The organism is Mesorhizobium sp. M5C.F.Cr.IN.023.01.1.1 (assembly GCF_003997585.1).
In the GTDB taxonomy this organism is placed as follows: domain Bacteria; phylum Pseudomonadota; class Alphaproteobacteria; order Rhizobiales; family Rhizobiaceae; genus Mesorhizobium; species Mesorhizobium wenxiniae.
The window spans coordinates 1-41,640 of sequence record NZ_RZSU01000058.1; the positions used below are offsets into that span (position 1 = coordinate 1).

Genomic DNA, 41,640 nt, shown 5'->3' on the forward strand with positions numbered 1-41,640 from the left:
GCACATAATAGCCATATTGGCGCTTTTCGGCAGGGGTGTAGATCTCGATGCGATAGCGGAAGTGGAACAGTCTTTCCGTGCGCGCCCGCTCGAAGACGACGGGATCGAACGGAGCGAGCAGCGCACGCGCCTTGATCTTACGCGGAAAACGGGCGTCCTTGTAAAGATAGGCAGGCTTGTCCCAGCCTTCGACGCGTACGGGCAAAAGATCGCCGGCGTCGACCAGTTCCTCAATCCGGCCCTTGATGTCGGAGGGAGAGAGGCGGAAATAATCGCGCAGGTCGCCCGCCGTCGCGACCCCGTGGGCGCGGGCGGAAATGCGCAGCAATTCGCGGTGCGCATCCTCAGGGGAGGGCACTGGCAGGGCAAGTGTCGCAGACGGCAGCACGCGCTCCGGCAGATCGTAGAGCCGCTCGAAGCCACGACGCGACGCCGTGGTGATGCGGCCGGCCCAGAACAGCCATTCGAAAGCGTGCTTGGCATCGCTCCAGCCCCACCAGCCACCCGAGCCTTTCTGGCCTTCCAGGGCGGAAGCGGCGATCGGGCCGCGTTGAACGACCTCGCGATAGATGTCTTCAATGTAGGTGGCGCGTTCGCGGCCCCACTTGGCCAGCCCGTTATACATTTCCTCCCCGCGCGCGGCCCGCTCCATGCGCCAGCGCATCAGTGGATAGGTCTCGACCGGCAGAAAGGAGGCCTCATGCGCCCAATATTCGAAGACTTTGCGCTTGCGCGTCACGGCGGCGTTGTCGAGCAGCGCAAGCGGGTAGGGGCCAAGCCGCGAATAGAGCGGCATATAATGGGCGCGCACCACCGCACTGACGGAATCGATCTGCAGCAGGCCCGTACGGCCAAGCACACGGGCCAGATGGCGGCGATCAGGAATGCTGTTAGGGCGAGGATCGGCAAATCCCTGTGCGGCAAGCGCGATGCGCCGGGCCATGGCGAGCGAGATTTTTTCCTTCATGCAGACGGCACTCTGTTGGCGTTCGGCCAAAGGTTGGGACGATGATTCCGCGCCATGCTAGCAGGGTTTTGGCGGCATCGCTGTCAGGAGATAAAAGTGGAGTAAAAAGTGAAGGAAAATCAAACAGGAGCGGATCGGACCAGTTTATCCGGATATGCCGTCCAGCACCCGTGTTTTGAACAAGGTTTGACTTGCTTCGCCGAAAGCGCTGCGCTAACCCTCGCCGCGTTGCAGCATAGAGCCTCCTAAAACGGTTCAGTGGTTAAACTGTCACGCTTCCGCAAGTGGGTCCGGTGCTGTAATCAGAGTGGATTGGCCGCCAACGGAAAGCTGCAGCATGAACGCATTGTTGAGTTCGTACCTGCCCATCGTCCTGTTCATCGGCGTGGCGCTGGTCGTGGGCCTGGCGCTGCTTGCAGCGCCCTTCCTGGTGGCCTACCGCAACCCAGATCCGGAAAAGCTTTCAGCCTATGAATGCGGCTTCAACTCGTTCGACGACGCCCGCATGAAGTTCGACATCCGCTTCTATCTGGTGTCGATCCTGTTCATCATCTTCGATCTGGAAGTGGCCTTCCTGTTTCCGTGGGCCGTGTCTTTCAGCCAGATCGGCATGCTCGGATTCTGGTCGATGATGGTGTTTCTGGCGGTGCTGACCATCGGCTTTGCCTATGAATGGAAGAAAGGAGCGCTGGAATGGGATTGAGCGACAATTCCGGCACGCTCGTCGCGCCGAAGCCGAAGGGCATTCTCGACCCCAGCACCGGAAAGCCGTTGGGGGCGAATGATCCATTCTTCCTCGAGATCAACGACGAACTGGCCGACAAGGGTTTTCTCGTCACCTCCACCGAGGCGCTGATCACCTGGGCCCGCAGCGGCTCGCTGATGTTCATGACCTTTGGTCTCGCCTGTTGCGCGGTCGAAATGATCCACACCTCGATGCCGCGCTATGACTCGGAGAGGTTCGGTGTTGCTCCTCGCGCGTCTCCGCGCCAGTCCGACATCATGATCGTCGCCGGCACGCTGACCAACAAGATGGCGCCGGCGCTGCGCAAGGTCTACGACCAGATGCCCGAGCCGCGCTACGTCATCTCGATGGGCTCCTGCGCCAATGGCGGCGGCTACTATCACTATTCCTATTCGGTGGTGCGCGGCTGCGATCGCGTCGTGCCCGTCGACATCTATGTGCCCGGCTGTCCGCCGAGTGCGGAAGCGCTGCTCTACGGCATCCTTCTGTTGCAAAAGAAGATCCGCCGCACCGGCACGATCGAGCGGTGACCGGGATGATGAGCCTGAATGAACTCTCGACCTATCTCGGCGAGAAGCTGAGCGGCCGCATCGGCGATGCGGTGTTTGCCTATGGCGAACTCACCATCTCGGTCGAGCCGCACGATCTGATCGAGGTGATAACCTTCCTCCGCGACGATAAAAACTGCCAGTTCGTCTCGATCATCGACGTGTGCGGCGCCGACTATCCGTCACGGGCCAAGCGCTTCGACGTCGTCTATCATCTGCTGTCGCCGAAACAGAATATTCGCATCCGCATCAAGGTGCAGGCGGACGAGGAGACGGTGGTGCCGTCGATCACCGGCGTTTATCCCGGCGCCGACTGGTTCGAACGCGAAACCTACGATCTCTATGGCGTGCTGTTTTCGGGCCATCCCGATCTCAGGCGGATTCTGACCGATTACGGCTTCGAGGGTCATCCCCTGCGCAAGGATTTCCCGCTGACCGGTTTCGTCGAGGTGCGCTACGACGACGAGGCCAAGCGGGTCATCTACGAGCCGGTGGAATTGAAACAGGAATTCCGCAATTTCGATTTTCTCAGCCCTTGGGAGGGGACGGATTACGTCCTTCCAGGCGACGAAAAAGCCAAGACGAATTGAGACGCCAAAATGGCTGAAACTTCCGTCCGCAACTTCAATATCAACTTTGGGCCTCAGCACCCTGCTGCCCATGGTGTTTTGCGGTTGGTTCTAGAACTCGATGGCGAAGTCGTCGATCGCGTCGACCCGCATATCGGGCTGTTGCATCGCGGCACTGAAAAGCTGATCGAAGCCAAAACCTATCTGCAGGCGGTGCCATATCTCGACCGGCTCGACTATTGCGCGCCGATGAACCAGGAGCATGCCTTCGCGCTCGCCGCCGAGCGCCTGCTCGGCATCGAAGTGCCGAAGCGCGGCCAGCTGATCCGCGTACTTTACAGCGAGATCGGCCGCATCATGTCGCACATCCTCAATGTGACGACACAGGCGATGGATGTCGGCGCGCTGACGCCGCCGCTCTGGGGCTTCGTCGAGCGCGAAAAGCTGATGGTGTTCTACGAGCGGGCCTCGGGCTCGCGCATGCATGCCGCCTATTTCCGGCCCGGCGGCGTCCACCAAGACCTGCCGCAGAAGCTGGTCGAGGATATCGGCAACTGGATCGACCCGTTCCTGAAATCGCTCGACGATCTTGACGCACTGCTGACCGGCAACCGCATCTTCAAACAGCGCAATGTCGACATCGGCACGGTCTCGCTGGCCGATGCCTGGGCGTGGGGCTTTTCCGGCGTCATGGTGCGCGGATCCGGCGTCGCCTGGGATCTGCGCAAGTCGCAACCCTATGAATGCTATGCCGAGATGGATTTCGACATTCCAATCGGCAAGAACGGCGACTGCTTCGACCGTTACCTCGTGCGCATGGAAGAGGTGCGCCAGTCGGCCAAGATTATGCGCCAGTGCGTCGACCTGCTGCTTGGCAAGGAAGGCAGCGGGCCGGTGTCGAATCTCGACGGCAAGGTGGTGCCGCCGAAGCGCGCGGCGATGAAGCGCTCGATGGAAGCGCTGATCCATCACTTCAAGCTCTACACCGAGGGCTACCGCGTGCCGGCGGGCGAGGTCTATGCGGCCGTTGAAGCGCCGAAGGGCGAGTTCGGCGTCTATCTGGTCTCGGACGGCACCAACAAGCCCTATCGCTGCAAGCTGCGCGCGCCCGGCTTCGCGCATCTGCAGGCCATGGACTTTCTGTGCCGCGGCCACATGCTCGCCGACATCACCGCTGTGTTGGGTTCACTCGATATCGTCTTCGGGGAGGTTGACCGGTAGCAATGAACGCGATTGTCACCGCAGCGGTCCTGACAATGGCGGCCCAAGTTCCTGCTTGGGGCCCCGATGGTCGGCTGCTGTCACGAGACCTTCTCAAGATTGGGTTTGAGCTGGTTGCGGAAGGTGACTTATTGATGGGGCGCACGTTCGAGAGACATGCACCGATGGATGAGGGGATACTTCTTCATTCCTTTCCGCAGTGCCAGTTGGATTCGTTCGTTGCGGAGGTGCCCAGCCGGCCACGGCCCTATTGTGTTTCCTGGGTTGGCGATCGTTATGACGAATACATCCGCCTGAAGCGCGGGAAAGAAGAGTTTGTGTGCGTGCTAGGGCAATCTGAGAACTGCTATCGCGTCTCTAGCTCGGTTCAATAAGAAACAACAAAGCGAAAATCATGTCAGTCCGCCGTCTCGCAGAAGCCAGCCTCCAGCCAGCCGCCTTCGCCTTCAACCGGGCGAATGCGGCAGCGGCGAAGCAATGGATCAAGAAGTATCCGAAGGGCCGCGAGCAGTCGGCGATCATTCCGTTGCTGATGCTGGCGCAGGAGCAGGAAGGCTGGGTGACCAAGGCGGCGATCGAGACGATCTCCGACATGCTCGGCATGCCTTACATCAGAGGGCTGGAAGTCGCGACCTTCTACACCCAATACCAGCTCAATCCGGTCGGCACTCGCGCGCATATCCAGGTCTGCGGCACCACGCCCTGCATGCTGCGCGGCTCGGAAGCGCTGATGGATGTCTGCCGCTCGAAAATCCATCACGACCAGTTCCACACCAACGACAAGGGCACGCTGTCATGGGAAGAGGTCGAATGCCTTGGCGCCTGCGTCAACGCGCCGATGGTGATGATTTTCAAGGACACGTTCGAGGACCTGACGCCGGAGCGGCTTGCCGAGATCATCGATCTCTACGACGCCGGCAAGGGCGCCTCGGTGACGCCGGGGCCGCAGAACGGCCGCATCACCTCCGAGCCGATCACCGGCCTGACGACGCTGAAGAGCGAAAAGGCGATCCTGAAAACGACCCGCGACAGGGAAGCCAAGGCAGCCGCCAAGGCCGCCAGGGAGGCAGCACCAGCAGCAATTGTCGCGTCGCCGGCGGCTCCGGCCGCACAGGCACCGGCTGCCCCTGTCGCGCCATCGAAAGCCGGCAAGCCGAAGACCGATGCGCTCGAAACCAGCCCGGCGCTGAGATCGCCTTCCCCGACGAAGGTCGCACCGGAGACCGAAAAGGCGGCGAGCGTCGCCGCACCGCGGCATTCGGCGGCCAACGCCAACAAGGCCGCGCCGGAGGTCGAAAAAGTTTCGAAACAGCGCAGCGGTCCCAAGACCAAGGCTGAGCCAGCGGCTGCTTTCAAGGCCCCCGAGTTGAAGGAAGCGCCGTTCGGCGCTGCCGGAAAAACAACCGCCAAGCCTGCCAAGCCTTCGCTCGAGGACAAGAACCGTCCGGCCGGCATAGCAAAGCCGGCATTGGTCGACGATCTCAAGCTGATCTCGGGGGTCGGCCCGAGAACCGAAGGCATACTGCATTCGCTTGATATCTTCACCTACGCGCAAGTGGCGTCATGGACTAGGGCCGAGCGCGAGTGGGTCGACGGTTATCTCAGTCTCCGTGGCCGCATCGAGCGCGAAGACTGGGTCAAGCAGGCCAAGGCGCTCGCCAAGGGCGGAGTCGCCGAATATATCCGCGTCTTCGGCAAGAAACCGGTCTGAGGAACGAACAATGCTTCAGGACAGAGACCGCATCTTCAACAACATCTACGGCCGCTTCGACAAGTCGCTGGCCGGCGCGATGGCGCGCGGCGCCTGGGACAACACGCCTGGCATCATCGCCAAGGGGCGCGACTGGATCGTCAACGAGATGAAGGCATCCGGCTTGCGCGGCCGCGGCGGCGCCGGCTTCCCGACCGGGCTGAAATGGTCGTTCATGCCCAAGCAGAGCGACGGGAGGCCGAGCTATCTCGTCGTCAATGCCGACGAATCCGAACCCGGCACGTGCAAGGACCGTGACATATTGCGCCATGACCCGCACACGCTGGTCGAGGGCTGCCTGATCGCCGGCTTCGCCATGGGCGCGGTCGCCGCCTACATCTATGTGCGCGGCGAGTTCATCCGCGAGCGCGAGGCGCTGCAGCGCGCCATCGACGAGGCCTACGAGGCCAAGCTGATCGGCAAGAACAACACGTCTGGCTACGACTTCGACATCTACATGCACCATGGCGCCGGCGCCTATATCTGCGGCGAGGAAACGGCGCTGCTCGAAAGCCTCGAAGGCAAGAAGGGCCAGCCGCGGCTGAAGCCGCCATTTCCGGCCAATGTCGGCCTCTATGGCTGCCCGACGACGGTCAACAATGTCGAGTCCATCGCTGTGGCGCCGACCATTTTGCGCCGCGGCGCTGCCTGGTTCTCGTCCTTCGGCCGGCCCAACAATGTCGGCACCAAGCTGTTCTGCATCTCCGGCCACGTCAATAATCCCTGCACCGTCGAAGAGGCGATGTCGATCCCGTTCCGCGAATTGATCGAGACGCATTGCGGCGGCATTCGCGGCGGCTGGGACAATCTGCTGGCGGTCATTCCGGGCGGCGCTTCGGTGCCATTGGTGCCGGCGGAACAGATCATCGACGCGCCGATGGATTTCGATGCGTTGCGCGACCTGAAATCGGGTCTTGGCACGGCGGCTGTCATCGTCATGGACAAATCGACCGACGTCGTAAAGGCGATTGCCCGGCTTTCCTACTTCTACAAGCACGAGAGCTGCGGCCAATGCACGCCATGCCGCGAAGGCACCGGCTGGATGTGGCGGGTGATGGAGCGGTTGGTGCGGGGTGAGGCGCAGAAGCGTGAGATCGACATGCTGCTCGACGTCACCAAACAGGTCGAAGGCCACACGATCTGTGCGCTGGGCGATGCGGCGGCGTGGCCGATCCAGGGCCTGATGCGGCATTTCCGCGGCGAGGTGGAGCGGCGTATCGACGAGTTTTCGCGCAACGCGCACCGCGCAGAGCCGGTGATGGTGGCGGCAGAATAGACAAGAATTTGAAGCGGGCGCGTGCCCGATTTGAAATACGGGCAAGTGCCCGATTTGAGGAAACAGGCCGGGGCATACGGAAGAAACGACCAGGAGACCGCCCATGTCGCTGAATTCGAGACCCGATCATTTGGTGCCAGATTTGGATCCGTTCGAGAAGATGAACCAGGACCTGACCAGGATGATGCCGAAGGAGATGGCGAGCGCCGTCAATCTCCTGGCGCACCCTGTCGCGGGTGCGGCAGCGCTGTCGGCGCTCGGCTTCGGGCTTGCCAATCATGCCTTTGGGGTGTGGATCGGTATGCTCTCGGGTGCGGCCGAGGCCTCGCAGCGGCTCTTCCAGCCGATCGTCGACGATTTCGATGCCAGGGCCGAACGCTTTTCCGGGACAGGGACAAGCTCCTCGACCAAGGCGCGCGCGGCGACGAAAACCCTGATCGCCGATGCGCAGTCCTTCGCCAGGAACGTGAATGACATAGCGGCGAGCGGCATGGATGATACACGGAGCGTGGTGGATGCGGCTGCCGCGCCGACCGGGTTGATGCCCGAGGACTTCAAGCAGCCCAAGGCCATGGATCGCCCGGCAAATCCAGCCGACCTCAAGGCGATATCGGGCATCGGGCCGAAGCTGGAAGAGGTGCTGAACGGCTTGGGCATCTGGACCTACGGCCAGATTGCGGCATGGACGCCGGAAGAGATCGCCTGGGTCGACGATTATCTGTCGTTCAAGGGCCGCATCGAGCGCGACGACTGGCTTGGCCAGGCGGCGGTGCTGGCCTCGGCCAAACATTGAATTCAATGCCGGGCGCGGTTTCGGTTGCGCCCGGAAAGAAAGATTGCGGAATGTCCGCAGGGGTTTGAGACGACATGGCAAAGCTCAAGGTCGACGGGAAAGAGATTACTGTACCCGACCACTACACGCTGCTGCAGGCAGCCGAGGACGCCGGCGCGGAAGTGCCGCGCTTCTGCTTCCATGAGCGGCTGTCGATCGCCGGCAACTGCCGCATGTGCCTGATCGAGGTGAAGGGCGGGCCGCCCAAGCCGCAAGCGTCCTGCGCCATGGGCGTGCGCGACCTGCGTCCCGGACCGAATGGCGAAACGCCGGAAATTTTCACCAACACGCCGATGGTCAAGAAGGCCAGGGAAGGCGTGATGGAATTCCTGCTGATCAACCATCCGCTCGATTGTCCGATCTGCGACCAGGGCGGCGAGTGCGACCTGCAGGACCAGGCGATGGCGTTCGGCGTCGATTCCTCGCGCTATCACGAGAACAAGCGGGCGGTCGAAGACAAGTATATCGGGCCGCTGGTCAAAACGATCATGAACCGCTGCATCCATTGCACGCGCTGCGTCCGCTTCACCACCGAAATTGCCGGTATTTCCGAGCTCGGCCTGATCGGCCGCGGCGAGGACGCCGAGATCACCACCTATCTCGAAAGCGCGATGACCTCGGAACTGCAGGGCAACGTCATCGACCTTTGCCCGGTCGGCGCGCTGACCTCCAAACCCTACGCCTTCCAGGCACGGCCGTGGGAGCTGACCAAGACCGAATCCATCGACGTGATGGATGCTGTCGGCTCGGCGATCCGCGTCGATTCCAGAGGCCGCGAAGTGATGCGCATCCTGCCGCGCACCAACGAGGCGGTGAACGAGGAGTGGATTTCCGACAAGACCCGCTTCATCTGGGACGGCTTGCGCACCCAGCGCCTCGACCGGCCATACGTCCGCAAGAACGGCAAGCTGGCCCCGGCAAGCTGGGCCGAGGCTTTCTCCGCGATCAAGGAAGCGGTGTCGAGCACTGCACCCGACAAGATCGGCGCCATTGCAGGTGATCTCGCCGCCGTCGAGGAGATCTATGCGCTGAAGCTGCTGATGGCCTCGCTCGGCTCGAAGAACACCGACTGCCGCCAGGACGGTGCCGCGCTCGATCCGTCGCTCGGCCGGGCAAGCTATATCTTCAACCCGACCATCGAGGGCATCGAGCAGGCCGACGCGGTGCTGATCATCGGCGCCAATCCGCGCTTCGAGGCATCCTTGCTCAACGCCCGCATCCGCAAGCGCTGGCGGGTCGGCAACCTGCCGGTCGGCGTTATCGGCGATGTCGGCGACACGCGCTACGACTATGAGCAGCTCGGCGCCGGAACGGAATCGCTCAGGGATCTGGCCGACGGCAACGGCAAGTTCTTCCAGGTGCTGAAGAAAGCGACGCATCCGCTTGTTATCGTGGGCCAGGGTGCGCTGGCACGCTCGGATGGCGCGGCCGTGCTCGGCCAGGCGGCGAAGCTCGCCACCGCCGTCAATGCGGCGAGAGCCGACTGGAACGGGTTTGCCGTGCTGCACACTGCGGCGGCGCGTGTCGGCGGGCTCGATGTCGGCTTCGTGCCGGGTGAGGGCGGCAAAAACGTCGCCGGCATGCTGGGCGATATGGACGTGCTGTTCCTGCTCGGCGCCGACGAGATCGACATGGCCAAGACCGGCGGCGCCTTCGTCGTTTATATCGGCACGCATGGCGATCAGGGCGCGCACCGCGCCAACGTTATCCTCCCGGGCGCCGCCTATACCGAAAAATCGGGCACCTACGTCAACACCGAGGGCCGCGTGCAGCAGACCAACCGAGCCGGCTTCGCGCCGGGCGATGCGCGCGAGGACTGGGCGATCCTGCGGGCGCTGTCGGATGTGCTGGGTAAGAAGCTGCCTTTCGATTCGCTGCCGCAGCTTCGCGCGAAACTCTATTCGGAATACCCGCATCTTGCCCGCATCGACCAGGTGGCGGCCGGCAATGCTGACGATATCGCCAAGGTGGCGAAGCTCGGCGGGCGGCTGAACAAGGGCGCCTTCACCTCGCCGGTCAAGGACTTCTACCTGACCAACCCGATCGCCCGGGCTTCCGCCGTGATGGCGGAATGCTCGGCGCTGGCGAAAAACGGCTTCAGGCAGGCGGCGGAATAGCATGGACACCTTCTTCTCCTTCTACGTGCTGCCGGCGCTGCTCATCCTGTTGAAGTCGGTCGTGCTGATCGTCGTGCTGTTGATCTTCGTCGCCTACATCCTGTACGCGGACCGCAAGATCTGGGCGGCGGTGCAGCTGCGCCGCGGCCCGAACGTCGTCGGCCCATGGGGCACGCTGCAGGCTTTCGCCGACCTTCTGAAGTTCGTGTTCAAGGAGCCGGTGATTCCGTCCGGCGCCAACAAGGGCGTTTTTCTCCTAGCGCCTTTGGTTTCGGCGGTGCTGGCGATCTCGGCCTGGGCGGTGATCCCGGTCAACGAGGGCTGGGCGATTGCCAACGTCAATGTCGGCATCCTCTATGTCTTCGCCATCTCCTCGCTCGAGGTCTATGGCGTGATCATGGGCGGCTGGGCGTCCAACTCGAAATATCCGTTCCTCGGCGCGCTGCGCTCGGCGGCGCAGATGGTGTCCTACGAGGTCTCGATCGGCTTCGTCATTGTCACCGTGCTGCTTTGCGTCGGCTCGCTCAACCTGTCCGACATCGTGCTGTCGCAGCAGGACGGGCTGGGCACGCGAGTTGGCCTGCCCAACACCTTCCTCGACTGGCACTGGCTGTCGCTGTTCCCGATGTTCGTCATCTTCTTCATCTCGGCGCTGGCCGAAACGAACCGCCCGCCTTTTGACCTTGTCGAAGCCGAATCGGAACTCGTCGCCGGCCATATGGTCGAGTATTCGTCGACGCCGTTCCTGCTGTTCTTTCTCGGCGAATATGTCGCCATCGTGCTGATGTGCGCGCTGGCCACCATCCTGTTCCTCGGCGGCTGGCTGCCGCCCTTCGACTTCGCTCCCTTCACCTGGGTGCCGGGTCTGATCTGGTTCGTGCTCAAGGTCTGCCTGGTGTTCTTCATGATCTCCATGGTGAAGGCCTTCGTGCCGCGCTACCGCTACGACCAGCTGATGCGGCTCGGCTGGAAGGTCTTCCTGCCGATCTCGCTGGCGATGGTGGTGATTGTCGCCGCGTTCCTCAAGATCACGGGGTTTGCGTGATGTCTGCTCTAGCCCAAGCCGCAAAATCGCTGCTCCTGCAGGACTTCGTCAGCGCTTTCTTCCTGTCGATGCGCCAGTTCTTCGCGCCGAAGGAGACGATCAACTATCCGCACGAGAAGGGGCCGACCAGTCCGCGCTTCCGCGGCGAGCATGCGCTGCGCCGCTATCCGAACGGCGAGGAACGCTGCATCGCCTGCAAATTGTGCGAGGCGATCTGCCCGGCGCAAGCCATCACCATCGAGGCCGGCCCGCGCCGCAATGACGGCACGCGCCGCACGGTGCGCTACGACATCGACATGGTGAAGTGCATCTATTGCGGCTTCTGCCAGGAGGCATGCCCGGTCGACGCCATCGTCGAGGGGCCGAATTTCGAATTCGCCACCGAGACGCGCGAAGAACTTTATTACGACAAGGACAAGCTGCTGGCCAATGGCGACCGCTGGGAGCGCGAACTGGCGCGCAACATCTCGCTGGATGCGCCGTATCGCTGACATTTGACGCATGGACGGGGCGAGAGGCCTCGTTCAGAGGATGATCCCGAAAAGTTGCAGACTTTTCAGACAAGATCATCCTCCGAAGTAGGAGAATGGCGCATGTTTCTTTCGATCGGGTCTTTCAACCCGATCGGAACATGCGCTAGGAACACGCGGCTTCGGCACCGGAGGCGGAACGAAGCACACAACGGACAGGGCGAAAGCCGGTCCGACAGGAACCCCGGGGGAACCCATGCTAAATGGACTAGAGGCGGCTTTTTTCTACCTCTTCGCCTTTGTCGCGGTGGCCTCGGCGTTCATGGTCATTTCGGCGCGCAATCCCGTGCATTCGGTGCTGTTCCTGATCCTGACCTTCTTCAACGCTGCGGGCCTGTTTATGCTGACCGGCGCCGAGTTCCTGGCGATGATCCTGCTCGTCGTCTATGTCGGCGCGGTCATGGTGCTGTTCCTGTTCGTCGTCATGATGCTCGACGTCGATTTCGCCGAAATGAAGGAAGGCGCCCTGCAATATGCGCCGATCGGCGCGCTGGTCGGGCTGATCCTGGCGGCTGAGCTGATCGTGGTGCTCGGCGGCTATACGTTCGCGCCGCAACTGGCCGCGACGGTTTCGAAACCCATTCCGGACCTTGCCGCGCGCTCGAACACGGCAGCGCTCGGCGACATCCTCTACACGGACTACCTCTACTATTTCCAGATTGCAGGCCTTGTGCTGCTGGTCGCCATGATCGGCGCCATCGTGCTGACGCTGCGCCACAAGCCGGGGATCAAGCGGCAGTCGATATCAGCCCAGGTCGGCCGCACGCCGGCAACGGGAATGGAAATCCGCAAGGTCAAGACGGGCGAAGGAATCTGAGATGATCGTCGGCATCGCACACTATCTGACCGTATCGGCGATCCTGTTCACGCTCGGCGTGTTCGGCATTTTTCTCAATCGCAGGAACATCATCGTCATCCTGATGTCGATCGAGCTGATCCTGCTCGCGGTCAACATCAATTTCGTCGCCTTCTCGGCAGCACTCGGTGATCTCGTCGGACAGGTGTTTGCGCTGTTCGTGCTGACGGTCGCAGCGGCTGAAGCGGCGATCGGCCTCGCCATTCTCGTCGTCTTCTTCCGCAACCGCGGTTCGATCGCGGTCGAAGACGTGAACATGATGAAGGGTTGACGGAAACCACCATGTATCAGGCCATCGTCTTCCTTCCGCTGCTCGGCTTCCTGATCGTCGGCCTGTTCGGCACGTCGCTCGGCGCCAAGGCGTCCGAATACATCACCTCCGGCTTCCTGGTGATATCAGCCGTGCTGTCGTGGGTCGCCTTCTTCGCCGTCGGTTTCGGCGAGGGCGAGGTGTTCACCGTGCCGGTGCTGCGCTGGATCCAGTCGGGCGGGTTAGAGGCCGCATGGGCGCTGCGCATCGACACGCTGACGGTGGTGATGCTGGTTGTGGTCAACACTGTGTCGGCGCTGGTCCACATCTACTCGATCGGCTACATGCATCACGACCCGAACCGGCCGCGCTTTTTCGCCTATCTGTCGCTGTTCACCTTCGCCATGCTGATGCTGGTGACCGCCGACAACCTCGTGCAGATGTTCTTCGGCTGGGAAGGCGTCGGTCTCGCCTCCTACCTGCTGATCGGCTTCTGGTACAAAAAGCCGTCGGCCAATGCCGCCGCGATCAAGGCCTTCGTCGTCAACCGCGTCGGCGATTTCGGCTTTGCGCTCGGCATCTTCGGTGTGTTCGTGCTGTTCGGCTCGGTCAATCTCGGCACCATATTCGCCAATGCAGCGACATTCATTCCGGCCGAAGGCGCCCCCGAGGGCGCTGCAGTATTGACCTTCCTCGGCTATGCGCTCGACAAGCAGGCCGCGATGACCGTGGTCTGCCTGCTTTTGTTCATGGGCGCCATGGGCAAGTCGGCCCAGGTGCCGCTGCACACCTGGCTGCCCGACGCCATGGAAGGCCCGACGCCGGTCTCGGCGCTCATCCATGCCGCCACCATGGTGACGGCCGGCGTGTTCATGCTGGCGCGGCTGTCGCCGCTGTTCGAACTGTCGCATTCGGCGCTGATCGTCGTCACCTTCATCGGCGCGTTCACCGCCTTCTTCGCGGCGACCGTCGGTCTCGTCCAGAACGACATCAAGCGCGTCATCGCCTATTCGACCTGCTCGCAGCTCGGCTATATGTTCGTAGCGCTCGGCGTCGGCGCCTATGGCGCGGCGATCTTCCATCTGTTCACGCATGCCTTCTTCAAGGCGCTGTTGTTCCTCGGCTCCGGCTCGGTGATCCACGCCGTCTCCGACGAACAGGACATGCGCAACATGGGCGGCCTCAGAACGCTCATTCCGAAGACCTATTGGATGATGGTGATCGGCACGCTGGCGCTGACCGGCGTCGGCATTCCGGTGACGGTCATCGGCACCGCCGGCTTCTTCTCCAAGGACGCGATCATCGAAAGCGCCTTCGCCGCGCACAATCCGATGGCCGGCCTTGCCTTCGTGCTGCTGGTCGTCGCCGCCTGCTTCACCAGCTTCTATTCCTGGCGGCTGATCTTCATGACCTTCCACGGCCAGCCGCGGGCGAGCCACGAGGTCATGCACCATGTCCATGAATCGCCGCCGGTCATGCTGGTGCCGCTGTACATCCTGGCGGCGGGCGCGCTGTTCGCCGGCGTGATCTTCCATGGCGCGTTCATCGGCGAGGGCTATGCCGAGTTCTGGAAGGCGTCGCTGTTTACGCTCCCGGAAAACCACATCCTGCACGACATGCACGAAGTGCCGTTATGGGTGAAGCTGGCGCCGTTTGTCGCCATGCTGATCGGCTTTGCGATTGCCTGGCAATTCTACATCCGCGCGCCGGAAATGCCGAAGAATTTGGCGGCGCAGCATCGCGGGCTGTACGCCTTCCTGCTCAACAAGTGGTATTTCGACGAACTTTACGACCTCCTGTTCGTGCGGCCGGCAAAACGCCTGGGCCATTTTCTGTGGAAGACCGGTGACGGCACCGTCATCGACGGGCTTGGTCCGGACGGCGTTTCGGCGCGCGTCGTCGATGTCACCAACCGGGTCGTCAAGCTGCAGACCGGCTACCTCTATCACTATGCCTTCGCCATGCTGATCGGCGTTGCCGCATTCGTCACCTGGATGATGCTCTGATGACCGACTGGCCGATCCTCTCGCTGGTCACCTTCCTGCCGCTGGTTGGTGTGCTGTTCATTCTGCTGATCAATGACGACAGCCAGAATGCCCGCCGCAACATCCGCGCCATCGCGTTGTGGACGACGAGCATCACCTTCATCATCTCGCTGTTCATCTGGACCGGGTTCGACAATTCGGAGCCCGGCTTCCAATTCGTCGAGAAGTTTGCCTGGCTGGACTCCGGCATCTCCTACCATATGGGCGTCGACGGCATCTCCATGCTGTTCGTCATCCTGACCACCTTCCTGATGCCGCTTTGCATCCTGGCTTCGTGGGAATCGATCGAGAAACGCGTCAAGGCCTACATGATCGCCTTCCTGCTGCTGGAGACGCTGATGATCGGCGTGTTCTGCGCGCTCGACATCGTATTGTTCTATGTCTTCTTCGAAGCCGGCCTGATCCCGATGTTCATCATCATCGGCGTGTGGGGCGGCAAACGGCGCGTCTACGCCTCGTTCAAGTTCTTCCTCTATACGCTGGCCGGCTCGGTGCTGATGCTGCTCGCCATCATGGCGATGTTCTTCCAGTCCGGCACCACCGACATCCCGACGCTTCTGACGCACAACTTCCCGGCCAGCATGCAAACCTGGCTATGGCTCGCCTTCTTCGCCTCCTTCGCCGTGAAGATGCCGATGTGGCCGGTGCACACCTGGCTGCCGGACGCCCATGTCGAGGCGCCGACGGCCGGCTCGGTGATCCTGGCCGCCATCCTGCTGAAGATGGGCGGATACGGCTTCCTGCGCTTTTCGCTGCCGATGTTTCCGATCGCCTCTGAGATGTTCGCGCCGCTGGTCTTCGCGCTGTCCGTCGTCGCCATCATCTACACCTCGCTGGTGGCGCTGATGCAGGAGGATATGAAGAAGCTGATCGCCTATTCGTCGGTCGCCCATATGGGCTTCGTCACCATGGGCATCTTCGCGATGAACCAGGAAGGCGTTCAGGGGGCAATCTTCCAGATGCTGTCGCACGGCCTCGTCTCCGGCGCGCTGTTCCTCTGTGTCGGCGTCATCTATGACCGCATGCACACGCGCGACATCGACGCCTATGGCGGGCTGGTCAACAACATGCCGAAATACGCCACCGTGTTCATGATCTTCACCATGGCCAATGTCGGCCTGCCAGGCACCAGCGGCTTCGTCGGCGAGTTCCTGACCATGCTCGGCGTGTTCCGGGTCAACACCTGGGTGGCGTTCTTCGCCGCCACCGGCGTCATCCTGTCGGCGGCCTATGCGCTCTGGCTCTATCGCCGGGTGATCTTCGGCGCGCTGACCAAGGACAGCCTGAAAGGCCTGCTCGACCTGTCGGCGCGCGAGAAGGTGATCATCTATCCGCTGGCCGCGCTGGTCATCTTCTTCGGCGTCTACCCGGCGCCGGTCTTCGATGCGACGGCCGAATCGGTCAAGGCGCTCGTCACCAATGTCACCGCATCCATCGACACCGCGCAAACCGCGGCGGCGAACTGACTAAGAGGTTTGCGAACCATGACGCCGGACCTTCTCTCCAGCCTGTCGCTCTCTACGCCAGAGCTGATCCTCGCCGTCGGCGCCCTGGCGCTGCTGATGCTCGGCGCCTATTCGCGCGCGAACACCACCACCACGGTGAGCGGCCTTGCCGTCGCCGTCCTAGTGGTTGCCGGCGTCTGGACGATCTTTTCCACCGGGCAGGGCAACGCTTACGGCGAAGCCTTCGTCCAGGATCCCTTCGCCCGCTTCATGAAGGTGCTGGCGCTGATCGGATCGGCGGTGACGCTGGTCATGTCTATGCGCTTCGCCAAGGCGGAGCATTTCGACAAGTTCGAATATCCGGTGCTGATCCTGCTGTGCACGCTCGGCATGATGCTGATGATCTCGGCCAACGGCATGATCGGGCTTTATCTCGGCCTCGAATTGCAATCGCTGGCGATCTATGTTCTGGCGGCGATCAACCGGGACAATCTGCGCTCGACCGAGGCGGGGCTGAAATATTTCGTCCTCGGCGCGCTGTCGTCGGGCATGCTGCTTTACGGCATCAGCCTCGTCTACGGCTACACCGGCAACACCGGCTTCCAGGAGATCGCCACGGCGTTGGGCGGCGGCGAGCGGCAGCTTGGCCTCGTCTTCGGCCTGGTCTTCGTGCTGGCCGGCCTCGCCTTCAAGATATCGGCGGTGCCGTTCCACATGTGGACGCCCGACGTCTATGAAGGCGCGCCGACGCCGGTGACGGCGTTCCTCGCGGCGGCGCCGAAGATGGCGGCGATGGCGCTGATCGTGCGCGTCACAATGGGCGCGTTCAAGCCGATCGCCGCCGACTGGCAGCAGATCATCGTCTTCATCTCGATCGCCTCGATGGCGCTCGGCGCCTTCGCGGCCATCGGCCAGACCAACATCAAGCGGCTGATGGCCTATTCCTCGATCGGCCATATGGGCTACGCGCTGGTCGGTCTCGCCGCCAACAGCCAGGCCGGCGTGCGCGGCGTCGCCATCTACATGCTGATCTATCTGGTGATGACGCTCGGCACCTTCGCCTTCATCCTCGCCATGCGGCGCAAGGAAGGCAATGTCGAACAGATCAGCGATCTCGCCGGCCTGTCGTCGACCAATCCGATCATGGCGACGATCCTCACCATCCTGATGTTCTCGCTGGCCGGCATCCCGCCGCTCGCCGGCTTCTGGGGGAAGTGGTACGTGTTCCTCGCCGCCATCAACGCCAACCTCTACGCGCTGGCGATCATCGGCGTGCTGGCCTCGGTGGTGGGCGCCTATTATTATCTGCGCATCATCAAGATCATGTGGTTCGACGAACCGGTCGGCGGCTTCGTGCCGATGGCGACCGAACTTCGCATCGTGCTCGGCGTCTGCGGCGCCTTCGTGCTGTTCTATGTGCTGATCGGCGGGCCGATCGGCACCTATGCCGAAGCCGCCGCCAAGACGTTTTTCTGACGGGATGGCATTTCGGCTGGCTCCAACAGCGGCCTCGGAAGGGTTCCGGCTCGAGGCACATGACACCGTCGGTTCCACTAATGCGCTGGCGCTGGACCATGCGCGGGCGGGAGATCCAGGCAAGCTCTGGGTCGTTTCAAAAAAACAGGAAAGCGGACGTGGCCGGCGCGGCCGCGTCTGGGCGACGCCCGAGGGCAATCTGGCGGCAACGCTGCTGGTGGTCACCAATGCCGAGCTTCGCTTGGCTGCAACGCTCGGCTTCGTCGCCGGCCTGGCGCTGGCCGATGCGCTCGACGCCGTCGTGCCGAAGGGCAGGATCGCAATCGGCCTCGACGGCGGCAGCGATGGCAAGAACCGTTTCGAGCTGAAATGGCCGAACGATGTGCTTGCCTCCGGCGCCAAGCTTGCCGGCATCCTGCTGGAATCGGCGATACTCGAAGGCGATCGCTTCGCGGTGGCTGTGGGCATCGGCGTCAATGTTGTGGCCTATCCCGAAGATTTGCCTTATCCGGCGACATCGCTTAGCGCGCTGGGCGCTGCTTGCGATGCCGAGACGCTGTTTCTGGCGCTGTCGGATGCCTGGAGCGAGAATGCGCGGCTGTGGAATGATGGGCGTGGGCTTTCCGCCGTCAGGCGCCGCTGGCTGGCGCGCGCGGCAGGGCTTGGCGGGCAGGTTGCTGTCAGAATTGACGGTAATGTGGTGCGCGGCACGTTCGAGACCATTGACGAGGACTGCCGTTTCGTGATCCGCGACGATAAGGGTTCGGTTCTAACGATCGCCGCCGGCGACGTGCATTTCGGTGCGGTCGCGTCGGCCCAGGTTTGACGGGTCAGGTTTGACGGGCCCAGTTTTGAAGGGCCCCAGTTTTGAAGGGCCTGGTTTGACCGGCCAGGAAAGGAAAGATCATGGCGACAGCGGAAAACGCCGAACTCGTCTTCGTGCCGCTCGGCGGCGTCGGCGAGATCGGCATGAACTTCGCTCTCTATGGCTACGGGCCGGCCAATGCGCGCGAATGGATCGTCGTCGATGTCGGGGTCACCTTCCCCGATGCCAGCCTGCCTGGCGTCGACCTGGTGCTGCCCGACACGCGCTTCATCGAGGAGAACGTCGCCAATCTGCGCGGCATCATCATCACGCACGCGCATGAGGACCATTACGGCGCGCTGCTCGATACATGGCCGAAGCTCAAGGCGCCGGTCTGGATGACGCCGTTCGGGGCCGGATTGCTGGAAGCCAAGCGGCAGGGCGAGCAGGGCGCACCGAAGATCCCGGTGACGATCTACCGCGCCGGTCAAAAATTCAGTGTCGGCCCGTTCGCGATCGAGGCCATCCCGGTTGCGCATTCGATTCCCGAGCCGATGGCGCTGGCGATCACATCGCCGGCCGGCACCGTCATCCACACCGGCGACTGGAAGATCGATCCGGCGCCGACGATCGGGCCGATGACCGACGAGGCCCGCTTCCGCGCCTATGGCGACAAGGGCGTGCTGGCGCTGATCTGCGATTCCACCAATGCGCTGCGGGAAGGGGAGTCGCCGTCGGAAGTAGCGGTTGGCGAGGGCCTCAAAGGCGTCATCCAGAGCGCCAAGGGCCGGGTCGCGGTCACCACTTTTTCCTCCAATGTCGGGCGCATCGTCTCCATTGCCAAGGCGGCACGGGACGCGGGCCGCCAGTGCCTTGTGCTCGGCCGCTCGCTGAAGCGCGTCATCGATGTTGCCGGCGAGCTCGGCTATATGGATGGACTGCCCGAATTCATCGCCGAGGAGGATTTTGGCTTAATCCCGCGCGAAAACCTCGTCATCATCTGCACCGGCAGCCAGGGCGAGCCGCTTGCCGCATTGGCAAAACTGTCGCGCGAAGAGATGAAATCGGTGTCCTTTACGGCAGGCGACACGGTGGTGTTTTCCTCGCGCACCATTCCCGGCAACGAGAAGGGTATCCTCGAGATCAAGAACCGCCTGATCGATCTCGGCATCAAGATCATCGAGGACGGCGATGCGCTGGTGCATGTCTCCGGCCATCCCCGCCGCAGCGAGTTGCGCAAGATGTATGAATGGGTGCGCCCACAGATCGGCGTGCCGGTGCATGGCGAGGCGGCGCATCTTGTAGCGCAAGGGTCGCTGATGTCGGTGTCCGGCATCGGCCAGGTGGCGCAGGTGCGCGACGGCGACATGCTCCGGCTCTTTCCCGGTGCGGCGACGATCATCGACCAGGTGCCGTTCGGCCGCATCTACAAGGACGGCAGGCTGATCGGCACCGACCAGGCGATGGGCATTCGCGACCGGCGCAAGCTGTCTTTTGCCGGCCATGTCGCGGTCAATGTCGTGCTCGACGACAAATATGAGCTCGCCGGCGATCCCGATCTGGTCGCAATCGGCGTTGCTGAGGCCGATGCCCGCGGCGAGAGCCTCGAAGACCTGATGATCGATGCGGCAATCGGCGCCGTGGACTCTATCCCCCGTCAGCGCCGAAAAGACCTCGACCTCGTGCAGGAGGCGGTGCGCCGCGCCGTCCGCGGCGCCGCCAATGAAGCGTGGGGCAAGAAGCCGCTGGTGACGGTGTTCGTCACTAGGTAAGGGAGTAGGGGAGTACGGCAGTAGGACAGTAGGGAAAGGCGATAGTACCTCGCCGACATTTTTCCCTACTGCCCTATTGCCTTACTGCCCTAAGGACGCCGCCAATGCTCGGACGCCTGAACCATGTCGCGCTTGCCGTGCCGGATCTGGCCGCGGCGACGGCGGCCTATCGCGACACGCTCGGCGCTCGGGTGACCGCACCGCAGGCGCTGCCGGAGCATGGCGTGACGGTGGTGTTCGTCGATGTCGGCAACACCAAGATCGAATTGCTGGAGCCGCTCGGCGAGGGTTCGCCAATCGCAGCATTCCTCGAGAAGAACCCCTCGGGCGGGATGCATCATGTCTGCTATGAGGTCGACGACATTCTTGCCGCGCGTGATCACCTCAAGGCCAGCGGCGCCCGCGTCCTGGGCGACGGGAACCCGAAGACCGGCGCGCATGGCAAGCCGGTGCTGTTCCTGCATCCCAAGGATTTCTTCGGCACGCTGGTCGAACTGGAGCAAGCATGAGCTGGGTTTCGTTTCTCGCCCTGTTCTTCATCACATGGTGGGTGGTGCTGTTCGCCATCCTGCCGTTCAGCGTGAGGACGCAGGACGAGGATGAGGACGTGACCTTGGGCACGGTGCCCAGCGCGCCGCGCGGATCGCATATGCTGCGCGCCGTGCTGCGGACGACGATCGTCACGATGGTTCTTCTTGGTATCTTCTATGGCATTACGAGGGGGCTCGGCCTCGGCATCGACGACATCCCGCACATCGTGCCGGATTTCAGCCAGAGCCCCGAAAATTAGACCTCCAGCACGGCTGTCCGCATCCTGCACGTGAGCACCAATCCGGGCCGGAAGCCTATGCAGGTCCTTCGAAACCTGCTGTGCTGACGCTGCGTGAAGTGACTTGGCAATTTGTCGTGCTAACCAAATGATTGCACAAAAAAAATGCAAGGCCGAGGCCTTGCAATTTAAACGCGTCCGATCCGTTTCCGGTGTCCGGCGGCAGCGAGTAACCGCGCCTAGATCGCATCCTCCCAAGACTTTGACCGCGTAGGAGAGCAGATTTCTTTCCGCCCTCTCGGTTATCGGGGCACATTAGACCAAGGCGGGTGAAAATGTCACGCAGAATTTTGCCTGGAAATAAGCAATCTCGTGCTGCAGTGCACAATAGTATGGCAGGCGTTGCTTGCCAAACGACCAGCAAGGCGGATGCGGCACTGCGGCGCCTTTGCGACACCCGATGGGCGGGTTTCCATTCCGTCATGAAATGGCTATGAAGCCGGGGCAAGCAAGCCTGCGCTGCGCCGATTCCGGTGCGGCAATCCTCTCTCTCACGGACCAGTCCATGCGTTTGTCGCGCTATTTCCTGCCTATCCTTAAAGAAAATCCGCGCGAGGCCGAAATCGTCTCGCACCGGCTGATGCTACGCGCCGGCATGATCCGCCAGCAGGGGCAAGGCAGTTTTTCCTGGCTGCCGCTCGGCAAAAGGGTGCTGGACAAGGTCTGCCGGATTATTCGCGAGGAGCAGGACCGGGCCGGCGCGCTCGAGATCCTGATGCCGACCATCCAGTCCGCCGAGCTGTGGCGCGAAAGCGGCCGCTATGACGACTATGGCAAGGAGATGCTGCGCATCAAGGATAGGCAAGACCGGGACATGCTCTACGGGCCGACCAACGAGGAGGTGGTCACCGAGATTTTCCGCGCCTATGTGAAGTCCTATAAGGATCTGCCGCTCAATCTCTATCACATCCAGTGGAAATTCCGCGACGAGGTGCGGCCGCGCTTCGGCGTCATGCGTTCGCGCGAGTTCCTGATGAAGGACGCCTATTCCTTCGATCTCGACTTCGAAAGCGCTAAGGCGGCCTACAACCGCATGTTCGTGTCCTATCTCAGGACGTTCACGCGCATGGGACTGCAGGCAATCCCGATGCGTGCCGACACCGGGCCGATCGGCGGCGACCTCAGCCACGAATTCATCATCCTGGCCGACACCGGCGAGAGCCAGGTCTATTGCCATCGCGACTATCTTGCGCTTGATGTGCCGGGGGCGGACACGGACTTCGCCAACGATGCCGAGATCGGCGATATCGTCAAGAAATGGACGACTCCCTATGCCGCGACCGACGAGATGCACGACGAGGCGGCATGGGAGAAGGTTGCGACAAGCGACCGGGTCTCGGCGCGCGGCATCGAGGTCGGCCACATCTTCCATTTCGGCGACAAATATTCGAAACCGATGGGGGCCAAGGTGACCGGGCCTGACGGCAAGGATCATTTTGTCTCCGGCGGCTCCTACGGCATCGGCCCGACGCGGCTGGTCGCGGCGATCATCGAGGCCAGCCATGACGACAACGGCATCATCTGGCCGGGCGCGGTGGCGCCCTTCGACGTCGGCCTGATCAACATGAAGGCCGGCGACGCCGAGTGCGACCGCGTCTGCGACGAACTCCATGCGGCGTTTGTTGCCGTCGGCAAGGACGTGCTCTACGACGACACCGACCAGCGGCCAGGCGGCAAGTTCGCCACCGCCGACCTGATCGGCCTGCCGTGGCAGGTGATCGTCGGGCCGCGCGGCGTGGCGGCCGGCGAGGTCGAGATCAAGAATCGCAGGACCGGCGAGCGTGAGACGCTGCCGATCGAGGATGTGAAGAAACGCTTCGGTTTTGCCGCATGAGCGAAGCGGCAGTAGCGAAACCCCCGGCCGCCGGACCTTTTTCCGTTTTCGAACGCATGGTCGCATGGCGTTATCTGCGCTCGCGCCGCAAGGAGACGGTGATCTCCGTCATCGCCTCGATCTCCTTCCTCGGCATCATGCTGGGCGTCGCCACGCTGATCGTCGTGATGGCTGTCATGAACGGGTTTCGCGCCGAGCTCCTGACGCGCATCCTCGGCGTCAATGGCCATCTGATCGTGCAGCCGCTCGACATGCCGCTGGAGGATTATGCGCAGGTCGCCGGTCGCATCAACGGTGTGCCCGGCGTCCAGTACGCCATTCCGCTGATCGACGGGCAGGTGCTGGCGCAAGGCAATATCGGCGGCGGGTCAGGGGCGCTGGTTCGCGGCATACGCGGCGAGGATCTGGTTAAAATTTCGATCGTCGCCAACAATATCAAGCAGGGCTCGATCGCCGGCTTCGACACAAGCGAGGGCGTCGCCATCGGCAGCCGCATGGCCGACAATCTCGGTCTTGTGCTCGGCGACACGATCACGCTGATTGCGCCCGACGGCGATGTCACGCCGCTCGGCACGACACCGCGCATGAAGGGCTACCCGATCACGGCAATCTTCGAAGTCGGCATGTCGGAATATGACAGCTCCATCGTCTATATGCCGTTTTCGGAAGCACAGCTCTATTTCAACATGGATGGCCGAGCTCAGGCGATCGAGATCTATGTCGACAATCCCGACAATGTCGACGCGCTGAAGCCGAAGGTCGAGGAGGCGTCGCAGCGGCCGATCACCATGGTCGACTGGCGAGAACGCAACCGGACATTCTTCGATGCGCTGCAAGTGGAGCGCAACGTCATGTTCATGATCCTGACGCTGATCGTGCTGGTGGCGGCGCTCAACATCATTTCGGGCCTGATCATGCTGGTGAAGGACAAGGGCCACGACATCGCCATCCTGCGCACCATGGGCGCCACGCGCGGCGCGATCCTGCGCATCTTTCTGATGACCGGCGCGGCGATCGGCGTGGTGGGCACCATCGCCGGCGTGCTGCTGGGCGTCGTAATCTGCCTGAACGTCGAGCGAATCCGCCAGTTCTTCTCCTGGCTGGCCGGCGAGAGGCTGTTCAATCCCGAGCTCTATTTCCTGAGCCAGCTGCCTGCCCGCATGGACGCCAGCGAGACGATCTCGGTGATCCTGATGGCGCTGGTGCTGTCGTTCCTAGCGACGCTGTTTCCGGCATGGCGCGCGGCCAGGCTCGATCCGGTCGAAGCGCTGAGGTACGAATGATGGCCGAGGCCATTATCGAGCTGAAGAGCGTCGAGCGGCACTATGTCCAGGGGCCGCGCAAGCTCACCATCCTCAACGGCGCCGATTTTTCGCTGAAGCGCGGCGAGATCGTGGCGCTGGTGGCGCCGTCGGGAACCGGCAAATCGACGCTGTTGCACACCGCCGGACTGCTGGAGCGGCCGGACGCCGGCGACGTGATTCTGGCAGGCCGCGCCTGCGGGCGGCTTTCCGACGACGAGCGCACGGCGATCCGCCGTAACGATGTCGGCTTCGTCTATCAGTTCCATCACCTGCTGCCGGAGTTCACGGCGCTGGAAAACATCATGATGCCGCAGCTGATAAAAGGGCTGACGCGCAAGGAGGCTGCCGAGCGGTCGGCGCAACTGCTCGACTATATGCAGATCGGCAAGCGCGCGCAGCACCGGCCATCCGAATTGTCCGGCGGCGAGCAGCAGCGCGTCGCCATTGCGCGCGCCGTCGCCAATGCGCCGCTGGTGCTGCTTGCCGACGAGCCGACCGGCAATCTCGATCCGGTCACCGCCTCCTATGTGTTCGAGGCACTGGGAGCGCTGGTCCGGCAATCGGGGCTGGCGGCGCTGATCGCCACCCACAATCACGAGCTTGCATCGCGCATGGACCGTCGCGTCACGCTGGCCGACGGCAAGGTTGTTCCGCTTTAGGTGTATCGATATTCAGCCGGCCTGCGAACGGCGGTTTCCTGCGCTTCCGGTACTCACGTACCCAACAGTACGCTCCGTTCCGGTTCTTGGAACCCACCCAGTCTGGTCGCTTCGCGCCCGTCTTCGACTCCGGCTAGGCCTGACCTGAATCTCGACACATCTACGGGCTGATCACCGGCGTGCTATCTGGCTGCACCTCCCCACACGCAGCCAGTGCGGGAAGCGGCGGAAATCCGCTCTCAACCTTTCCTTAACCCTGCCGAACTGATCACCGGCAATTCGCGGCTCGCCCGGATTGTGGTCGTTGACATTCGAACAAAATTAGAACAAAATACGAACATACTGAAAACAGGAGAGCGTTATGACCGGTCTTGTTCAGGATGTCGTGTCACTGGTGTGCATGAGCACGTTTCTCATTTCCATGGCGATCTGGATCGGAGCGATGTGAGGCAGCGCTGAAAGACATGGCTCAAATGCTGACGTTCTTCACGGGGTGGGGGCGGCGTCGGAGCTCGGTGGTTCGGTGCTGCTTGGTCAGCCAGCCTTGCGGGCCGCTTCGACAAGCAAAGGTGCCGCTGGTCCGAAGATGTCCTCGAAGGCGGATTTCAGCGCGAAATCGAGGTCGGCCATCCCCAAAGGAAGGCCGAGGTCGACGAGGCTGGTGACGCCGTGATCCTGCACACCGCACGGCACGATGCCGCTAAAATGGCTGAGATCCGGCTCGACATTGATGGCGATGCCGTGAAAGCTCACCCAGCGCCTCAGCCTGATGCCGATGGCGGCGATCTTGTCCTCGGCCGGCGAGCCGTCGGGTCGGACCGGGCGATCCGGCCGCACCACCCAGACGCCGACGCGGTCCTCGCGCCGTTCGCCGCGCACGTTGAAGGTGGCGAGCGTGCCGATGATCCATTGTTCGAGCGCCGCGACGAAGGCGCGGACATCCTCGCGCCGCCGCTTCAGGTCGAGCATCACATAAGCGACGCGCTGGCCTGGCCCGTGATACGTGTATTCGCCGCCGCGCCCGGCCGCGAATACCGGAAAACGGTCCGGCTCGATCAGGTCATCGATGTGGGCGCTGGTGCCAGCGGTGTAGAGTGGCGGGTGCTCGACCAGCCAGACCATCTCGCCGGCGGCGCCGCTTCGGATCGCTTCGGCACGCGCCTCCATCACGGCAAGCGCATCCGGATAGGCGGTGAGGCCGGGTTCGATCCGCCATTCGACCGGTGCCGAACCGGGCAGGGGCAGGAACGACGTGGCGATCTGGCTGCGTTCTGTCATGGCGTGTCTCGTGTCGCTCTTCATATGGCGGCAATCGGCTGAAACGTCCAGTTCCGAGCGCGTTCCAACCCTTTGGAGGGTTATGCCGAATCCCGGGCAATTATTGCGCGACGCGCCCTTGTTTCGCCGGAAACGATTTGCTACACGCCGCGAGCCGGTTCGTTTCGGCTCCTACCACGTGCGGTCGTGGCGGAATTGGTAGACGCGCAGCGTTGAGGTCGCTGTGGGGCAACCCGTGGAAGTTCGAGTCTTCTCGACCGCACCAGCTTTGTCCAATAAGCTGTTATTTATTACGCAATTTTCTGTTTCACTACAGCTCTTCCAGGACTGTTTGTGCAAGCTGAAACACTGTGCGAACCTGCGGCTGGTTGGGCGCGGAATGCCGCGCGCTAACCGCATGGTTGACCCGTCATCAAATGCCAGCTGCTTCAAAGACCCGAACCGTGCCGCGAAGCGGACATTGGGAACCCTTGGCAAAAGATGCGCTTTTCACGCAGGCGCTCACGCGGCTATCCATTGATGTGATGCGCGGCAAATAGCCCGCTGGTTGCATTATCTCGGGGCTTGTTTGCGGACGCGACTTTCCAGCCGCAAAAGCAGATAGTCGACCTCTTGTCTGGCCGCTGCCGACAACGCACTGCCCGGCTTGCGCTGGGCGTCGGAAGCGATGGCACCGCGCTTCATCATCACATATTTGCGTACCGCAAGTCCGACACCGGGTTGCTGCTCATAGCGCAGATAGGGCAGGTGGGCGTCGAAAAGATCGTGCGCCTTGTCGCGCTCGCTGGCGGCAGACAGTTTCACCACGTCGACCAGCATATCGGGGAAGGCATAGCCGGTCATCGCACCGTCGGCGCCGCGCTCCATCTCGAAGTCGAGGAAGAGGCCGCCATTACCGGTGAGAATGGACAGTGGCCGCAGCGAGCCGTCCTTCTGAAAGCCGCGCAGCGCGCTGATCTTCTCCAGGCCCGGCCAGTCCTCGTGCTTGAGCATGAAGCAGGCCGGGTTGTCGGTGACGATGCGGCGGATGACGGCCGGCGTCATGACGACCGAGAGGGTCAGCGGATAGTCCTGCAGGACGAAAGGAACATCTTCGCCGATCGCTTCGGATGCGTTGCGGAAATAGGTGACGATCTGGTCGTCGGTGCGCAGCGTCGGCGGCGGCGCAATCATCACGCTCTGCGCGCCAACCTCCATCGAGGCGCGCGCAAGGCTGCGCATGGCGGCGAAGCCAGGGGCAGAGACGCCGACGATGACCGGCAGCCTGGTGCGCGCCACGATACGCTTGACGATCTCGAGCGATTCGCCGGCGTCGAGCTTCGGGGCCTCGCCCATGATGCCGAGGATTGTCATCCCATCGACGCCGCAGCGCTCGTAGAAATCGACCATCGAATCAAGTGATTCCCAGTCGATCTTGCCATCCGCCTCGAACGGCGTCGGGGCAATGGTGTAGACACCTTTGGTGTCAGGACCGATGGCCATGAGATCCTCCTAAATTCAGCTTTCAGTCATAGCGCAGGACCGAGGGTCCGATCCAACCCGGCAGTTGGTCCGGACGGGCGCGAAGTAACCGCATGGTAAGCTTGCTTCGCTATCACATTGATAATGCCACCGATGGCGCATTTGATTCTTGGTAAATTAGTATGTCATTAACTATAGGGGTAGGGGACTACAGTCCATCGACAAAGTGGTCGTTTCGCCTTGCCTTCTTTATGGCAATCTACGTGGTATGCGCGTCCGCACTAAACCCACAGTCTTTCTTCAATCTGGTCCTGGTTTATGCTCAGAAGTTTACCGTCGGTATCCCTATCTTGTTTATCAGTGGTGTCTGTTCCGCCGCGCTTATTTGCGGCCGAGGGGAGCCAACTCGCTACGCCGTAGATTTGGTTCGAGCGCGCTGGCGTGGCTGTTTGCTGGTGCTGCTGTTCTTCTTCGCCAGCTTGACCGCGTTCTCTACCTACAAGATGGCCATCCCGTCCGTCGTTCCATTCTATGCGGACAACTGGCTAGCCGATCTGGATGAATGGTTGCACGGGATTGCGCCGTGGGAACTCACGCACAGGCTCGACAGCAACATGTGGTCGATCGTCGTCTTCAACAGCTATGAGGTGATTTGGTTTTTCCAATGGTTCGGCACCATGCTTTTCGTGTCTCTCTGGTCGGACAAGATTGGCCGCATCCGCTACCTCTGGGCAGCAGCGCTGACGTTATGCATCCTCGGCACTCTCTTGGCCTCGGCGCTGGCGTCGGTCGGGCCGATCTACTACCACCAGTTTGTTGGCGAGGATCGCTTCAACGGACTCAACGCCGCCATGGACGGTCTCGACTATAGCCATATGGTGCGGGAGCCCGCTGCATATCTTCTGACGGCTTACCAGAGCGGCCGGCCAGACCTTGGCGGTGGCATCTCGGCCATGCCAAGCATGCACGTCGCCTTTGCCACACTGAATGCCTATCTGCTTTCATCCCTCAATATCTGGCTCGGTATTCTCGGTTGGATGTTCGCAGTCCTGATAATGTACGGTTCGGTATATACCGGATGGCACTATGCTGTTGACGGCTACGTCTCCATCATTGTGGTGTCGGTGATCTGGTGGCTAACCGGACGCCAGCCAGCGCAAATTGAGACACAGTTTGCGATACGCCAACCCATAGAAGGTTAGGTGTGCGACGCCTGACAATGTCAGCCAGGGGCAACAGCGCTGGTTAATTTATTGGCCGCGCCAGCAATTGCAGACACCCCACAGCGACGGCGAGGTCAAAACCCCTGGAAAAGAGAAGGTCTTGGCCGATCCCGGGAATGGCTTTGCTAAAGTGAAGATCCAGCTTTAACCTTCTGCAACGCATTTCCAGGTCGAAAACCGGGTTTGATACTCTATCTGTCCGGGAACGCCGCACGGAACGGAGCCAGCTTCATGAGTGACAGCCAGGTCAAGGAAAGGATTGCGGGAGGGAACACCATTCGAAGCCTGCATGCCGACCTGCCAGTCAACGCCACGTTCCATATCTGGCTTAAGGCGGCCAAGCCGGATGTTCCGGGCTCGCTGTCTTTTTCCAATGTCCGTGGCAAGTTCGGCGAGGTGAGCGTTACGAACGCCGAAGAGTATGAATTCAGAATTTTTCACGTCTTCGGCGGTGGCAGTGTCGAACTCGACTACGACACGGATCAGACCTCGGTATCGGTCGCCTACTGGTTCGCATTGGCCGACGTGCTGGAGACAGGCATTACAGTTATCCACACCAATCCGGGAAATGCCCCGCCGAACATTCCTGACAGCTATCATTTTCGCCCGCCGTTCGGCTGGATGAATGATCCAAACGGATTCGGCCGGTTTGGAGGTCGCCCACATCTCTTCTACCAGCATTATTCCCATGGGCTTCGGTGGAACACGATGCACTGGGGGCACGCCGTATCTTCCGACTATTTGCGATGGCGTCACATGCCCATCTTCCTGTTCCCGTCGGAAGATCTTACCGCAAGGCCCGACAAACGGGGCGGTGCGTATTCCGGCTCAGCCATCCCGCTTGCCGATGGCCCGGGTATTCGCGTCTTTTTCACCGAGCAGGTACAGGACCGTATCCCGGAACAGCAGATCCAACTCACTGCCACTTCCAGCGACCTCATCACGGCGGGAAATGCCGACGTCATCCTGCCCTACCGCCCACTTGACGAGGGATTGACCACCGATTTTCGCGACCCATACGTCTTCAAGGGACCGGATGGCCGTTGGAAAATGCTGCTGGGCAGCCAGAGCGATGAGGGCGGCGTTGTCCTGCTCTACGAAACCCACGACCATACGGCCGCCACCGGCTGGACATATATCGGCAAGCTTCTGGTCGAGAAACACTATCGGACGACGGCGATCGAATGTCCCTGTCTGCTGCCGCTCGACGGGCCTGCGACCGATCCTGCGACGCGCTGGGTTCTAATTCTCGGCCTGATGAATAGTGAGGACCAGTCCACCCGGCGCAAGAATCTGACAATGGCCATTGTCGGCTGGTTCGATGGTCAGACCTTTTCCAAGGAATTCGAACAGGAACTGGACTTCGGGACGGATAACTACGCCTTCCAGGCCTTCGTCGACGGTGATGCCATTGTCGGTATTGGATGGCTTGCCAACTGGGCCGATACCGGACCGGCGATCGATTTCCCCACAGCCATGACGTTGCCTCGCAACATCCATCTGTCTGCAGGCGAGTTGCATACCCCGCCCATCGGAGCAGCCGAGAGCCTGCGGAGCCATATTCTGGACCGAACGCGCCTTGCAGCCGGAGAGCAGGTAAGCTTTATCAACGGCTCCGTCGAAATCCTGTTCGAGTTGGAAAAGCCGGGTGCCCATTTCCGCCTGAAGCTCCATCATCCAACTGTTCGCCTCGAGGTTGTCGTCGACGACGAGGGACTTGCCATTTGTCATGAAGACGGGGGCGCAGCTCAGTCTCCTCACTATATCGCCAAGGGAGCCCGTCCAAGACGGCTGCGGATATTCCTCGACTACGGATCGATCGAGGTCTTCGCGGATCGCGGTCGTTGGGCTGGCACGAAGCGGATCAGCGGTTTTGAGCCGGTACAATCGGCACGTCTCATCGCCGAAACGGGCGCCGTTCTACACGCGACGGTATGGGCGCTCAAACCGTGACAAGGGGATCAATATTTCCAGTTTAGGATCGGGCGTCGTCAAACACCGACCAATGAACGAGGCCTTCGACGACGCCAAAGGCAAACTGTTCCTTCGCGCTGTAAACCAGCGGGTTGTCCCGAGCCATGTCAAGCAGTTCGGGTAGGGCATTGGCGACGACAATCCCGCGCGCACCCGGCAGGTCGAACATACTGCGATCGTTGTTGGTATCGCCGGCGACCACCACCTCATCCAGGCCGATACTGAGTTCATTGCAGAGCCAGGCCAGCGCCTGGCCCTTGTCTGCCGAACGCGGCAGGATATCGAGATCGCGTCCGCTGGAATAGATCATCGTCACTGACAGGCCGGCCTCGGCCAGAGCGCGCTCGATGCTGGCAAGGGCTTCCGGACTTGCTTCGTGCAGGTACCAACTCGATTTGAAGGCGTGTTGATAGCCGTCGGGTTGGCGAACGGTGTCTTCGAGCGATCCGAGCACCGCATCGACTTTCTCAAGAGACCAGCCTTCCGAAAACCTCTGGGTAAAGTGCCCCAGATCAGCAAAGTGTGCGAGACGAGAGGTGTGCCGCGGACCGGCGAGCATTGTGCCGACACCGCCGATCACGTAGTCCGGCGCTGGCAGGCCGACTTCGTCGACGAAGTTCAAAATATCGTCGGCCAGACGACCGCTGTTGTAGACGAGAACCGGCCGGTGCTCGGGGTCGAGCGCTTCCCATTTGGAACGGAAGCGTGATGTCGCCGGCGCATCGCCTGCCAGAGTCCCGTCGAGGTCACTCGATAGAAGCGCGATCGGTTTCAATCGCCGTCGTTCCACGGCTCATCCCAATCATGGTCGTCGACCGCCTTCAGCACCGGACGTCCCTCGACAAGGCTGACAAGCTGCTGCGCGATACCTGTCCAGGTGAACAGGCTGCGCGCCTTGTGCGCACCCATGCGACCCAGTCGGCCGTAGAGGCGCTGGTGCTTCATAGGCTTGACGATCGTGATGCCGAGATCTTCCTTGTCGAACGGATCACCGAACAGCGCGTGCCGGCCATAGCTGATCCCGCGATAGAGGCCGCCATGGATCGTAACCACGGTGGGCGTTCCGCAGGCCATTGCCTCGATCGCGGTCATGCCGAACGGCTCGTAGCGGCTCGACAGGACGAACATGTCCGCCGCCCGATAGGTGTCGGCCAGATCCTCGTCGGCAACATATCCGGAGAAGACGACACGACCCTGCAAGCCTAGCTGTTCAACCTGTTCCTTGAGCTGGTTCAGGATCTTCTGTTCCTGCTCGTCCATGTTCTCGCCGCCGACAGCAAGTCTCAGGACCGCATCCGGCACACGCGGCACCACCACGGAAAACGCATCGATCAGCAGGTCGTAGCCTTTGTTGGTGGCGAGCCGGCCGAGCGCCAGGATCGTTCTCCCCTCGAAGCCGAGCCGATGGCGGATCAGCCGGCGAGACGCCTCGCTGACGGGGAAGAACCGGTTGTCGTCGTAACCGGGCGGGATCATGTGCACGCGGTCGCGCTCGAGACTGTAGTCCTCGACCAGCATATCCACCTGCGGCGGCGTTGTTGCAATCACCATGGCACAGCTTCGATAGATGATGGTCTCGTGCTTTATGCGCTCGGCGAAATTGAACTCGGCCTCGAATGTATCGGCCTTGTCCGGGTAGTCCGTCTTCATCTGGCGCTGCTTCCATATACCGAGAGAATGCGGCGTATGGATGTGCGGGATATTGAGAGCTTCCGACAGTCGTTGCCCCGCCACGCCCGCATCCCAGTAGTGACTGTTGATGAAGTCGTAGGAGAGGTTTTCCCTTCGAATCAGGCGCAGCGCGTTTTCACACCACTCGAGAAGGTGGCGGTGGAGATATTCCTTCGGGATAAAATTGGGTCCGCCACAGCCGACACGCAGGACACGAACCCCGTCTGCCACTTCATCGACAGGAGGCTGGTCTTCAAATCGCCGCGTCCAGATATCGACAGCATAGCCCAATTGGGCCAGCTTTTTGGCCAGTTCCAGGACATAGACCACCTGTCCGCCGGTGTCGGCCGCACCCAATGGCGGGTTTGCTGCAACGTAGCCGTGGGTGGAAATGAGTGCAATTCTAGGTATCGCCGCATCCGAGTTGACGTCCGGCATCTGTATCCTTCTCTACGATTGATCTCTGCACGCCCGCAGTCGGAGCATGGGCCAGTCCAGCTATATAAGGATTCCAGCCCCCATCCGCAAATATTGAGCACGCGCTCAGGTCAACGCAATTGACGTGATGGTAAGGCAAACCGGCTCTGTTGCATGTTTCGGTCACCGAGTGGCCTCGAACAGCGTTGGACGGTTGTTCGAGGATTTATGGTGTCCAAAGGCCGCCATTTCGATCGGTCTGTCATCCTTTGCGCCCGTTGGTCTCTGGCCTCAGGAGTTGAGCCTACGCCTCCTTGAGGGATGGCCGAGTGGGGCATCAACGTCCGTCCCTCAATCCGGTTGCACCTGGCTTCGCTCCCCGGTGAGGAAGGGTGGATTTCGTTTGATATTCCCGCGCATTGCGCAATAGAGCTGCGGAGCCTCAGGTCGAATCGTGCCACCGCTCTATCTTTGTGTTTGAGCATCGGATTTTCCCAAAACCGGTTTCCACTTCTGGATCCAATGCTCTAGACCTGACAGGCACCTTTTCCGGAATTCTGATGGCGGGAGGCGCTGGTGGAAGGCCAGGACGAACAGACGACCGGCGCCAGGGCCGCTGAGGACAGCCACGCCGACATTTATGGCGAGGACGGCGCCATTCTGTCGTCGTTCCTTGCCGCGATCGGTGCAGCGATTGCCGATCGCGACACGCTGACGCTGAAGCGTGAAGTCGACGACCTGCACCAATCGGAACTCGGCGACCTGCTGGAGGCGCTTCATCCCGAACAGCGCCGCGCGCTGGTCGACTTGTTGGGCGCCGACTTCGACTTTTCCGCGCTGACCGAGGTCGACGAGGCGATACGCCGCGACATCGTCGACAATTTGCCCAACGCGCAGATTGCCCAGGGGGTGCAGGACCTCGATTCCGACGACGCGGTCTACATTCTCGAGGATCTCGAAAAGAAAGACCAGGACGAGATCCTGTCGCAACTGCCCTTCACCGAGCGGATCAGGCTGCGCCGCTCGCTCGACTATCCCGAAGAGACCGCCGGCCGCCGCATGCAGACGGAGTTTGTCGCGGTGCCGCCGTTCTGGACAATCGGCCAGACCATCGACTACATGCGCGAGGACAACAACCTTCCCGACCGCTTCAGTCAGATCTTCGTCATCGATCCGAGCTTCAAGCTGCTCGGCGCTATCGATCTCGACCAGATCCTGCGCACCAAGCGCTCGATCAAGGTCGAAGAGGTCATGCATGAGACCAGGCACGCCATTCCGGCCACGATGGACCAGGAAGAGGCGGCGCGCGAATTCGAACAATACGACCTTCTCTCCGCCGCCGTCGTCGACGAGAACGAGCGGCTGGTCGGCGTGCTGACCATCGACGACGTGGTCGACGTCATCCAGCAGGAAGCCGAGGAGGATCTGCTGCGCATGGGCGGTGTCGGCGACGAAGAACTGTCGGATAGCATTCTTTCGACCTCGCGCTCGCGGGTTCCGTGGCTGCTCGTCAACCTGCTGACGGCGTTCCTGGCGGCCTCGGTGATCGGCCTGTTCGACCGCACGATCGAGCACATCGTGGCGCTGGCCGTGCTGATGCCGATCGTCGCGGGCATGGGCGGCAATGCCGGCTCGCAGACCATGACGGTCACGGTGCGGGCGCTGGCAACCAGGGACCTCGACATCTACAATGCCGGCCGCATCATCCGCCGCGAGATGGGGGTGGGCTTCATCAACGGCATCATCTTCGCCATCCTGATCGGCATCGTCGCGGCCGCCTGGTTCCGCGATCCCAATTTGGGCGGCATCATCGCAGCGGCGATGATCATCAACATGTTCGTCGCCGCACTTGCCGGCATCCTGATCCCGCTGCTGCTCGACCGGTTCAAGATCGACCCGGCCGTGGCTTCGGCGGTTTTCGTCACGACGGTCACCGACGTCGTCGGCTTCTTTGCCTTTCTCGGCCTCGCCGCATGGTGGTTCGGCGTGCGCTGAGCGAACGTGCGGTTATGCCTTCAATTGACTTTTACGTAAATGCCATGCGAGATTTTGGAACTGCCTGTCGGCCGATTCTGACGCCCGTCTGGACGATAGCGAGGCCGCATGATTGGAACTCGCAGCGCGGCTGGGCATTTGGAGTGACGATGCGGGAATATTATTCGATCACCGAACTGACCCGCGAATTCGATGTTTCGACGCGGACGCTGCGCTTCTACGAGGACGAGGGGCTGGTGCAGCCGGTACGTCGCGGCCGTACGCGGTTGTTTCGCCCGTCGGACCGGCACCTCATCCGCCAGATCATGCGCGGCAAGAGGCTCGGCTTTTCGATCAATGAAATCCGCGAAATCATCCAGATGTATAAGGAGCCGCCCGGGGAGGTCGGTCAGCTCAACCTGATGATCAAACGCATTGAGGAAAAGCGCGAGGATCTGCGCCAGAAGCGCCGGGACCTCGAAGAGACCTTGGCCGAACTCGACCAGGCCGAGGAATCCTGCGTCGAGCGATTGGTGGAGCTCGGCGTCAACACCTGAAGCTCAAATCCAGCGCCGCACTTTTTTCGCGTAGTCCCGGTATTTCTTGCCGAATTTCGTCGTCAGAACTTTTTCCTCGCCCTCAATCGCCATTTTCTGCGTTGCGAAGGCGGCGATGAACGCCAGCGGCAGGAACCATACGATCCCCGAGACAAGGGCCACGCCGATCAGCAGCAGCGTGTTGGCCAGATATATCGGGTTGCGGCTGACAGCAAAGGGGCCTGATGTCACCAGATGGTCCGGCACGGCGTTTGGGTGGAGCGTCGTCTTTGCCCGGATCATGGTGCGGATCGCCGTGAACCAGAGTGCGACGACGCCGAACAATGCCACCCAGCCGGCCGCAAACAGGATGTCGCCGAGCAGGCCGCCGATCCATGGCAGCGGGTAGAGCAAGCCAAGCGCGATGCTGACGGCGATGGCCGCGACATAGATCAGCGGCGGCCACGGTATAAACCCCGGTTTCGGTTGCCCCGGTTTCTGTTGATGGTCGGTCATTGTGCTCCTCCCTCCATCAAAGTGCTGTCGGCTTTGGCAGTGCAGGCGCCGGCGAGCTCGCCGAGATGTGCCCTCCATTCCGCAGCCTGGTCGTTGCGATAGAGCCGATCAAGCGTGGCCTCGCCCTCGAGCGTATCGAGCATGCACGCACAATAGCTGGAGCAGAACTCCGTGTCGCGCGATTGCTCGCACGATGTCTGACATTCTTTCAGGAAGGTGACCTGCCTGGTCTCGACCGGTGCCGGCACCACTTGCGAAAGCAGCCAGACCGAGCCGATCAGCACCGGCTGGTGGATCAGATAGAAGGCGAGGCTGTGCCGGCCGATAAAGACCAGCGGATTTGTCCAGCGGCCGGGCGTCAGGCCCGCCAGCCGCGTCAGCATGCCGGAAGCGAAGGCGAGTTTTGCCGCCGCGATGCCCACAAGCGCGGCGCCGAACCATGGAAACAGCGGGACATAATCGTTGGAGCGAGGATTGGTTGCCGACAGGCCGACCCACCACAGGGCCGGATGATCGAAGATCTCGGACCTGAGGTAGAGCGGCGCGGTGATGACGAAAGCCGCGACAACAAGCGTCAGCAGCGCCGGCAGCCGCAGAAACGCCAGGCCGAGCAGGCTGGCGAGCGCGATCTCGTGCAGGATACCGAAGAAGATGAAACTGTCCGGCGTGGCAAGCCTCGTGGCAGCCGATATGGCGAGCGCCGCACCAGCGACCATGGCGAAGCGTTTCCAGAAACCGTTCCAGCGGATCTGTTTGCCATGGGCGAGGAACAGACTGACGCCGACCAGGAACAGGAAGGTCGAAGCGATGCAGCGCGCGTAGAATTTCCACCAGCCGAAGGCGGTCAGGCCGGGATCGGTGTAGCCGAAGAATTCGAGATCCCAGGTGAAATGGTAACTCGCCATGGCAAGCAAAGCGACGCCGCGGGCGACGTCGATGGCGATGATGCGCTTGGATCGGTCCTGAACGGTCGGCGTAGGAATGCTCATGGTCTCGCAATCTGATTCAGCACTGCAAGACGACTATCATGGTTGCCCCCGACAAAAGAAGGCGGGCCAACCCACTTCGATGTTCAGGGCTTAGGCTGAGGCGTTTCGTGCCGTTCGCGCACCCAGTTGTGGAAGCGATGCAAATTCATATTCCTCGGGCATCAGCACGCCGGCCTTGTGGCGCATCGAGCGCAGGCCTTTCTGGTTGATCTCGCAGATATTAGCGTCTTCCTCCAGCACCTGCCTGCCGAAGGCGACGATGTTGTCGATATCAGCCGTTGGATCGGCGAGCGCTTCGGGCGAAAAAAGCCATTCGGCGGTCAGTTCGGTCTGCTCCGAGCCGAGCGGCACCAGCCGCACGGTCCTGACATAGTCGACATGGCCGACGATGAAGGCTGGCTCCTGAGATGCTCCAGCCGACATCCCGGCTATTCGTTTGTCAATTGGGGCGAAAGCATTGCCGGATTCGGTCGTGATGCCTAATCATGCCGGAAGCGAAGGGATTGTGACATGACCGCACGACAGATGTCGCTAACAGCCGAACTGGTGGCGCGCTGTTGGCGCGAGATCGAGGATGCCGGTCCCAATCCGGACGCGGCGCATCTGGATGACCGCGACTATGACGCAATGCTCGACGAATTCCAGGCTGAACTCCCAGCCTCCGAACCGCTGTGGTTGTTCGGCTATGGCTCACTGATTTGGAAGCCGGAAATCGACCACGTCGAGGAACGTGTCGCCGTAGCGCGCGGCTGGCACAGGTCTTTTTGCATGAACATGACGCGCTGGCGCGGCACCAAGCAGAGCCCGGGGCTGATGATGGCGCTGGACCGTGGCGGACAGTGCAAGGGTGTCGCCTTTCGGCTGAGCGATGGCGATCGCCGCGCGCAGCTCGACAAGCTTTTTCGGCGTGAGGTGACGCTGAAGCCGACGAGCTATCGTCCGCGCCTGCTCTCGCTGGCAAGCGACAGCGGGCCGTTCAAGGCGCTGGCCTTCGTCATCAACCGCAAGGGGACGACCTATGCCGGACCGCTCGGGGAAGACGAGGTGGCCGAAAAGCTCTCCACATCCTGCGGGCACTGGGGATCAGGCGCCGACTACCTATACAACACGGTGAAAAACCTGGAAGGGCGCGGCATTCACGACCGCCATCTGTGGCGGCTGCAACAGCTGGTTGCCGAGCGGATCACTGCCTCGAAGCCTTGAGACCGCGTGGCGCATTCGCGCTGGTAGCTGGCGGAATTTGGTTTGCCGGGCGCGACGATCCTGCCTATAGTCGCAGCCGTCGTCGGTTCCGTTAGGGACCAAGAGGGAATGCGGTGAGGGTGAATTTCTGCCCAATGCCGTGGCTGCCCCCGCAACTGTGTGCGGTAGTCCGCTCCATATGCCACTGAAGAGTTTCTTCGGGAAGGTGGGGAAGGGCGTTGATCCGCGAGCCAGGAGACCTGCCGGCGACAGGAAAACTGACTTCTATGCCCTCGGGTGGAGGGCGAAAGGACAAGACATGAACACCGCTTCCGTCTCGCTCGGCGCTTCCGTCTCCTCGCAGTCGCGCTTCGTGCAGCTGGCGCTTGCTGCATTTCTCGGCATTTTCGTCATGGGCTTTGTCGGCTTCTCGCAAATCGATGCGGTCCACAATGCCGCCCACGACTATCGCCATTCGATGGCGTTTCCCTGCCACTGACGAGGGGCTGACATCATGACACTGTTTCGCAACGTCGTGTTCATCGCGGCGATCGCAGGGCTTGTGGCTGGCGTCGTTCTCGCCTGCATGCAGGCCTATGCCACCGTGCCGCTCATTCTGAAAGCGGAGGTCTACGAACAGGCCGGCGGTGGTCACACGCATGACCATGCCGCGGCGTCAGCCGCGAACGCCGGGGACACGAATGCCATGACCAGCGCGGCGCCAGCGCCGGCCGAAGCTGCCGCTCCGGAAGAGGAGGGCTGGACGCCGGCCGATGGCTTCGAGCGCTTCGCCTTCAATGTCGTTGCCAATGTGGTCACCGGCATCGGTTTTGCGCTGATCCTGGTCGCCGCTTCGGAGTTCGCCGGCGGCATCGGCAATTGGCGTCAGGGCCTGTTCTGGGGCTTTGCCGGCTTTGCCGTATTCACGCTGGCTCCGAACCTTGGCCTGCCGCCCGAATTGCCGGCGATGCCGGCGGCCGATCTCACCCAGCGCCAGATCTGGTGGACGGCGACCGTGATGGCGACCGCGGCCGGTCTTGGCCTGCTTGCCTTCCGCAAGTCGTTGCCACTGGCGCTGATTGCCGTAGCGTTGATCGTGGCTCCGCATATCGTCGGCGCGCCGCAGCCCGACAGTTTCGAATCGCCGATCCCAGAAGGCCTGCATCACCAGTTCGTGGTGGCGGTGACGCTGACCAATCTGGTGTTCTGGCTGGTGCTCGGCGCCATCGTCGGCGTGGTGCGTGGCCGCTTGACCGGCACGGCGACCGGCCTGCGCGACAGCTTTGCCTGATCGCATTGCCCCCGGCGGGGCGCTGACCCTGGTCATCGGCGGTGCGCGCTCCGGCAAGAGCGCGCATGCCGAAAAATTGGCGACGGCCTGCCCGGCGCCGTGGGCCTATATCGCCACGGCGCAAGCCTATGACGACGAGATGCGCGAACGTATTGCGCTGCATCGGTCGCGGCGCGGTGAGGGCTGGACGACCATCGACGCGCCGCTCGATCTCGTCGGCGCGATCGAGGCGCTGCCTGACGGCCGGCCCGTCCTGATCGACTGCCTGAGTTTGTGGCTGACCAACCATATGCTGGCCGAACATGACGTTGAGGCCGAATGCCGGGGGCTGGTGGATGTGCTGTCACGACCGCGCGGGCCGTGGTTCGTGGTTTCCAACGAGGTCGGCCAGGGCATCGTGCCGGACAATGCGTTGGCTCGCCGGTTTCGCGATGCCGCCGGCCGGCTCAACCAGCAAGTCGCGGCAGTGTCCGATACGGTGCTGCTGATGGTGGTGGGGCTGCCGCTCAAGGTGAAGTGACATGACTGATACTATCGATCCCACTGACGAGGAGCGCCATCGCGCCAAGATGGCCAAGCGCAAAGCGGTGCAGGACGCCGAGGTCGCGGCAAAGACGGTCGAGAAGGGGCTGCTGATCGTCAACACCGGGCCCGGCAAGGGCAAGACCACCGCCGCCTTCGGGCTGGCGCTGAGGATGCTCGGCTACGGCAGGCGCGTCGGCGTCGTCCAGTTCATCAAGGGCAAATGGCACACCGGCGAGAAGGACGCCTTTGCCGCCTTCGGCGACCGGGTCGTCTGGCACACGATGGGCGAGGGTTTCACCTGGGAGACACAGGATCTGAAGCGCGACATCGCCGCCGCCGAGGCGGCCTGGGCCAAGGCGCTCGAGCTGATGGCCGATCCATCGATCAGCCTTCTGGTGCTCGACGAGCTGAACATCGCGCTGCGCTACGATTATCTCGATCTCGACAAAGTGGTGGCGGCGCTGAAAGAGCGCCGCCAAAACCTGCATGTCGCCGTCACCGGCCGCAATGCCAAGCCGGCGCTGGTCGATGCCGCCGATCTCGTCACCGAGATGGGCGCGACCAAGCATCACTTTTCCGCCGGCGTGAAGGCACAGCAAGGCATAGAGTTCTGACCCGCGCGCTTGAGGCTTCAAGTTGCTTTGTGACGGCAATTATGCTATGGATTTATACATGGTGCTGATTTGCGCCAGCGACCCGCCGCCGAGGCGGGTTTTTTATTTTAGCCGATCTTGGCCGGTCGCGTTTCTGATCTGCATTGAACGTCGTCAGGCGGCGATGACAATCACCGACAGCAAGCCGAACAGCGCGATCAGCAAAAAGTCGGCGACCCGATAGAGTTTCAGCGCCCGCCTGATGTCGGCGCTCTCGGCATCGCGGTGGCCGCCTTCGCCCATGAACGCATCGTCGACCATGACGCCGTCATAGGAACGCGGGCCGGCGAGCGCCAGGCCGAGCGCGCCGGCCATCGCCGCCTCCGGCCAGCCGGCATTAGGCGAGCGGTGCTTTTTCGCGTCGCGCCGCACGGTGCGCCAGGCGTTGCCGGCATCGGCGCCCTTGACGAAGAAAGAGGCACCCACGATGAGCAGTGCGGTCAGCCGCGACGCCGGCAGGTTGATCAGATCGTCGAACCGCGCTGCCGCCCTGCCGAAGGCCTCGTGGCGCGGGGTGCGGTGGCCGATCATCGAATCGGCCGTGTTGGCGGCCTTGTAGGCGACGCCGCCGGCCAGCCCGCCGACGCCGATCCAGAAGACGGGCGCGACGACGCCGTCGGAAAAATTCTCGGCCAGGCTTTCGATCGCCGCGCGGCAGACGCCGGCTTTGTCGAGCTTTTCCGGATCGCGGCCGACGATCCTCGAGACGGCAGCACGGCCGATGTCGAGTCCACCATTGTCCAGTCCGTCGGCCACCGCCTCGACATGCTCGGCCAGGCTCTTCTGCGACAGCAGCGACGTCGCCAGGATTGCCGTGAGGACCAGTCCGGCGGGAATGCCCGAAAGCATGGTTTCCACCGCGAAGGCGATGGCGGCCGGCACCAGCACGATGATCAGCAGCGCATGAACACCGCGCCGGCGACGCAGGGCGTCGGAATCAGTATCGCGGTTGAGCCTGCGGTCGAGAAAGGATATCAGCCTGCCGAACCAGGTGACGGGATGGCCGATGGCGCCGAACAGCCAGGCCGGGTAACCCACGGCGAATTCAACAACCAGTGACAGGAAAGCGGTCAGG

The 41,640-nt window shown here is 61.9% G+C and carries 41 protein-coding genes, 1 tRNA gene and 1 riboswitch; of the genes, 33 read left to right on the top strand and 9 right to left on the bottom strand.

Annotated elements, in window-relative coordinates; all coding sequences use genetic code 11:
* Positions 1–967 (bottom strand): winged helix-turn-helix domain-containing protein (locus EOA78_RS21685; protein WP_164783869.1); only part of this gene is annotated, 967 nt, incomplete at its 3' end.
* Between the two features lie 337 nt (positions 968–1,304).
* Here EOA78_RS21685 and EOA78_RS21690 point away from each other — a divergent pair.
* The 23 genes from EOA78_RS21690 (at position 1,305) to EOA78_RS21800 (ending at position 24,875) form a co-directional block, all read left to right on the top strand.
* Positions 1,305–1,670, top strand: a complete 366-nt coding sequence (locus EOA78_RS21690) for an NADH-quinone oxidoreductase subunit A (RefSeq protein WP_023798850.1) — start codon at positions 1,305–1,307, stop codon at positions 1,668–1,670.
* Positions 1,661–2,242 carry an NADH-quinone oxidoreductase subunit B gene (locus EOA78_RS21695; RefSeq protein ID WP_127316906.1) on the top strand — a complete coding sequence of 194 codons (582 nt, stop codon included), beginning with the start codon at positions 1,661–1,663 and terminating at the stop codon, positions 2,240–2,242. Before EOA78_RS21690 ends, EOA78_RS21695 begins: the two co-directional genes overlap by 10 nt.
* A gap of 8 nt (positions 2,243–2,250) precedes the next feature.
* A complete protein-coding gene (locus EOA78_RS21700; protein ID WP_164783870.1) occupies positions 2,251–2,850 on the top strand; it encodes an NADH-quinone oxidoreductase subunit C in 600 nt (199 codons plus the stop codon).
* Between the two features lie 9 nt (positions 2,851–2,859).
* A complete protein-coding gene (locus EOA78_RS21705; RefSeq protein WP_127316908.1) occupies positions 2,860–4,050 on the top strand; it encodes an NADH-quinone oxidoreductase subunit D in 1,191 nt (396 codons plus the stop codon).
* 2 nt (positions 4,051–4,052) lie between these two features.
* Positions 4,053–4,424 carry a hypothetical protein gene (locus tag EOA78_RS21710; RefSeq protein WP_127316909.1) on the top strand — a complete coding sequence of 124 codons (372 nt, stop codon included), beginning with the start codon at positions 4,053–4,055 and terminating at the stop codon, positions 4,422–4,424.
* A gap of 20 nt (positions 4,425–4,444) precedes the next feature.
* Positions 4,445–5,761, top strand: coding sequence for an NADH-quinone oxidoreductase subunit E (locus EOA78_RS21715; RefSeq protein ID WP_127316910.1), 1,317 nt, complete (start codon positions 4,445–4,447; stop codon positions 5,759–5,761).
* A 10-nt stretch (positions 5,762–5,771) separates the two neighbouring features.
* Complete coding sequence (gene nuoF, locus EOA78_RS21720; RefSeq protein ID WP_123151869.1) at positions 5,772–7,076, top strand: NADH-quinone oxidoreductase subunit NuoF; 1,305 nt, start codon at positions 5,772–5,774, stop codon at positions 7,074–7,076.
* Positions 7,077–7,179: 103 nt separating this feature from the next.
* The gene (locus EOA78_RS21725; protein ID WP_127316911.1) at positions 7,180–7,869 is read left to right on the top strand and encodes an NADH-ubiquinone dehydrogenase; all 690 of its coding nucleotides are present in this window, start codon (positions 7,180–7,182) and stop codon (positions 7,867–7,869) included.
* 74 nt (positions 7,870–7,943) lie between these two features.
* Complete coding sequence (nuoG, locus tag EOA78_RS21730) at positions 7,944–10,025, top strand: NADH-quinone oxidoreductase subunit NuoG (RefSeq protein ID WP_127316912.1); 2,082 nt, start codon at positions 7,944–7,946, stop codon at positions 10,023–10,025.
* Between the two features lies 1 nt (position 10,026).
* Positions 10,027–11,070 carry an NADH-quinone oxidoreductase subunit NuoH gene (nuoH, locus tag EOA78_RS21735; protein ID WP_023798860.1) on the top strand — a complete coding sequence of 348 codons (1,044 nt, stop codon included), beginning with the start codon at positions 10,027–10,029 and terminating at the stop codon, positions 11,068–11,070.
* Complete coding sequence (nuoI, locus tag EOA78_RS21740; RefSeq protein ID WP_023798861.1) at positions 11,070–11,561, top strand: NADH-quinone oxidoreductase subunit NuoI; 492 nt, start codon at positions 11,070–11,072, stop codon at positions 11,559–11,561. Before nuoH ends, nuoI begins: the two co-directional genes overlap by 1 nt.
* Positions 11,562–11,796: 235 nt before the next feature.
* Positions 11,797–12,417 (top strand): NADH-quinone oxidoreductase subunit J, encoded by a 621-nt coding sequence (locus EOA78_RS21745; protein WP_029352049.1) that lies wholly within the window; start codon positions 11,797–11,799, stop codon positions 12,415–12,417.
* A gap of 1 nt (position 12,418) precedes the next feature.
* A complete protein-coding gene (nuoK, locus tag EOA78_RS21750) occupies positions 12,419–12,727 on the top strand; it encodes an NADH-quinone oxidoreductase subunit NuoK (protein WP_029352048.1) in 309 nt (102 codons plus the stop codon).
* Between the two features lie 11 nt (positions 12,728–12,738).
* Complete coding sequence (gene nuoL, locus EOA78_RS21755; protein WP_127316913.1) at positions 12,739–14,712, top strand: NADH-quinone oxidoreductase subunit L; 1,974 nt, start codon at positions 12,739–12,741, stop codon at positions 14,710–14,712.
* Positions 14,712–16,217: an NADH-quinone oxidoreductase subunit M gene (locus EOA78_RS21760; protein ID WP_127316914.1), complete on the top strand. Its 1,506-nt coding sequence runs from the start codon at positions 14,712–14,714 to the stop codon at positions 16,215–16,217. The genes nuoL and EOA78_RS21760 overlap by 1 nt, the downstream gene beginning before the upstream one ends.
* Before the next feature lie 18 nt (positions 16,218–16,235).
* Entirely contained in the window at positions 16,236–17,672 is a 1,437-nt protein-coding gene (gene nuoN / locus EOA78_RS21765) for an NADH-quinone oxidoreductase subunit NuoN (protein ID WP_127316915.1), read from the top strand.
* A gap of 4 nt (positions 17,673–17,676) precedes the next feature.
* Positions 17,677–18,498 carry a biotin--[acetyl-CoA-carboxylase] ligase gene (locus tag EOA78_RS21770; protein ID WP_127316916.1) on the top strand — a complete coding sequence of 274 codons (822 nt, stop codon included), beginning with the start codon at positions 17,677–17,679 and terminating at the stop codon, positions 18,496–18,498.
* An 80-nt stretch (positions 18,499–18,578) separates the two neighbouring features.
* A complete protein-coding gene (locus EOA78_RS21775) occupies positions 18,579–20,249 on the top strand; it encodes a ribonuclease J (protein ID WP_127316917.1) in 1,671 nt (556 codons plus the stop codon).
* A gap of 104 nt (positions 20,250–20,353) precedes the next feature.
* Entirely contained in the window at positions 20,354–20,758 is a 405-nt protein-coding gene (gene mce, locus EOA78_RS21780; protein ID WP_095483449.1) for a methylmalonyl-CoA epimerase, read from the top strand.
* Complete coding sequence (locus tag EOA78_RS21785) at positions 20,755–21,039, top strand: DUF1467 family protein (RefSeq protein ID WP_127316918.1); 285 nt, start codon at positions 20,755–20,757, stop codon at positions 21,037–21,039. The genes mce and EOA78_RS21785 overlap by 4 nt, the downstream gene beginning before the upstream one ends.
* A 544-nt stretch (positions 21,040–21,583) precedes the next feature.
* Positions 21,584–22,912, top strand: a complete 1,329-nt coding sequence (proS, locus tag EOA78_RS21790) for a proline--tRNA ligase (protein ID WP_127316919.1) — start codon at positions 21,584–21,586, stop codon at positions 22,910–22,912.
* Entirely contained in the window at positions 22,909–24,195 is a 1,287-nt protein-coding gene (locus EOA78_RS21795; RefSeq protein ID WP_127316920.1) for a lipoprotein-releasing ABC transporter permease subunit, read from the top strand. The genes proS and EOA78_RS21795 overlap by 4 nt, the downstream gene beginning before the upstream one ends.
* Positions 24,192–24,875: an ABC transporter ATP-binding protein gene (locus tag EOA78_RS21800; protein WP_174654574.1), complete on the top strand. Its 684-nt coding sequence runs from the start codon at positions 24,192–24,194 to the stop codon at positions 24,873–24,875. Before EOA78_RS21795 ends, EOA78_RS21800 begins: the two co-directional genes overlap by 4 nt.
* Positions 24,876–25,409: 534 nt before the next feature.
* Here EOA78_RS21800 and lipB read toward each other — a convergent pair.
* Positions 25,410–26,153, bottom strand: coding sequence for a lipoyl(octanoyl) transferase LipB (gene lipB, locus EOA78_RS21805; protein WP_127316921.1), 744 nt, complete (start codon positions 26,151–26,153; stop codon positions 25,410–25,412).
* Between the two features lie 180 nt (positions 26,154–26,333).
* On the opposite strand from lipB, the gene EOA78_RS21810 reads away from it, so the two are divergent.
* A tRNA-Leu gene (locus EOA78_RS21810) sits at positions 26,334–26,418 on the top strand.
* A gap of 287 nt (positions 26,419–26,705) precedes the next feature.
* On the opposite strand, the gene EOA78_RS21815 is transcribed toward EOA78_RS21810, so the two are convergent.
* Entirely contained in the window at positions 26,706–27,635 is a 930-nt protein-coding gene (locus EOA78_RS21815) for a dihydrodipicolinate synthase family protein (protein WP_127316922.1), read from the bottom strand.
* Positions 27,636–28,069: 434 nt separating this feature from the next.
* On the opposite strand from EOA78_RS21815, the gene EOA78_RS21820 reads away from it, so the two are divergent.
* Together EOA78_RS21820 and EOA78_RS21825 are read left to right on the top strand one after the other, a co-directional pair.
* Positions 28,070–28,816, top strand: coding sequence for a phosphatase PAP2 family protein (locus EOA78_RS21820; RefSeq protein WP_245477635.1), 747 nt, complete (start codon positions 28,070–28,072; stop codon positions 28,814–28,816).
* Between the two features lie 252 nt (positions 28,817–29,068).
* Positions 29,069–30,790 (top strand): GH32 C-terminal domain-containing protein, encoded by a 1,722-nt coding sequence (locus EOA78_RS21825; protein ID WP_127316924.1) that lies wholly within the window; start codon positions 29,069–29,071, stop codon positions 30,788–30,790.
* A gap of 22 nt (positions 30,791–30,812) precedes the next feature.
* Here EOA78_RS21825 and EOA78_RS21830 read toward each other — a convergent pair whose 3' ends face one another.
* Both EOA78_RS21830 and EOA78_RS21835 read right to left on the bottom strand, forming a co-directional pair.
* Positions 30,813–31,586, bottom strand: coding sequence for an HAD-IIB family hydrolase (locus EOA78_RS21830; protein WP_127316925.1), 774 nt, complete (start codon positions 31,584–31,586; stop codon positions 30,813–30,815).
* Positions 31,583–32,920 carry a glycosyltransferase gene (locus EOA78_RS21835; RefSeq protein WP_127316926.1) on the bottom strand — a complete coding sequence of 446 codons (1,338 nt, stop codon included), beginning with the start codon at positions 32,918–32,920 and terminating at the stop codon, positions 31,583–31,585. The genes EOA78_RS21830 and EOA78_RS21835 overlap by 4 nt, the downstream gene beginning before the upstream one ends.
* A 555-nt stretch (positions 32,921–33,475) precedes the next feature.
* On the opposite strand from EOA78_RS21835, the gene mgtE reads away from it, so the two are divergent.
* Both mgtE and EOA78_RS21845 read left to right on the top strand, forming a co-directional pair.
* Positions 33,476–34,894 (top strand): magnesium transporter, encoded by a 1,419-nt coding sequence (mgtE, locus tag EOA78_RS21840; protein ID WP_127316927.1) that lies wholly within the window; start codon positions 33,476–33,478, stop codon positions 34,892–34,894.
* Between the two features lie 149 nt (positions 34,895–35,043).
* Complete coding sequence (locus tag EOA78_RS21845; RefSeq protein ID WP_023685221.1) at positions 35,044–35,430, top strand: MerR family DNA-binding transcriptional regulator; 387 nt, start codon at positions 35,044–35,046, stop codon at positions 35,428–35,430.
* A 3-nt stretch (positions 35,431–35,433) separates the two neighbouring features.
* On the opposite strand, the gene EOA78_RS21850 is transcribed toward EOA78_RS21845, so the two are convergent.
* From EOA78_RS21850 to EOA78_RS21860, 3 genes are all read right to left on the bottom strand, one after another.
* Complete coding sequence (locus tag EOA78_RS21850) at positions 35,434–35,925, bottom strand: isoprenylcysteine carboxylmethyltransferase family protein (RefSeq protein ID WP_127316928.1); 492 nt, start codon at positions 35,923–35,925, stop codon at positions 35,434–35,436.
* Complete coding sequence (locus EOA78_RS21855; protein ID WP_127316929.1) at positions 35,922–36,914, bottom strand: DUF1624 domain-containing protein; 993 nt, start codon at positions 36,912–36,914, stop codon at positions 35,922–35,924. The genes EOA78_RS21850 and EOA78_RS21855 overlap by 4 nt, the downstream gene beginning before the upstream one ends.
* A gap of 90 nt (positions 36,915–37,004) precedes the next feature.
* Positions 37,005–37,337, bottom strand: a complete 333-nt coding sequence (locus EOA78_RS21860; RefSeq protein ID WP_245477633.1) for an SRPBCC family protein — start codon at positions 37,335–37,337, stop codon at positions 37,005–37,007.
* An 87-nt stretch (positions 37,338–37,424) separates the two neighbouring features.
* Between EOA78_RS21860 and EOA78_RS21865 the strand changes: the two genes are divergently transcribed.
* From EOA78_RS21865 to cobO, 5 genes are all read left to right on the top strand, one after another.
* Entirely contained in the window at positions 37,425–38,117 is a 693-nt protein-coding gene (locus EOA78_RS21865; RefSeq protein WP_127316930.1) for a gamma-glutamylcyclotransferase, read from the top strand.
* Positions 38,118–38,183: 66 nt separating this feature from the next.
* Positions 38,184–38,379: riboswitch (cobalamin riboswitch) on the top strand.
* A gap of 36 nt (positions 38,380–38,415) precedes the next feature.
* Entirely contained in the window at positions 38,416–38,595 is a 180-nt protein-coding gene (locus tag EOA78_RS21870; protein ID WP_127316931.1) for a CbtB domain-containing protein, read from the top strand.
* 15 nt (positions 38,596–38,610) lie between these two features.
* Positions 38,611–39,387 carry a CbtA family protein gene (locus tag EOA78_RS21875; RefSeq protein WP_127316932.1) on the top strand — a complete coding sequence of 259 codons (777 nt, stop codon included), beginning with the start codon at positions 38,611–38,613 and terminating at the stop codon, positions 39,385–39,387.
* The gene (gene cobU, locus EOA78_RS21880) at positions 39,380–39,907 is read left to right on the top strand and encodes a bifunctional adenosylcobinamide kinase/adenosylcobinamide-phosphate guanylyltransferase (RefSeq protein ID WP_127316933.1); all 528 of its coding nucleotides are present in this window, start codon (positions 39,380–39,382) and stop codon (positions 39,905–39,907) included. The genes EOA78_RS21875 and cobU overlap by 8 nt, the downstream gene beginning before the upstream one ends.
* A 1-nt stretch (position 39,908) precedes the next feature.
* Positions 39,909–40,526, top strand: a complete 618-nt coding sequence (cobO, locus tag EOA78_RS21885) for a cob(I)yrinic acid a,c-diamide adenosyltransferase (RefSeq protein ID WP_127316934.1) — start codon at positions 39,909–39,911, stop codon at positions 40,524–40,526.
* A gap of 153 nt (positions 40,527–40,679) precedes the next feature.
* On the opposite strand, the gene cbiB is transcribed toward cobO, so the two are convergent.
* Positions 40,680–41,639 (bottom strand): adenosylcobinamide-phosphate synthase CbiB, encoded by a 960-nt coding sequence (cbiB, locus tag EOA78_RS21890; protein ID WP_127316935.1) that lies wholly within the window; start codon positions 41,637–41,639, stop codon positions 40,680–40,682.
* Position 41,640 lies beyond the last annotated feature (1 nt).

Excerpts from the sequence above, each read along its gene's own strand:
- EOA78_RS21690 (WP_023798850.1), top strand. The coding sequence starts at position 1,305 with ATGAACGCATTGTTGAGTTCGTACCTGCCCATCGTCCTGTTCATCGGC.
- EOA78_RS21695 (WP_127316906.1), top strand. The coding sequence starts at position 1,661 with ATGGGATTGAGCGACAATTCCGGCACGCTCGTCGCGCCGAAGCCGAAG.
- EOA78_RS21700 (WP_164783870.1), top strand. The coding sequence starts at position 2,251 with ATGAGCCTGAATGAACTCTCGACCTATCTCGGCGAGAAGCTGAGCGGC.
- EOA78_RS21705 (WP_127316908.1), top strand. The coding sequence starts at position 2,860 with ATGGCTGAAACTTCCGTCCGCAACTTCAATATCAACTTTGGGCCTCAG.
- EOA78_RS21710 (WP_127316909.1), top strand. The coding sequence starts at position 4,053 with ATGAACGCGATTGTCACCGCAGCGGTCCTGACAATGGCGGCCCAAGTT.
- EOA78_RS21715 (WP_127316910.1), top strand. The coding sequence starts at position 4,445 with ATGTCAGTCCGCCGTCTCGCAGAAGCCAGCCTCCAGCCAGCCGCCTTC.
- nuoF (WP_123151869.1), top strand. The coding sequence starts at position 5,772 with ATGCTTCAGGACAGAGACCGCATCTTCAACAACATCTACGGCCGCTTC.
- EOA78_RS21725 (WP_127316911.1), top strand. The coding sequence starts at position 7,180 with ATGTCGCTGAATTCGAGACCCGATCATTTGGTGCCAGATTTGGATCCG.
- nuoG (WP_127316912.1), top strand. The coding sequence starts at position 7,944 with ATGGCAAAGCTCAAGGTCGACGGGAAAGAGATTACTGTACCCGACCAC.
- nuoH (WP_023798860.1), top strand. The coding sequence starts at position 10,027 with ATGGACACCTTCTTCTCCTTCTACGTGCTGCCGGCGCTGCTCATCCTG.
- nuoI (WP_023798861.1), top strand. The coding sequence starts at position 11,070 with ATGTCTGCTCTAGCCCAAGCCGCAAAATCGCTGCTCCTGCAGGACTTC.
- EOA78_RS21745 (WP_029352049.1), top strand. The coding sequence starts at position 11,797 with ATGCTAAATGGACTAGAGGCGGCTTTTTTCTACCTCTTCGCCTTTGTC.
- nuoK (WP_029352048.1), top strand. The coding sequence starts at position 12,419 with ATGATCGTCGGCATCGCACACTATCTGACCGTATCGGCGATCCTGTTC.
- nuoL (WP_127316913.1), top strand. The coding sequence starts at position 12,739 with ATGTATCAGGCCATCGTCTTCCTTCCGCTGCTCGGCTTCCTGATCGTC.
- EOA78_RS21760 (WP_127316914.1), top strand. The coding sequence starts at position 14,712 with ATGACCGACTGGCCGATCCTCTCGCTGGTCACCTTCCTGCCGCTGGTT.
- nuoN (WP_127316915.1), top strand. The coding sequence starts at position 16,236 with ATGACGCCGGACCTTCTCTCCAGCCTGTCGCTCTCTACGCCAGAGCTG.
- EOA78_RS21770 (WP_127316916.1), top strand. The coding sequence starts at position 17,677 with ATGGCATTTCGGCTGGCTCCAACAGCGGCCTCGGAAGGGTTCCGGCTC.
- EOA78_RS21775 (WP_127316917.1), top strand. The coding sequence starts at position 18,579 with ATGGCGACAGCGGAAAACGCCGAACTCGTCTTCGTGCCGCTCGGCGGC.
- mce (WP_095483449.1), top strand. The coding sequence starts at position 20,354 with ATGCTCGGACGCCTGAACCATGTCGCGCTTGCCGTGCCGGATCTGGCC.
- EOA78_RS21785 (WP_127316918.1), top strand. The coding sequence starts at position 20,755 with ATGAGCTGGGTTTCGTTTCTCGCCCTGTTCTTCATCACATGGTGGGTG.
- proS (WP_127316919.1), top strand. The coding sequence starts at position 21,584 with ATGCGTTTGTCGCGCTATTTCCTGCCTATCCTTAAAGAAAATCCGCGC.
- EOA78_RS21795 (WP_127316920.1), top strand. The coding sequence starts at position 22,909 with ATGAGCGAAGCGGCAGTAGCGAAACCCCCGGCCGCCGGACCTTTTTCC.
- EOA78_RS21800 (WP_174654574.1), top strand. The coding sequence starts at position 24,192 with ATGATGGCCGAGGCCATTATCGAGCTGAAGAGCGTCGAGCGGCACTAT.
- lipB (WP_127316921.1), bottom strand. The coding sequence starts at position 26,153 with ATGACAGAACGCAGCCAGATCGCCACGTCGTTCCTGCCCCTGCCCGGT.
- EOA78_RS21815 (WP_127316922.1), bottom strand. The coding sequence starts at position 27,635 with ATGGCCATCGGTCCTGACACCAAAGGTGTCTACACCATTGCCCCGACG.
- EOA78_RS21825 (WP_127316924.1), top strand. The coding sequence starts at position 29,069 with ATGAGTGACAGCCAGGTCAAGGAAAGGATTGCGGGAGGGAACACCATT.
- EOA78_RS21835 (WP_127316926.1), bottom strand. The coding sequence starts at position 32,920 with ATGCCGGACGTCAACTCGGATGCGGCGATACCTAGAATTGCACTCATT.
- EOA78_RS21845 (WP_023685221.1), top strand. The coding sequence starts at position 35,044 with ATGCGGGAATATTATTCGATCACCGAACTGACCCGCGAATTCGATGTT.
- EOA78_RS21850 (WP_127316928.1), bottom strand. The coding sequence starts at position 35,925 with ATGACCGACCATCAACAGAAACCGGGGCAACCGAAACCGGGGTTTATA.
- EOA78_RS21855 (WP_127316929.1), bottom strand. The coding sequence starts at position 36,914 with ATGAGCATTCCTACGCCGACCGTTCAGGACCGATCCAAGCGCATCATC.
- EOA78_RS21860 (WP_245477633.1), bottom strand. The coding sequence starts at position 37,337 with ATGTCGGCTGGAGCATCTCAGGAGCCAGCCTTCATCGTCGGCCATGTC.
- EOA78_RS21865 (WP_127316930.1), top strand. The coding sequence starts at position 37,425 with ATGACCGCACGACAGATGTCGCTAACAGCCGAACTGGTGGCGCGCTGT.
- EOA78_RS21870 (WP_127316931.1), top strand. The coding sequence starts at position 38,416 with ATGAACACCGCTTCCGTCTCGCTCGGCGCTTCCGTCTCCTCGCAGTCG.
- EOA78_RS21875 (WP_127316932.1), top strand. The coding sequence starts at position 38,611 with ATGACACTGTTTCGCAACGTCGTGTTCATCGCGGCGATCGCAGGGCTT.
- cobO (WP_127316934.1), top strand. The coding sequence starts at position 39,909 with ATGACTGATACTATCGATCCCACTGACGAGGAGCGCCATCGCGCCAAG.